Genomic DNA, 57573 nt, shown 5'->3' on the forward strand with positions numbered 1-57573 from the left:
CCCTGACGGCGATCGTTCCTTCCTCGCCCCGCTCCGCAGGGGTCCGATTCCTCCCCGGCCTGAAGGCCGGGGCATCCTCGGAGGTATCAGGTGAATGTTCGGGGTGCGCTTCAAGGGAGAAGGACCAGCTTGCCCCGGGGGTGACCGGCCTCGCTGAGCCGGTGGGCCAGGGCGGCCTCGGCGAGCGGGAGGCCGCGGTCGATGCGTACGGTGAGCCGGCCTTCGGCGGCCTCGCGGGCGTACTCGGCGAGCCGCGCGCCGAATCCCGGGCGGGGGCCGGTGGACATGGTGATGCCGAGTTCGAGGGCGCGGGTGTCGTGGATGGTGACGATCCGGTCGGTGGTGCCGCCGCGCAGTTCCATGGAGATCTCCAGGGCGTCGACACCGGCGTCGTACACGGCGTCCACGCCCTGCGGGGCGGCGGCACGGACCCGGTCGACGACGCCGTCGCCGTACGTCACGGGGACGGCTCCGAGCGAGCGGAGGAAGTCGTGGTTCGCCTCGGAGGCAGTGCCGATGACAGTGACGCCCCGGCGGACCGCGAGCTGGACGCCGACCGAGCCGACGACACCGGCGGCGCCGTGCAGCAGCAGCGTCTCGCCGGCCGTCACCTTCAGGAGGTCCAGGACACGGTCGGAGGTCTCCACGGCGACGGGCAGCGCGGCGGCCGTCTCCCAGCCGAGGCCGGCCGGCTTGGGGCCGACGTCCTCGGCCCTGGCGAGAGCGTACTGCGCGTACGCGCCGGTGATGCCGGCGACGGGGAAATCGGGGGCGATGTTGAAGCCGAGGACCTCGTCCCCCACCGCCACGCCGGTGACGCCCTCACCGACCTCGTCCACGACGCCCGCCACTTCGCCTCCGGGGACGGCGGGGAAGGCCATGGGGAACATCTGGTGCAGCCACCCGTAGCGGATCTTGTAGTCGATCGGGTTGACGCCGGCGGCCATGACCCTCAGCCGGACCTGGCCGGGGCCGGCGTGCGGCTCCTCGACCTCGGCGAACCGAAGGACCTCGGAACCGCCGTACTCGCTGTAAACGACTGCCTTCATGCCGGGAACTCCTCTGTACACGTACATGCCGCCGCGGAAAAGGGCGGTGTTCAACACCTCCGATTCTTGACAGCGGCGGTCCGGCCACCCGCTGTCCTTTCGGACGGTTGTGGCCGGTCGAAAGGACAGCGCCCGGCCGGAACGGGCTGGTTAGGCTGGTGGACATGGACCTCTCCGTCGCAGCCGAAGTGATCGGGGCATCCAAGCCCGAGACCCTGCCGCGCCTGTCCTCCGCCCTGGCCGGCACCCTTCCCCACAGCGGGCTGGCCGAACTGATCACGTGCGCGCAGTCGCCCTTCAAAGCCCACGGGGAATCCCCCGGCGGCGCCGGCACCGCCGTGACCATCGCCGAGGTGGCCGCGCTGCGGCCCCTGGTCCCCGCAGGCGGGATCTGGCAGGGCCGGGCCACCATGGCGGGCGTCGACGTACCGGTGGTGGCGTTGTCCAGCGCCCGCACCGAGCCGGCGGCGCTGCTGGTCCTCCTGCGGGCCGAGGACACGCCCGTGCCACCGGAGCGGCTGGCACCTGCGCTGGCGTTGTGGGACCTGCTGACCGCCCACCGCGTGACCGTCCACACCGACGTCATCCCTCCCGGGAGACTGGCCACCTCGCGGGCCGCGGCAGCCGCGCGTGCGATCGCCATCTCCGAACTGGGCGAATCGCACGCGACCGCCCTGACCACGCTTCTGCGCACGCTCCGCGACCGGGACCTGGCCGACGCCGACGTCCGTACGCGTGCCACCGACCTCACGGTCACCGCCCTGTCCGAACTGCGTGCGCGCGTCGAACTCGATCAGGCGCTGGTCGAGGAGCGTGCCGCGGACGCCTTCGACCGGCTAACCGATTCCCTGCGCCGGATGCTGCGGCCTCGCGGCGTACGGCTGGACCTCGGCATCCCCGGTGCGGAGGAGGGCGCCGACCGAATGCTGCCCGGTGACGTCGTGCACGCGGTCTCCGCGGTGGTACGTGCCGTCGTGTACGTCTCCCTGGAGGATCAGGGCGCGGTCGCCGGCCGTCAGGTCGGGCGGATACACGTCGGCTGGAAGGTCGGCGACACCCACCTGCGCGCCACCGTCCGGGACGACGGACCCGGCGCCCTCTCCCGGCGGTCCTTCGACGCACGCCGGGTCGTCGAGCGGCTGGCCCCTCTCGGCGGACGCCTCGACGTGGACGCCGTACCGGACTGGGGTACGACAGTCACCGTCGAAGTCCCGCTCGCCTCGTCCGACACCCCCCTCCAGGACCCGCTCACCGACCTCGGCGCCCGCGAGCTGGAAGTACTGGAACAGCTCGCCCGCGGGCGCCGCAACCGCGACATCGCCCACCAGCTCCACATCAGCGAGTCCACGGTGAAGTTCCACCTGGCCAAGATCTTCGACAAACTCGGCGTCACCTCCCGAGGAGAGGCCGCGGCGCTCGCCCACCAATGGGGCGCCGTATAGCGCGAACGCCGAACGACGGGCAGTGCCTCTCCCCGCCGATGTCAGTGGCATCGGCGAGGATCTCCCGCATGACGACGACCGCCACCGCCTACACCTGGTTCGAGGAACGCTTCCCGGACCTCGCCGAGGCGTACTGCTTCACCCTGGTGCACGACCTCTCCCCCGCCGACCTGCTCCACCGCCTCGGCGGCACGAACGAACCGGCGCTGACCGGCGCGGACGAGTTCGTCGAGGCCGCCTTCGAGTTCTCCGACCGGTACGACGGCAAGCGGCAGCTCGTCGCGATGACCACCGTCGGATCGTGGACCCTGATGATCGAGGCCAACGGCTATCTCGGCGTCACCGAGGAACGGGCGCTGGACGCCTCGGCCGGCACCCGCTGGGTGTCGCACTTCGTCAACGTCAACGCGCTCGACGCGTTCCTCTGGGCCGAGGACTCCGCGCCGCGCCTCACGTTCGAGCCCATGTATCCCGACCACCGCTGGGGCTCCACCCCCGACGAACTCCTGGCCGTCATGCGCGACATCGGCTTCCACTTCGGGGACGACATCCCCGAGCTCGACCTCTCCGCGTCGGCCGCGTTCGCCCTCGCCGAGCACCTGACCGGTGTCGCCGTCACTCCGGAGCTGCTGGAGAGCACCACGTTCACCTGCGGTGGCGTCGCGGTCAGGTGACCGCCGTCTTCGGGACGAGGGCGCGGACGGAGGGGGTGGAGACCATGACGAGGGTGGCGAGGAGGATGAGGGTGGCGGCTGCGTAGAGGGTGGTGTGGAGGCCGAGGAGGAGGACGGCGGGGCCGGCGGTGAACTGGGCGAGGGGGATGGCCAGGTAGGAGCCGAGGTCGTCGTAGGCGTAGACGCGGGCGAGGCGGTTCTCCGGGATCTGTTCGTTGAGGGTGGAGTACCAGGCGACCCCGGCCTGTTCGACGCCCACGCCCGCGACGAAGTTGGCGACGGCCAGCACCCACGTGTACGGGGCGAGCGCGAGCAGCAGCGGAGTCGTCGCCGTCAGTCCCATCAGCGCGCAGCCGACCAGGATCGGCCGCCGGGGCCGCCAGCGCAGGGACAGGACGCCCCCGGCGACCGCGCCGAGCGAGGACGCGGCGACGGCCAGCCCCCAGCCGCCGCGCCCGATGCCGGTGCTGTCGGCGATGGCCGGCCCGAGGACGGTGAACGTGGCGGTGAGCCCGGCGTTGAGGAAGCAGAAGGCGACCACGATCACCCACACCCAGCTCCGGGAGGTGAACTCCCGCCAGCCGACCCGGAGTTCGTGCACGAGGCCGGGGCTGGGCTCGGGTGGTGCGACCTGGACGCGGATCAGCGCGAACGTCGCGGCGGCGAGCACGAAGGTGAGGGCGTCGACGGCGAGTCCCCAGCCGGGCCCGACGGCGGCGACCAGGACACCGCCCAGCGAGGCGCCGAGGATCGTCGCGCTGCTCCCCGAGATCCGGGAGAGCGCGAGGGCGGCACGCCGGGAGTCAACAGGCACGGTCTGCGGCAACAGGGCCTGCGCGGCGGGCTGGTAGCAGGAACCCGCCGCCCCGTTGACCGCGGCGAGCGCCATGAGCAGCGGGACGGTCGCGTTGTCGGTGAGCACCAGTGCGGCGACCACCGCCTGGCTCACAGCGCTCACCGCGCTGCTGCCGACGAGCAGCGGCCCTCGCGGCATCCGGTCCGCCAGCACCCCGCCGTACAGCAGGAAGAGGATGCCGGTCAGGGAGTACGCCCCGACCACGAGGCCGAGCTTCCCGACCGAGCCGGTCGCGTCGAGGACGGCGAAGGCCAGGGCGATCGGCGCCATCCCGTTGCCGAGCAGGTTGGCGGTCGTACCGATGAAGAGGTGACGGAATGCGCGGTGCCTCAGGGGCGTCAGGGCGTCGGACACGCGGTTGATCGTCGGGGACGGGCGGTGGGGCCGTCAAAGGGTTATCGGGCCGGTGCCATGGTGAACTCCCTCCGGGGCGTGGGCTGTTCGCTCACTCCCCCGGTGGCTGGTAGCCGGTGCGGTCGGCCACGAGGCGGCGGAGTTTGCGCAGTTCCCGGTGGCTGTTCCAGCCGAGGACGCCCACGACCTCGCCGTCGAGGGCGTAGGCGGCGACGAACTTGCCGTCGTCGGGGCTGCCGTCGACGACCGTGACGTCGGCGCCGGCCGGGAGGATGCCGAACGCCTGGACGCGGGTGTCGTACTGGTCGCTCCAGAAGTAGGGGACGGGGGCGAACGGGCGTGCTTCGCCGAGGATGTTCGCGGCGACGGCGATGCCCTGTTCGGTGGCGTTGAGGCGGTGTTCGACGCGCATCCGGCGGCCGAAGTCGGGGTGGTGCCAGGAGGCGACGTCGCCGGCGGCGTAGATGCCGGGGGCGGCCCGGCAGTGGGCGTCGCACTCCACGCCGTCGCCGAGGGCGAGTCCGGAGTCGGCGAGCCAGCCGGTGGCCGGGGTGGAGCCGACGGCGACGACGACGGCGTCCGCGTCGAGGCGTGTGCAGTCGGTGAGTTCGACGGCGACGACCCGGCCGGCGAGTGCGACGAAGCGGGCGACGCCGGTGCCGAGGCACAGCCGGACGCCGCGCCCGCGGTGCAGGTCGGCGACCAACGCCCCTACGGTGTCGCCGAGTTGGCGGAAAAGCGGCAGGGGCAGGGGGTCGACGAGGGTGACGTCGAGGTCCATCTTCCGTGCCACGGCGGCGACTTCGGCGCCGAGGAAGCCCGCGCCGACGATCACGACCCGGGGCCGGGCGAGGAGGTGGGTGCGCAGGGCGAGGGCGTCGTCGAGGGTGCGCAGGGTGTGGACGCCGGCGAGGTGGTCGCCGGGGAGGCGGCGCGGGGTGACCCCGGTCGCGACGACCAGGGTGCCGTAGGGGACGCGGTCGCCGTCGTCGAGGGTGATCTTGCGGGCGGTGGCGTCGAGGGCCACGGCGCGGGTGCCGAGGCGGAGTTCGGCGCCGAGCCCGGCGAGGGCCGTCTCGTCGCGCAGGCGTGTCCGCTCGGGTTCCCAGGCGCCGGAGAGGATCTGCTTGGACAGGGGCGGGCGGTCGTAGGGGAGGTGGGGTTCGTCGCCGATGAGGGTCAGCGTTCCGTCGTACCCCTTGTTGCGGAGCGCTTCGGCGGTGGCGAGGCCCGCTGCGGAGGCTCCCACGATCACCACGTCGTCGGTCATGGCGGGCCTCACCAGGTGACGGGGAGTGCGTAGGCGCCGAAGACGAACCCGTCGTGCTTGAAGGGGATGTCGTCGAGGCCGGCGGCGAGTGCGAGGGTGGGGACGCGGCGCAGGAGGGTGGGGAAGGCGACCTGGAGTTCCATGCGGGCGAGCGGCTGGCCGAGGCACTGGTGGACGCCGTAGCCGAAGGCGACGTGGCGGCGGGCGTCGCGGGTGAGGTCGAGGCGGTCGGGGTCGGGGAAGACCTTCGGGTCGCGGTTGGCGGTCTCGTTGACCGGGATGATGCCCTCGCCCGCCTTGATCAGCCGGCCGCCGATCTCGATGTCTTCGAGGGCGACGCGGCGCAGTCCGCCGTGGGTGATGGTGAGCCAGCGCAGGAGTTCGTCGACGGCTCCGGCAATCACCTTCGGGTCGTCGGTGTCGCGTACCAGGGCGAGTTGCTCCGGGTGCCGCAGGAGGGCGAGGGTGCCGAGCGTGATCATGTTGGCGGTGGTCTCGTGGCCCGCGAAGAGCATGAGGACGCCCATCTCGGTGGCTTCCTCGCGGGTGAGGTCGCCGGTCTTGACGCGTTCGGCGAGCCGGGAGAGGAGGTCCTCGGCGGGGTCGGCGAGTTTTCCGTCGAGGAGGCCGCCGAGATAGTCCGCGAGGCGGCGGCGGGCCTGGGAGCGGTCGTCGCCGGAGGAGTCGCGGTTGATGATGGTCTGGCTGTTCGACTGGAAGAAGTCGTGGTCGTCGTAGGGGACGCCGAGCAGGTCGGAGATGACCAGGGACGGCAGGGGCAGGGCGAACGCCTCGACGAGGTCGGCGGGCCGGGGGCCGTCGAGCAGCCGGTCGACGAGGGTGTCGGCGGTCCGCTGGGTGGCCGGGCGCAGGGCCTCGACGCGTTTGACGGTGAAGGCGGCCGTCGCCGTCCGCCGCAGCCGGGCGTGCTCGGGGTCGTCCATCATGATGAAGCTGGTGCCGACCGAGGTCCTGCCCTGTTCCTTGAGCCGTTCGATGAACAGGGCTTCGCTGCGGGCGAGTTTGGGGGCGCCGGGGCGGAACGGGTCGGCGCTGACGCGCGGGTCGGCCAGGACGGCCCGGTGTTCCTCCCAGCCGGTGACCAGCCAGGCGACGGTGCCGTCCCAGAGGGTGATCCGGGTGACGGGGGCCTCTTCCTGGCGGGCGCGCATCGCGGGGGCCGGGTCGAGAGGGCATCGGGCGGGTCGGGAGATGTCGTACTCGGGAATCTCCTGGGAGTTTCCTGCGGGACGGGTCACCGCTTCCTCCTCGCTCGTGGGGGGCCAGTGGGGGACGTGGAGGTCGTCCCCGGGCGTTCAGGCAACACGAGCCAGCAAGTTAAGTCAAATGATTGATTTAATTTACGGCCATGCGGGCGCCGCGGTCGCCGGCGGCCCCCGAGCAGGTCAGCCGGCGTCCGTGACCGGGGCCTGCCACAGTGCGACGATCGCGTCGACCAGGCCGTCCGCCGCGCCCCGCCAGCTCGCGCGGGTGGTCGGGAGGCCGTCGCACAGGGCCCGTTCCCGTTCGGCGACCATCTGCGTGATGAGGTGCCGGGTCATGGAGGTGCGTTCGGCGTGGACCTCGGCGGGGAGGTCGGGCGAGCGGCGGAACATGCCGTCCTGGAGCCGGGCCATCGAGGGCGAGGCGGCGGCGAACTCGTCGGCGGTGATCGCGCGCAGCCCGGGGTCGGCGGTGAGCTGGGCCATGAGGCGGCCGTACCAGCTCGGGGTGCCCAGCGACTCGACGTGGCGGACGACCGGGTGGACCGCGCACTCGACCCAGTCCCGCAGGGCCGAGGAGTCGTCGAGTCCGGCGAGCATGGCGTGCCGGAAGACCTCTATGCCCGTGGAGTGCCGGCGGACGAGCGCGCGGACCAGGTCTATCTTCGTGCCGAAGTGGTAGCTGACGGCGGCGTTGTTGCCCTGTCCGGCCGCCAGGGAGATCTGCCGGTTGGCCACCGCGTGCACACCGTGTTCCGCGAACAGCCGCTCCGCCGCGTCCAGCAGCGCCTCGCGCGTCGCCGTGACCTGCTCGTCCCGCCTCGTTCTGCCGCCCATCACCACCGCCTCGTTCCGGGACCTCACACTTTTCCGCGACGGCCCGTCCCCCAGGCCGTGCGGCCCCCGGTCTGACCAGCGGGGACGGACGACGAAAGCGTACGCAACACGGCGGCCGGTCCGGGCCGCCGGTCTCCACAGCCTCACCATGGAGTGTTCCCGCCGGATTCAGCCAGGCCGACTTGAACATGCCTACCCCCCGACGTACATTTTAAATCAACCCGTTGACTTATGACGGTGCGTCCATCCACCCCGCCCTCCGGAGACCAGTCATGTCCGAGACCCCCACACCCACCGCGGACACCCCGACGGCCGCGCCACCGAATCCGAACGTGATCGTGGCCGTGCTGGCCTTCGCCGGGATCGTCGTCTCGCTCATGCAGACGCTCGTGATCCCGATCGTCCCTGAGCTGCCGAAACTCCTGGACGCGCCGGCCTCGGACACGGCCTGGGCCGTCACCGCGACCCTGCTCGCGGCGGCGGTCGCGACACCGATCGCCGGGCGTCTCGGCGACATGTACGGCAAGCGTCTGATGCTGCTGACCAGCCTCGTCGCGCTGACGGCGGGCTCGACGGTCGTCGCGCTCAGCGACTCCCTCACTCCGATGATCGTCGGTCGGCTCCTCCAGGGGCTGTCCGCCGGTGTGATCCCGCTGGGGCTGAGCATCATGCGGGACGAGCTGCCCGCCGAGAAGCTGGCCTCCTCCACCGCGCTGATGAGCGCCTCGCTCGGTATCGGGGCCGCGCTGGGGCTGCCGATCGCCGCGTTCGTCGCCGACAACTTCGACTGGCACATGCTGTTCTGGGCGTCGGCGGTGATGGGCGCGGTCGCGACGGTGACGGTGCTGCTGCTCGTGCCCGAGTCGAAGGTGCGCAGCGGCGGGCGGTTCGACCTCGTCGGCAGTGCCGGGCTGGCCGGCGGGCTCGTCTGTCTGCTGCTGGCGATCTCCAAGGGCGGTGACTGGGGCTGGGGCAGCGGCACCACCCTCGCGCTGTTCGCGGGCGCCGTCGTCACGTTCCTGGCCTGGGGCTACTTCGAGCTGCGCACCGAGCAGCCGCTGGTCGACCTGCGCACCACCGCGCGCCCGCAGGTCCTCTTCACCAACCTCGCCGGGCTGGCCTTCGGGTTCTCGCTGTTCGCGATGCAGCTGATCGTCCCGCAGATCCTCCAGCTGCCGGAGCAGACCGGGTACGGGCTCGGCGAGGATCTCCTCACCGTCGGTCTGGTGCTCGCGCCGCAGGGGCTGATCGTGATGGTCGCCGCGCCGTTGTCGTCGAAGATCTCGCAGGCCAAGGGGCCGAAGCTGACGCTCATGATCGGTGCGCTGATCGTGGCCGCCGGGTACGCGCTCAACATCTTCATGATGAGCGAGATCTGGCAGCTGATCTTCATCTCCTGCGTCATCGGCGTCGGGATCGGCTTCGCGTACGGGGCGCTGCCCATGCTGATCATGGGTGCGGTGCCGGTCTCCGAGACCGGTGCGGCGAACGCCTTCAACACGCTGATGCGGTCCATCGGTACGTCCATCGCGAGCGCCGCGACCGGCGTGATCCTGGCCCAGATGACCACCGACTTCGCCGGGCACGCGCTGCCCTCCGAGGACTCCTTCAAGGTCATCATGGGCATCGGGTGCGGGGCCGCGCTGCTGGCGTTCCTGCTGTCGTCGTTCCTGCCCCGGCATCGGGCGGCGCTCGCGGGGGACGTGGGGGCGGCGAAGACGGTGGCTCCGGCGGAGGCGGGGCGGCAGGGGTAGTCGGCGGGGCGGGGGGCGGTTCGGGGCCGGCTCCGGGTCTCGCCGGTACGGGGGGGGCGGCTCTCTCCGAAGCGATCTCCCCCTTCCCTCTCTCTGACGAACAGGAGCACCTCCGTGGCCGTCGGCCTCCTGCACGACAAGGTCGCCGTCATCACCGGCGTGGGTGCGGCCGGGACGATCGGGGCGGTCACCGCGGAGCTGTTCGTCAGGGAGGGCGCGTGGGTGGTCGCCGCCGACATCAGCGGTGCGCAGAGGGCGACGGCGATCGCCCTCGGGCCGGCGGCGGCGCCCTTCCAGGGGGACATCACGCGGGAGGAGGACGTCGAGGCGATGTTCGCCTACGCCGTCGAGACGTTCGGGCGGGTCGACATCCTGGTCAACGTCGAGGAGTTCGAGAACCTGGCCTCGGTGCACCTGCGCGGCACGCTCCTCACCAACAAGCACGCCGTCCACGCGATGGCCCCGCGCGGCGGCTCGATCGTCAACTTCTCCCCGGCGTCGGCCCTGGACACCGACCCCCTCGCCGCGCAGGCGTACGCGGCGGCGAGGGCGGGCGTCGACTCCCTCACCCGGTCCTTCGCCGCCCTGTACGGCCCCCGGGGCATCCGCGTCAACGCCGTCACCCCCGGCCTCACCCCGACGCCCAGGAACACCGGCCGCGTCCCGGCCGACACCCTCCGCTCCCTGCCGTCCGGAGCGGCACTCCGACGCGCCGGACGTCCGGAGGAGCAGGCCCGGGTCGCCGCGTTCCTCGCGTCGGACCAGGCGTCGTTCGTGACCGGAGTGGTCGTGCCGGTGGACGGCGGGTGGACGGCGCGGCTGGCTTGAGGCTCCGCCGGTGGCCACCATGGGGCTCACCCGGACGCTGCCCTGACTGCCGGCCGCGCTGCGGGCCGGTGTTCTGGTGGACCGGTTCGACCGGCGTCTGCTGCTGTGGGGGCCGCCGAGACCGCCCGCGACAACGCGACGGAGGCCCGGGACACCGACTGTTCCCGGACCTCCATCCGCGTGGCGGGTCCGTCTCTACGACGACGAGTCGCCGAACGCGATGCCCCGGCGGGAGCCGCCCACCCAGCCGCCTCGTTGGTTGAGTTCGCTGCCGCCCTTGAGGTACTGGGTGAGGGTGGTGCGGCCCCGGCCGTTGGGGGTCGCGTTGCCGCAGTACTGCTTGACCTCGGCGTCGCTCAGCGGGCGGTAGTTGTACGCCTCCCAGCCGCCGTCCGGGTTCTCGACCTTGACCTGGTAGCCGTTGTCGTACCAGACGTAGTGGCCGTGGAAGCGGTTGGGGAAGTGCAGCTCCCAGTCGCCGTAGATGATGTTGTAGCCCGTGCCCCGGGTGATGTACGCCATCGTGAAGGGCTCCATGGTGCGGTCGACGGTGACCGTGTGGGTGTGGGACTTCTCGAAGCTCTTGCCGAACGACGCGGTCGCCGCGAGGGAGACGGGCTCCCAGAGCGCGGAGGCCAGGGTCGAGGAGATCGACGCGTTGGTGGTCTGGGACGTCGTCTCCGACCAGCTCCAGGTCCGGTGGACCGTGCCGGCGCAGTTGATGACCTTGTTGCCGACCTGGTGCTTCGGGCCGATCGCCGAGTCCAGTGCCTTGGCCGTGTACTTGCAGTAGTCGGCGGTGTTGCAGTGGGAGAGGAGGTCCTCCTCCGAGGGCAGCGGGTCGGCCGCGTTCGCCGTCACCGGGGTCGCGGCGAGAAGCGCGCCGGCGACGCCGAGGGCCGCGCCGAGCACTGCGGCGGTTCGCCGGGCCCTGCCGGTACGGGATGTCGGTGTCGGCGTGTCTGTCTGGGGCATCTGGATCTTCCAGTCGCTCGGAGTGGGGGTGTCACGAAGCGGACATCACCGACACTCGCGGCCCGGAGATTTTTTCAGCAACCCGATTCGGCCGGAGAAAAACACGGCGGTCGTCAGCTGAGGAGGGACGGTCTTCGTCGAGGGGTGCCCTGGCGGTACACCCTTCACAAGGGTCTCCCTCTTGAACGGACATGACGGTTGGCTGTGGGTTCATGAGCCATCCCGCCGCGCGAGTGAGCCGGGTCGGTCCGCAGCGGCGTCAGATCTTGATGATGGGCGGTGCCGCCGTCGCGGCCGGATCGCTCGCCGCCGCCGGGAGCAGCACGACCGCTTACGCACAGACGGCTCAGCGAGGGGCGACGTGGGACAAGACCTTCCCCCGCAGCAACAAGGTCGACCACAAGAAGGTGTCGTTCCACAACCGGCTCGGCATCGAGCTGGTGGCCGACCTGTACAGCCCCAAGCCGCTGAGAGGCCGTGCCCGCGCGTTGATCGTCGGGCACCCGTTCGGCGGTGTGAAGGAACAGACCTCGGGCCTGTACGCGCAGACCATGGCTGAGCGCGGCTTCGTGACGCTGGCGTTCGACGCCTCCTGCAACGGTGAGAGCGGCGGCAGGCCGCGGCACATCGCGTCCCTGGAGACGTTCGTCGAGGACTTCAGCGCCGCCGTGGACCACCTCGGCACCCGCCGCGACGTGGCCCGGGACCGGATCGGCGTCATCGGGGTCTGTGCCGGCGGCGGCTTCGCCCTGAGCGCCGCGCAGATCGATCCGCGTCTCAAGGCCGTCGCGACGGTGAGCATGTACGACATGGGCCGCGCCTACCGCGACGGCCAGGGCTACGCCCCGGTCCCCAGCGAGAGGAACTCCGTCGGGGAGCGCAAGCGGGCGCTTGCCAAGGCGGCCGAGCAACGGTGGGCCGAGTACGACGGCGGGGAGGTGCGCTACAGCGGCGGGAGCGCGGTGCCGTCGAAGCCGTCCCAGCAGGCGGCGGCTGACGAGTTCGCCGAGTACTGCGCGACGCCGCGCGGCCGGCACCCGCGCTCGCATCCGCTGACCCTGACCAGCAACGGCGCGATCGCGAACTTCATGCCGCTCGCCCAGATCGAGCTGACCGCCCCGCGCCCGCTGCTGTTCATCGCGGGCGAGAAGGCGCACTCGCGCTACTACAGCGAGGACGCCTACGCCCAGGCCCCTAAGCCGAGGGAACTCCATGTCGTTCCCGGTGCCGGGCATGTGGACCTCTACGACAAGGTCGAGCTGATCCCGTGGCGGAAGCTCACCGGTTTCTTCGACCAGCACCTCTGATCCAGCAGACAGGGCAGTTCGCAGCCGTCCAAGGAGGGTTGGCACGCGAGGCGACGGCTGATCCGATCTGGCTTTGTCCACGAGAACGGACGGCGGATGCGGTCCGCTAGAAGAGGCCGGCGTGCATGTACTGCGTGAGGTTCTCCGGGATCTCGCGCAACCACGGGCTGCGGACGGCCGGCAGCCGAACCAGGGTGTGCTGAAAGACGCCCGGATCGGCCCGGAACGAGTACCGGGGACGCGGTGCGGGCGGGTCGTCGCGGAGGACGCCGTCGGGCATGCCGCCCGACGCGGGAACCGGCAGGTGCGGCTTGGGGAAAGCCAGCCACCGCCACACCCCGAACGGCACAGGCACCGGGTAGGCCGTAGTGGCGGGGCCGGCCGGGGTCCAGGTCTCTCCGGTCTGAGGATGGGTCGGCACGAGGACGATGTCAGCGTCCGCGTCGGGGGCGGGCTGTCCTGGTCCGGCCAGGACGGCGCGCCGTGCCGGCGGATACGCGGGCAACAGGGCGTCGAGGGCGCGCTGGAACACTTCCTTGCTCAGGCCGTCCGGGACGGTCACCGGTCGGCCCTCCGAGGCTGCCAGCAGGTGAGCGAGTGCCCGGCCGACCGCGGCCTCCCACTGCGGGTTCCACGACCAGAAGTGGTCCGGCCCGAGCCGCGCCCCCCATCTGGCGACCGGCTCGAACGGAGGCGTGCACTTCCCTTCCTCCGACAGCTCCGCCCAGGAGAGCGGTGCGGAGCCGACGCCATCGACGAGGAGACGGCGCACGGCATCCGGGGCAAGCCATACCGCCTGCCAGAGTGAGCAGTCGTCGATCCGGCTCGCCACGGGCAGGCCGCACTCTTCGCATGCCATGTTGGGACCGTCTGCTCCGCCGAGGCCGCAACAGTAGCCGCCGGCCCGCTCCGGGATCAGCAGGGTACCGCGGACGTCGCCAGGTGCGATGACGATCGAGCCGGGGGCGCCGTCGGAGAGGGCGTGGACCGGCGCGTAGATGCCGCGGGCCACCGCCTCGTCCGGATGGATCTCCTCCCATCTCCGCCACGGCGGCCCCCAGGGCTCCGGGTCCACGGCGAACGTGCCCGGCTCCATCAGCACCGGGAGCTGAGTCCCGTTCCCGTACTTCTGGTGAGCGTGGGCCGGCAGGGCGACCCGGGACAGCGGGTTGGTCAGCTCGGCGCCGCACCCCACACACACGAAAACGAACAAATGTCCTCCGCTGGAAACAGAGGGCATCGTCGCAGCTTCACGGCAGACCGGCCAACGTGTTTCGATTCCCCTGCCGGGGCCGAAGCACAGCCGTCCGTCAGCCGGTGGCCGACCGTTCGGTGTCCGGGCCGGCTTCGCTGGTGGCGGCCCAGGTGGCGAGGAGGCGCAGTCCTTCCTCGGAGGGAGAGCCGGGTTCGGCGGTGTAGATGGTGAGGGTGAGACCGGGGGCAGTGGCCATCTCCAGGCCCTCGAAGGCAAGAGTGAGGTCGCCGACGGCCGTGTGGGGGAAGTGCTTGGTGCCGGTGCCGTGGTGGCGGACGTTGTGCGCGCCCCAGCGGGTGCGGAAGGCGTCGCTCAGGGTGGACAGCTCCCCGACCAGGTCGTGGAGGCCCTTGTCGTGGGGGTTGCGGCCGGCCTCCGTGCGCACGATGGCGACGGTGATGTCGGCGAAGGAGTCCCAGCCGGGGTAGAAGCGGCGGGCGGCGGGGTCGAGGAAGGTGAAGCGGGCCAGGTTCTGCTGGTTGCCCGGTGTGGCGTAGAGGTCGGTGCAGAAGGCACGGAAGAGCTGGTCGGCGGCGAGGACGTCCATCCGGCCGTTGCGGACGAACGACGGTCCGGCTCTGGCGTATCCGGATCGCGTAGCTCACGGCCCAGGCTGGACGACAACGGGCCCAGGCCAGTACCTGCGACTCGCCCAACCGCTGAATCGGCGGCACCCGTGGGAGACGTCTCACCCGGGTCGTGAAGTATCTCGGCCTTCCGGGGACGGCAACCTCATGGGCCAGGCCGTGGTCACAGGTGCGCCGCCCTCGCTGCCGCGGCGGCCTCGCCCCTCGTGCGCACTCCGAGCTTGGACAGGATGTTGGCCACGTGGAACTTCGCCGTGTGCTCGGTGATGTGCAATCGTGCGGCGATGCCCCGGTTGCTGTGCCCGCGGGCCAGTTCGGTCAGGACTTCCAGTTCGCGTCGGCTGAGCCCTTCCAGGAGATCCGGCCGGGGGGACGGTGCCGGGGTCAGCGGGAATCGCGCGGTGACCGAGGTGCCCCAGCCGGGGACGGCCTCGATGGCGAAGTCGCCGCCGAGCGCGACGAGTCGTTCCCGCAACCGGTACTCGGCCAGCGCCTCCGGAAACAGCTCCCCGTCTCCGTCGTCGCGGACGCTCACCACCAGTCGGCCGTCCTCCACCTCCCAAGCGATCCTGATCCGGCTCAGCCTCGTGTGCTCCAGCATGACCAGCACGCATCCCCGTACGACCGCGATTCCCCCCTCCACGACAGCGGGTGGCAGCAACCGGTCGGCGTGCCGCGGTCGCGCCAACTCCAGTCGGAAGCCGTTGTGCCGGGCCAGCCCCCGCAACCGCTGGGCGATCACGTCGAACGCCTCACCCGCGGTCCGTTCTCCCGCGACGGAGTCGGTCCGGGCGGCGGTCAACGCGGACGAGGCGATCGACACGGCCGCCTCACGAGCGGTGGCGTCGTCGAACCGGCGCGACCGGAGCGCACCCAGCACCGCGGTCAGCGTGGCCGAGTGCTCGTCCTTGAGGATCAGCATGTCCTTCGCGTGCTCGCCGGCGGCGATCCTCCGGGTGAGCAGGTGTGTCAGGTCGGCCGGACCGGGCTGGACGAGCATCGTCAGCCGTACCAGCGCGATCTCCCCCAGTGCCTGCGCGACAGCACGTCCCTCGTCGGAGTCCGCGGGGTCGACCACGACCAGGACGCAGCCCGCGACCGCCGGGTCGGCGGGCAGTACCGCGAGTGCCTGCCGGGCTGTGCCGCCGAGTACGACAGGCCCGTACCGGGTGCTGCCCGGTGTGACGTCCCTGGCGAGGGCCGTCAGATCGGCGACGGTCGGTTCCGCCCCTCCGTCCGCCAGTTCCTTTCCCCACGCGCGTACTTCGCCGCGCACCAGGACGGCCACCCCGGCATGCGGAACAGAGCCGGCCAGCAGCTCCGACAGGCGGGGCAGCAGTTCCGCGTCGGGCGCGCGCAGCAGGGCGAGCACGGCCTTCAGGGTTCCGGTGTCGATGACCTGCTCCTTCGGCTAGGCAGGACCGCTCCGGCGAGCAGTCGGCTGTGGGCTCCTGCGAGGAAGTATGAACGCGAGGCGCACGTCGATGAGGCATCGACCGTCCCGGTGAGCGGCCACCGGTCCGTCCGTGACAAGCGAGGTAACGCATGAACAGCACCCGTCTGCCGAAAATCACCCTGGAGGAGGCTTACGAGCATCCGGACAGCGTGGCCCGGGTTCTCGGTGACGAGGCCGCGCTGGCCGAGACGTCCCGCGGGGGCGGGGTCACACCGGAGTTCTACCGGCCGGTCCAGGAGAGGCTCGGGGAGTTCGACGAGATGCGCCTGGCCAGCATGGACGCGTCCGGTATCGAGCACCAGATCATCTCCCTGACGGCTCCCGGCGTGCAGATCATCACCGACCCGGTCAGGGCGACCGCCGAGGCCCGTCGGCAGAACGACTTCCTGGCCGAACAGGTGGCCCGGCATCCCGACCGCTACTCCGGATTCGCGGCGGTGGCGCTCCAGGAACCGGTGAACGCCGTCAGGGAACTGCGTCGCGCCATCCGTGACCTCGGCTTCAAGGGCGTGCTGATCAACGGCTACACGAACACCACCGATCCGGCACACGGCCGCTACCTGGACGACCCGGCCTACCACCCGTTCTGGGAAGCGCTGTGCGAACTCCAGGTTCCTCTCTACCTGCACCCGCGCCCCTCCCTGAGCGGGGGCCTCGCGCTCTACGAAGGGCATCCGGAGATGAAGGGCGCTACCTGGGGCTTCGGCACCGAGACGGCGTCGCACGCGGTACGGCTCCTGCTCGGCGGTCACTTCGACCGGTTCCCCACCGCCCAGCTGATCCTGGGGCACATGGGAGAGGCACTGCCCGCCCTTCTCTGGCGCACCCAGCACATGTTCGACGCGAACCCCTTCGACAAGAGGCTCCAGAAGACTCTCCCGGAGTACGTCGCCGACAACATCTGGATCACGACCAGCGGCAACTTCTCCGACCACGCCCTCATCAACGCGGTTCTCACGGTCGGCGCCGACCGCATCCTCTTCTCCGTCGACTACCCCTACTCGCGCAACGCCGACGGGGCGGACTGGATCGAGCGGGCGCCGATCAGCGAACTCGACCGCCGCAAGATCGCCCACGGCAACGCGCGTGCCCTGTTCGGTCTGGGGTGACGTCGGCCGTGCCGGTCACCGCAGGCGCGGACGGGCCGCGATCCCCCGCACTCCGACGGCCGACGAAGGGAAGCAGGTAGTCGCATGGGGCGTCCGGAGAAGCCGGTCGATCCGACGGCCGGTCCGATACAACGGCTCGCCCATGAGCTGCGGGAACTGCGGGAGAGGGCCGGGCGGCCGACGTACCGCCGGATGGCCGGGCAGGCCCACGTCTCGACCGCCGCACTGGCACAGGCTGCCTCCGGCACGCGACTGCCCTCGCTCGACGTGCTGCGAGCGTATGTGCGGGCCTGTGGCGGCGATCCGGCGGAGTGGGAGACGCGCTGGAGGGAGGCCGAGGCCGAAGCGGCGGGAGCGGTGCGCGCGGACGAGCGGGACGTGGCACCTCCGTACCGGGGACTGGCCCGCTTCGAGCCGGACGACCGCGAGGTGTTCTTCGGGCGGGACCGACTCGTCGAGCAACTGTGCGAACTGGTCCGCGACCACCGGTTCGCGGTGGTGTTCGGGGCGTCCGGCAGCGGCAAGTCGTCGCTGCTGCGTGCCGGGCTCGTCCCTCGGCTCCGGGAGAAGGTCTCCGGTGAGAGCCCCGCGGTACTCCGTGTGCTCACGCCCGGACCACGCCCCGCCGAGACGTACGGGCATCTGCTGACGCCGGCCACCGACGAGCCGGAGGCATGGGTGATGGTGGACCAGTTCGAGGAGGTCTTCACCCTGTGCCGGGACAAGGCCGAGCGGGCACGCTTCATCGACCTGCTGCTCGCCGCCCGTGCCCCGGCGAGCCGCCTACGGGTCCTGATCGCCGTACGAGCCGACTTCTACGTCCGTTGCGGTGAGCACCGGGAGCTCGCCGAGGCCCTGCACGGAGCCGGGCTGCTGGTCGGACCGATGAGTGCCGTGGAGCTCCGGGACGTGGTGACCAGGCCCGCGCAGGCGGCCGGACTGATGGTCGAGCGGGATCTGACGGCGCGGATCGTGGCGGAGGTGCTCGACGAGCCCGGGGGGCTGCCGATGCTGTCCCACGCGCTGCTGGAGACGTGGCGGCGCCGACGCGGCCGGATGCTGACCCTGGCGACGTACGAGGCGGTCGGCGGGATGCGGGGCTCGATCGCGGCGAGCGCGGAGGAGACGTACGAACGGCTGTCGGACACGCAGGCGCGAGCCGCCCGGCACCTGTTGCTGCGCATGATCGAGCCAGGGCTCGGCGCCCCCGACACCCGGCGCCCGCTGCCCCGGGCCGAACTCGCCGAGTGCTCTGATCCGGACGTACGGGTCGCCGAAGAAGCCATGACCCGCGCCCGGCTGCTGACCGTCGACGACGACGGTGTCCACCTCGCCCACGAGGCACTCATCACCTGCTGGCCCCGGCTCCAGGGCTGGATCGAGGAGGACCGCGAGCGGCTGCGGCATCACCGGGCCCTGACGGAGGCGGCTCGGGTGTGGCTGGAGCACGACCGTGATCCCGGCACCCTGTACCGGGGCAGCCGGCTCGCCCGCGCCCAGGAGGTTTTCCCCGCTCCCCTCGACGACCCCGCGCTGACCACGACCGAACGGGCCTTCCTGAGCGCCGCGTTCGAGGCCCGGGAGGCGGAGGCCCGGGCAGCCGCACGATCCAGGCACCGCAACCGGACCCTGCTGACGACGCTGTCGGCAGTGCTGGCGGTGGCCTTGGTCGCCGGGCTCGCCGCCTGGCAGCAGCACGCCGACAACCGCCGCCGGACCACCGACGACGCCGCCCGCCGGATCGCCGAGGTCGCCGATGCCCTGCGCACCACCGATCCGCGCACCGCCGGGCTCCTCGGTGTCGCGGCCTGGCGGGTCTCGCGGCTGCCCGAGACCCGCCGGGCGCTGCTCGGCGCCCTCACGCAGCCCGAGACGGACACCTTCGCCGACCCCACGCCGGGCAACTCGCTCGCCCGGTACCTGACCGACTCCGGCCGCACCCTGCTCAGCATCGACGGCCGGACCTGGCGGACCTGGGACGTGGCCGCGCACCGCCGGATCGCGTCCGGCCGGCTGCCCGACGGCCAGGTCTCCGCGGTCGCGCCCGACGGCCGTATCCTCGCCGTCCTGGGAGCCGACGGCCACACCCGGCTGTGGGACACGGCCACCGATCGATGGACACGTGGACCCGCGCCGACACCGGGCACCGTCATCCTGTTCGCCGACGGCGGCCTCTACTCCGAGAACGGCCTCGACAGCGACCTGGTACGGCTGCGCTCGGTCTCCGACGGCCAGGCGCGGTTCCAGGCCACGGTCTCCTCGACCACGGACGTGGCAGCGAGCCAGGGCGGCCGGCTGATGGCGTTCTGCCCCGCCGGACAGGGTCCGCGTGTCTACGAAGTGAGCGACCGGCGTGTCGTGCGCGGGGGATGGGAGAAGGAGGACGAGGTCTGCGCGGACGACCACGCGACGCTGTTGTTCGGTGCCGCCGGCCGGTTCGCTGTCGTGTCCTCGCGCGACGTCCAGATCTGGGACACCGGCACGGGACACGGGATCGCCCGCCTCGATGTGCCGAACGTGTCGACCGCGGCCTTCAGCGCTGACGGAACCCTCCTGGCGACCACGGACGCGCTGGAGATCAAGATCTGGCGGCTGTCCGCACCGGCCGCACCGGTCTTCCGGCACCCCCTCGACGACCAGCACCTCTCCGCCGCCCCGGCCTGGGACCCCACACGCCCCTTGCTGCGCTATGTCGAAGGCGGCACCGTCCACACCCTCGACGTCACGCCGGCCGTCACCGCGCCATGGGTCGACCCTCCACCTGCGGCGACGGCACTGAGCCCGGACGGCCGCACGCTAGCCGTCATGGAGCGCCAGGGCGGCTCCTATCGCGTCCGGCTCCGCGACACCGACCCGACGCAGGGGGAGCGCACGCTGCCGTCCCCGCCGTCGCTCGTCCCGTCCGGCACGCCCCCTGCGGCCCCTTCCTCCAGCATCGCGCCTCTGCTGGCGTTCAGCGCCGACAGCACCGCTCTCGTGTACGGCGCGTCCGACTCCAGCGGGTACGGTCTCCCCCAGCAGCTCACCGTCTGGGATACGGCCCGGGGCCGCCGTATCAGCACGCTGGACCTCCCGGGGGCTGTGGTGGACCTGGCCCTCGGCAACGGTGGGCGCACCCTGTACACGATCCGCGCCTCCGGAGTGGGCAACTTCAGCAACGAGGTCTGGGACATCGCGAGCCACCGGCGTACCGCCGTGTACCCGACCGACTCCGCCCACCTCGCGCTGCGCCCCGACGGACGGCTGCTCGTCACCGACGACGCCGCCGTGCACCTGCCCTCCGGCGCCCTCACCACCCCCGACCTCGTGCGGGGTGCGGGCGTCGGCGCCCTGGCCTTCGCTCCCGACGGCTCCCGCTTCGCGGCCGGTGACCTGACCGGCCGGGTCACCCTGTGGGACAAGGACGTACGCCACAGCGCCGGCGTGCTACGCAGCGTCTTCCCCGGCCCGCTGGGCGACACCGCCGAGGCGGTCGGCGCCCTCGCCCTGAGTCCCGACGGCAGCACGCTCGCCGTCGGCGGCGACTCCGGCAGTCTCCAGCTCTGGGACATCGCGACCCAGCAGCCTCTCGGAAGCGTCCTGTCCACGCCCGACGAGGCCATCACGTCCCTCTCCTTCAGCACCGACAGCGCCACCCTGTACGCGGCCGGCGCCCACGTGCCCCTCCAGCGGTACACCGTCGGCCCCGCCCAAGCCGTGGAGCTGGTCTGCACCCGAGTCGGCGGTACGAACCTCACCAGGGCTCAGTGGCGGACGTACGCGCCGGACGTGCCCTACCGCAGGGTGTGCTCGGGCTGATCCGGCGGGCGGTCCACGACTTCTTCGGCCGTCGGCCGACCCCACCGCGCGACGGGGCGACAGCGGATACGACGACGGCAAGTCACGTGCCGTCCACCCTTCCGGAGGGGTGCTCCGTGACCCGTCCCGGCGTCTGCCGGATTGTCTGCGACCGCGAAGGGAGGTACTGGACAACCTTCCGGTGCCGGAATGTTGGCGCCGGAACACCAGGTCGGCCCGTTCGGAACGATGCCGTGCGGCCTGTGCTTCCCTGCCGGCGGCCCCCCAGGTGCCGCATGGCGGTTCCCCTCCCACACAAGGTACGGAGAAGTTTCGTGAAGCGAAACGAAAGATCCTCGCGCCGGTTCACCCGTCTGCGGCGAACCGCGTCCGCGGGGATGTCGGTTCTCGCGGCCGGCGCCCTGCTGGCCATGGCCACGACCAGCGCGAGCGCGGAGACCGTGCCCACGCACGAGCAACTGCTCTCGCAGTGCAAGAAGGCGGACGTCTGCAAGTTCACCCCCACGCAGCTGTCCACGGGCATGATCGGCCCGGAGCACCAGGTCGGCAACACCATCATCAACTGCGGCGGTACCGTCGACCGCACCTGGAGCTGGTCGGAGACCACGGCGGAGCAGGAGCAGGTGGGGCTCAGCCTGTCGACGACCGCGCAGTTGCTGGACATCCTCAACGGGGCGGCGTCGATCAACTTCTCAAGGAACTTCGACAAGAGCCACACCACGTCCGAGAGCATCACCCAGCACATGACACCGTTCACGATGGCATGGACCACGCGGGCGACCGGCGAACAGGTCATCACGGGCGACTGGGAGCTGCACTTCCCATCGAGGTTCTACGGCCACTACATCTGGTACGACAAGGACTTCCAGGTCAAGCTGGAGGACCCCAGCGCCGGGTATGTGCTGTTGCATTACCGGAACCTGACGGCCGACGAGGCCCAGAAGGACTGCCCCGGCGAGCAGTCGGCGGAGCTGGGCAACATCAACCAGACGCGCACGCTGCGCGGCGTCACAGGCGGGTGGAAGCCCTTCGCATGGCCCGCCCCTCTCGCCTCCCACGGCGTCAGCTCAGGCTGAGCCCGACGGCCTGACGTGACAGCGGCTCTTGGCGGTCGAGGCGTTCCACGCGAGTGACCGTCAAGAGCCGTCTTCGTTCAACCGATCGGTTGAACGCGGTTTCACCCTCCCGGCGGCCCCGTCCGTCCGTCCGGACGACGCGGGGCCGCGCCAGGGCGGACGACAATGACGCTCGTCCCCGGCGCCGGGCACCTACACCCCCCATCAGAAAGGCCCCTTCAGCGTGTCCAGTTTCCTCAGCAGACGACGTCTCCTCACCACCGGTACCGGTGTCGCCCTCGGTCTCGGCGCGGCCGGCGTCACGGCGCCCGCGGCCTCGGCCGCGCCCGCGCCCGCCGCCCGGCGTCACACCGGCCCCGAGGAGACCCGCAGTCTCGACGAGCTCTACCGCGCCGCCCTCAAGGAGGGCGGAAAGCTGGTCGTGTACGCCGGCGGGGACACCCCGACCCAACAGGACGGCACGAAGGCGGGCTTCAAGGCCCGGTTCCCCGGCATCGACCTGACGCTGATCGTCGACTACAGCAAGTACCACGACGTCCGCATCGACAACCAGTTCGCCACCGGCACCCTCGTCCCCGACGTCGTACAGCTCCAGACTCTCCAGGACTTCGTCCGCTGGAAGCAGCAGGGGCGGCTGCTGCACTACAAACCCGCCGGGTTCTCCAAGGTGTACGACGGTTTCAAGGACCCGCAGGGCGCCTGGGTGGCCACCGGGGCAATAGCGTTCAGCTTCCTGTACGGCACCGCGGCGGTCGGCTCGGACGCCCCGCGTACCCCGCACGACCTGGTCGACCCGAAGTGGAAGGGGAAGATCGCCTCCTCCTTCCCGCACGACGACGACGCGGTCCTCTACCTCTACTCGCTGTACGCCCGCACCTACGGCTGGGACTGGGTGGCCAGGCTCGCCGCCCAGGACGTGCGGTTCGCGCGGGGCAGCAACTCGCCGGGCGACGCCGTCTTCGGCGGGCAGAAGGCGATCGGGATCGGCACCGCCGGGTCAGCGGTCCCCTCCGCGTCGTCGCCCGCGCGGTTCGTGATCGCCGACGGGCACCCCTTCATGGGCTGGGGCCAGCGCATGGCCGTCCTCAAGCAGGCCAGGAACTCCACGGCTGCCAAGCTGTTCCTCAACTGGCAGTTGTCCACGGAGTGGCAGCGGAACTCCTTCAACGGATGGTCGGTGCGCACCGACATCACGCCCCCGGCCGGGCTCAGGCAGCTGTGGGACTACCCGAACGCCCACGTGGACGGATTCCCGAAGTTCATGGCCGACCGTGCGGAGGTGGAGCGCTGGAAGCAGACCTTCGCGCTGTACTTCGGCGAGGTCGAGGGCGACCCCACCCCCGGCCGGCTCGGACTGCACCCCGGAGCCTGACCGCCGGGGCACGATCGCGGCGGCCGTCAGTCGGTGATGACGGCCTCGCGGTCGGCCCACTCGGAGCTGTGGGCCGCCTCGTGCAGGAACGCGGCGACGTCCGCACGGCTGATCCTCGGGTTGCCCTTCATCGGGAGGCGGTCGGCGGCGCGGTACGTGCCTTTCGCGGGGCCCTTGGTCAGCAGGGTCGGGTAGACCAGCGTCCAGGCCGCTGGAGCGGATCGCCTTCTCGGCGAGGTCCTTGTTGGCGTAGATGTCCCTCAGGAAGGTGCGGTACATGACCTTCTGGATGGCGCTCGCCGACCGGTAGGTGTCTCCCACACCGAACGAGGACATCCACACCAGGCGGGACACCCCTTGTTCCTGGGCCGCTGCGACGACGGCCGCCGCGGCGCGGGTGAACAGGCCGTCGGCGCGCACGGACATGCTCCTGCCGAGGGTGGAGACGACGGCGTCCTGGCCGGTCATGGCCTTGGTGACGTCGGTGCGCGAAGTGGCGTCCCCGGCGATCACGGTGACGCGGTCCGCCAGGTCCTGAAGGGCCTCGGGTCTGCGGGCCAGGACAGTGACCGTGTCGCCGGCCTTGAGGGCGAGGTCGACGACGTGGCGGCCGGTGGGGCCGGTCGCGCCGAGGATCAGGAGGTGCATGGGGGCGTCCTTCGTTGAGGAAGTGGGAGGGACCCGGGCGGGTCCCTCGGGTGGGGCAGGGGCCGCAAGGGACGATCGGGGGTCAGGCGACCACGCGGTCGGCGGTGAGCTTTCGGGGGGTGTCGGCGAGCAGGGTGCGCAGCCGCGCCGCGGGCAGCGGGACGCCCGGGTCGGCGGGGGGCGGCGTCTGGGGCACGGTGCCGGACCGGAGGGCTTCACCCACCTCAGCCCAGAAGGTCGTCACGACATCGGGGACGGCGTAGTACGGCACCGCGTAGGGGTCGGTCTCCGGTTCGAAGCGCCAGCTCTCGGTCAGCGGGCCGACGTCCACGGTGTCGAAGCCGAGCCGGCTGATCAGGTCCGCGGCGTCCTCCTTGGCCCGCGGGTCGTCGCCGGCGATGGGCAGGGCGGTACGGTCGGTGGCGCCCGCGGGACGTGCGAGCGCGGGGATGTGGAAATCGCTGATGCTGCTGAACGCCTTGACCAGTTTCGCGCCGGCCAGGTGTTCCTGCACGAGTTCGCCGGTGGTGGTCCTGCCCGAGTCGAGGACCTCGATCCGCCCGTCGCGCATCGCGTAGTAGTTGATCGTGTCGAGCACGACCTTGCCCGCCAGCTCGGCGGCCGGAAGTTCCCGGTAGGCGGACAGCGGGATGCTCACCACCACCCAGTCCCCCGCCTGGGCCGCCTCCCGCGGCGTGGCTGCCCGCGCCCGCTCCCCGAGGTCCGCCACCGTCTCGGCCAGGCTCTCGGGACCTCGCGAGTTGGACAGGACGACGTCGATCCCCGCCGCGACCGCGAGCCGGGCGATCTTCGTGCTGATGCTGCCACTGCCGATGAAGCCGAGTGTTGCCATGGGAGCGATCTCTTCTCTGTGTCGCGGGCCGTTCCCCGCCGGTGGTCCGGTGGAACGCCGTGCGCAGGCGGGAACCTGCCGGTGAGGGCGTAGCGCGCCCCGCACCACCAAAGCGGAGCAAGCGCTCCTCTTGAAGGTAGTACAACCGGAGCAGCCGCTCCGCAACGCCGGGAGCTGCCTGTACCCTGAATGCCGTGACCCTCGCCGACCAGCCCAGCCCCACCCCCGCCAAGCGCAGCCGCCGCGCGGACGCCGAACGCAACCGCGCCGCGATCATCGAGGCGGCCGGCACCGTGTTCGCCGAGCACGGCGGCGCCGTCGACGTCCGCGAGATCGCCCGGCGCAGCGGTGTCGGCATGGGCACGCTCTACCGCCACTTCCCCACCAAGGACGATCTGCTCCTCACCGTCCTCGAACTGCAATTCGGCTCCTGGCTCGCCGACGCCCACCAGCGGGCCACCGCCACCGAAGACCCCTGGCAGGCACTGACCGGGTTCTTCGAGCAGATGCTCACCACACAGTCCCGCAACCGGGCAGTCGTCGAGAGCTACACCACCAACGGCGGCCCCACCCCCGCCTGCGCCCAGCGCTGCCACTCCTTCATCGACGAGCTGCGCACCCGCTGCCTGGACGCCGGTCTCCTGCGCCCCGACGTCACCACCGCCGACCTGGTCCTGCTCAGCGGCTCCCTCACCCAGGCCGTCCTGACGACCGGCGACACCCACCCGGGCCAGTGGCGCCGCCTGCTGCGCATCTCCCTCGACGGCCTCAGCAGCCGCAACACGGAACCCTTGCCCGATCCCACACCGCACCCGGACACATCCCGGAAGGACTGACCGGGAGCGTCCGCGAGCGCGCCGTCGACGGCGGATCAGCACAGGCCGGCCCCGCACTACGATGACCGGCACGAACATCACCAGCGCCGGGAGGACCGCTGAACAAGGTCACGATTCGGGATGTCGCCGAGCTCGCGCGGGTCTCCCAGTCCTCGGTCTCGAACTACTTCCACAAGCCCCACAAGATCTCGGAGGCGACCAGGGAACGCATCCGGCAGGCCGTGGAGACGCTCGGGTTCGTGCCGAACGACGCGGCCCGCATGCTGCGCACCGGGGCGAGCCCGGTCATCGGCTACGTGGCGTTCGAGCTGGCGAGCGCGACCACTCCGGAGATCGCCACGGCCATCGAGCAGCGGGTGTCCGCCGAGGGCATGTACCTGCTGATGGCGAACGACGCGGGTTCGCGCCGCCGGGAGCGGGAGTATCTCCAGCTGTTCGAGCAGCAGCGGGTGGCGGGGATCATCGTCGCGCCGGTCGGCGAGGTGGAGGACGAGCTGGCGCGTCTGCGGCGCCGGGGTATCGCCAGCGTGCTCAGCGCCCGGCACGCGGTGTCGCCCGCGCAGGCGTCGGTGTCGATCGACCATGTCGCGGGCGCCCGCCTGGCCGTCCGGCACCTGGTCGAGCTGGGACGGCGGCGGATCGGGTTCGTCGCCTCGTCCCCCGATCTTCAGCAGATCGCCGACCGGCAGCGGGGTGCGCTGTCCGTGATCGAGGAGGTGCCGGAGGCCGGGCTGGAGCTGATCTCCGTCCCGGAGCGCACGGTGGAGGCCGGTATCGCCTGCGCCGAGCGCCTCGCGGAGCGGGCCCCGGCCGACCGGCCCGACGCGCTCTTCTGCGCCAACGACCTGCTCGCGATCGGCATCATCCAGTCCTTCGTGGCGGGCGGTCGCATACGCGTGCCCGAGGACATCGCGGTGGTGGGCTACGACGACATCGCGTTCGCCCAGTCGACGATCGTCCCGCTGACCTCCGTACGGACTCCGCACGCGCGGCTGGGAGCGGCTGCCGCGAAGCTGCTGTTCGACGAGATCGCCGCACTGCGCGCACCGGCCGCGGGAGAGGCCGAACGGGTGGCGGAGCAGGTCGAGTTCACCCCCGAGCTCGTGATCCGCGCCTCCACTGCGAAGTAAATCGATTCACTAATTTACCCGCCGACCTCTTGACCGACGGGAGGGGCTTCGTGCTGTCATGCCTGCGTCTCTAGTAAATCGTATTACCGAAAAACGGAGAGTCTCATGGCGCAGCCGACGACGACGTCACCGCCACTCGACCGCCGGCACTGGATGCTGGCCGTGGCCGCCGGCATGGCGTCCTTCCTCGACTCGGGGGCGATCATCTCGGTCGGCCTGGGGCTGGCCCTGTGGAAGGAGAGCTTCGGCCTCAGCGTCTGGACCGTCGGAGTGCTGGGCTCGTCCCTGACCCTGTTCATCGCCGTCGGGGCACTGACCGGCGGCCGGCTGGCCGACCTCGTGGGCCGCGGGCGCGTCTTCTCCCTGACCATCCTGCTGTACGCGGCAGCCGCGCTGACCGTGGCATGCGCCCCCAACACCGCCGTCCTGGTCACCGGAGTCATCGTGATCGGTGTCGCCGCCGGGGCGGACCTGCCGACGTCGATCGCGGTGCTGTCGGAGCGGGCACCCGAGGGCGCCCAGGGCAGACTGGTCGCGTTCACGCACGTGATGTGGACCGCCGGTGTGGTCGCCACGACCCTCATGGGCTTCGCCGTGTCCGGGCTGGACGTGCTCGGCATCCGCCTGATCTTCGCGGTGCTGGCCGCGCTGGCCGTCCTGACCTTCGTCTTCCGCTCGTTCTACCCCGCCTTCCGGGAGCTGGAGGCCGAGGCCGGGGACCGGCACACCGCCGACGGCGTGGACCCCTCGCAGGCACTGCCCCTGCGCACCCTGTTCCGTCGCCCGGAGTTCGCCCGCACGATCGTCACGACCGCGCTCTTCTACCTGTTCTTCACCCTGGTCGCGAACACCTTCGGCTCGTTCAAGACCTATTTCCTCGTGACGGTGGGCGGCACCTCGCAGACCACGGCGACCGCGCTGTCCTTCTGCACCACGCTCATCGGCCTCGCTGGCACGGTCGTGTTCACGCGGATCGCCGACACGAAGTGGCGCAGCCGCTTCTTCGCGGCCGGTGTCGCCGTGTTCACCGTCTGCCAGTTGCTCATCGCGGTCACGGGCGGCCAGGTGCTGCCCGCGATGATCGCCGCGCTGGTCCTGTACAACCTCGCCTTCCCGTTCATCGGTGAGGCCCTGTACAAGGTGTGGACCCAGGAGTCGTTCCCGGTCAACGCGCGCGCCACCGTGCAGGGCGCCACGATGGCCGTCGCCCGTTTCGCGGCGGCGGGCTTCGCCCTGGTCACCCCGGCGCTGATCGACTGGAGTCCGTCCGGCCTCTTCTCCCTGCTCGCCCTGTTCGCGCTCGTCTCGGGAGCGATCGGCATGTTCATCATCCGGCGCACCCGCAGCTCAGGAGATGGCTCCGCCGCCCGCCCCCTGTCCGCCACCGTGACCGGAGAGGCCCGATGAGCGCCCTGGTCCGCGTCCGTGACGTACGCGTCGGACACACCGGCGAGATCTTCGTGCCGGACCCTCGTCCTGCCCTGACCTGGAAGACCACGACCACACTGCCGGAGTGGTCCCAGCGGGCCGCCGACATCTCGGCCACCCGCGACGGCGTGACGTCCACCGTGACGCTCGACGGACCCGATTCGGTCTTCGTCTACTGGCCCTTCGAGCCCCTCGCCCCGGGCGAGTCGGCGCTCGTACGGGTACGGGTCCACGGCACGGACGGCTCGGTCTCCGCCTGGAGCACCGGTTCCCCGGTCACCGCGGGTTTCCTGTCCGCCTGGCGGGCCCGTTTCATCGGCTCCGGTGCCGAGGAGCCCCATCTGCTGCGCCGGGCCTTCGACGTACGCGGTCCGGTCCGCCGCGCCCTGCTGCACTCCACCGCGTTCGGCGCCTACGACATCCACGTCAACGGCGCCCCGGTCGACGACGCGCAGCTCAAGCCCGGCTGGACCAGCTACCAGTGGCGGCTGTCCCTCGACGTCGCCGACGTCACCGGGCACCTCCGTCCCGGCGCCAACACTCTGGGGATCGTCCTGACCGGCGGCTGGTACACGGAGCGGTACGGCTTCCGTGACGCCGCGCGCCGCTTCTACGAGGGTGCACCCGCCGCTGCCGCCCAGCTGACGCTGGAGTACGAGGACGGTTCGGTGGACACCGTCGTCACCGACGGGAGCTGGGCCTGGTCCACGGGGCCGGTGGTGTCGGCGAGCCTCTATCAAGGGGAGACGTACGACGCCCGGCTGGAGCGGCCCGGCTGGTCCGCGCCGGGGCACGACGCCGCCGGCTGGACCGGCGTCGAGCTGATCGCCGTGCCCGACGTCACTCCCACCCCGCGTACCCTGCCGCCGGTCCGTGTCGTCGAGGAGTTGCCGGTCGAGAGGGTGCTGACCACGCCGAGCGGCAAGACGGTGCTCGACTTCGGGCAGAACCTCGTCGGACGCGTCCGCATCCGCGTCCGGGGCGAGCGCGGGCACACCGTGACGCTGCGGCACGCGGAGGTGCTGGAGCACGGGGAGCTGGGCACGCGGCCCCTGCGCAACGCCGCCGCCACCGACCGGTACACACTCAGCGGTGCCGGCGAGGAGGTGTGGGAGCCCCGGTGGACCTTCCACGGCTTCCGGTACGTCCAGGTCGACGACTGGCCGGGGACTCTCGCCGCCGAGGACGTGACCGCCGCCGTCCTGCACACCGACATGCCGCGCACCGGCGGGTTCACCACCTCCCACGCGCTGCTTCAACGCTTCCACGACAACGTCGTATGGGGAATGCGGGGCAACTTCCTCTCCGTACCCACCGACTGTCCGCAGCGCGACGAACGTCTCGGCTGGACGGGAGACATCCAGGTCTTCGCGCCGACGGCCGCGTTCCTGTACGACTGCGACGGCTTCCTGCGGTCCTGGCTGGACGACGTCATGCTGGAGCAGACGGCGGCGGGCGGGGTGGTGCCGATGGTCGTGCCCGCCGTGATCCCCCAGGTGCCGGGCCTCTTCCAGCCGGTGGCGGCCTGGGGCGACGCCATCACGGTCGTACCGGACGTCCTGTGGGAACGCTTCGCCGACCGTGACGTCCTGCGACGCTGCTTCGAGGCCATGGCGGCGTGGGTCGACGTCGTGCACGCCCGGACCGGGGACTCGCTGCTGTGGGAGGAGGGGCTCCAGTTCGGGGACTGGCTGGACCCGGACGCGCCGCCGGAACGGCCCGGTGACGCCAAGACCGACGCCGGGATCGTGGCCACCGCGTACTTCCACCGCTCTGCGGCCCTCACCGCGAAAGCCGCGGCTCTGCTCGGCCGGGACCTCGACGCCCGCCGCTACGCGAACCTGGCCACACGCATCGCCGACGCCTTCCGCGGCGCCTACGTCACCCCGCGCGGGCGCATGATGTCCGACGCGCCGACCGCGTACGCTCTCGCCCTCGTCTTCGACCTGGCCGAGGAGGACCAGCGGCAGGCACTGGGCGACCGTCTCAAGGACCTCGTCCGCGCGGCCGGCTACCGCATCACCACCGGGTTCGTCGGCACGCCGATCATCTGCGAGGCGCTCACCGCCACCGGCCACACGGACGCGGCCTCGCGACTGCTCACCCAGACCGAGTGCCCTTCCTGGCTCTACCCGGTGACCATGGACGCGACCACGGTCTGGGAACGCTGGGACTCGATGCTCCCCGACGGCACCGTCAACCCCGGCCAGATGACCTCGTTCAACCACTACGCCCTCGGCGGCGTCGCCGACTGGCTGCACCGCCGGGTCGCCGGACTCTCCTGCGCCGAACCCGGGTACCGCGTCGTCCACGTCTCCCCCACCCTCCTCGACGACCTCGACGACGCGTCGGCCTGGCACGAGACACCGTACGGACCCGCCCGGGCCGGCTGGCGCCGCGACGGCACGCGCGTGCACTTCCACGCGGAGATCCCACCCAATGCACGGGGCCTGGTGGACCTTCCCTCCGGCGCCCGCTACGAGGTCGGCGCCGGGACCCACACGTGGGTCGAGGAGCATCCACGCCCCGTCCCCGTCCGCCGCCCGCTCGACCTGGGCAGCAGCCTGGCCACGATCATCGACGACCCCAAGGCGTACCGCGCCGTGCTCGACGCGATCCGCGACATCGACGCCTCCCGGGCCGACGCCTTTCGCCGCACGACCCGCTGGAGGACGGGGCGAGCGCTTCGGGAGCCGTTGGACAAGGCGCCGGTCGAGATCCTGACGGCGGTGGAGGAGGCCCTCGCGCTGTTGCCGGATGTCGATGCCCCGGCGTGAGAGGGGCCTGACGGTCCGTGTGCGTCCGGGGTCAGGCGAGGTGCTCGGTGAAGAACGCGTCGATCTGGTCGAAGGGGATGAGGTCCTTGCGGTCGTACAGGTCGACATGGTCGGCGCCGGGGACGATCAGGAGGTCGATGGCGTCGGGGGCCGTCGCCCGGACATCCTCGGAGTAGTAGAGGGAGTGCGCGTCCGCGCCGGCCACCAGGAGGGCCTTGCGGGGTGCCAGGAGGTCGAGGTCCGTCAGCTGCCGGAAGGCGAAGAACGACGCCGGTGTGGTCGAGGTCCACGCGGTGGTGGAGTTGATCGAGCGGGGGTGGTAGCCGCGCTCGGTGCGGTAGTAGTCGAAGAAGATCGTCGTGATCGGGTCGGCGTCCGCCGGGAGAGTCCTCGGCAGGACGAGGTTCGAGGGGGCGACGTTGTTGTCCGCGTCGAAGGGGACCTCGTGGGAGCCTCGCGCGTAGGTGCCCTTCTCGGCGTCGGCCCAGCGTTGCCGGCTCAGGTAGTCCACGACCTTCTGGCGCTGCTCACGCGTGTAGCTGTCCTGGTAGCCACGGGAGATGCCGCGTGACATGTCGTACATCGAGGCCGTGACGACCGCCTTGATACGGCTGTCCGCAGCCGCCGCCGTCAGCGCCATTCCGCTCAGACCACAGACGGCCTGTACGCCGATCCGCTCGCGGTCGACGCCCTTCTGGAGGCCGAGGAAGTCGACGGCCGCGCTGAAGTCCTCGGTGTAGACGTCGGGCGAGGCCACGTCGCGCACCTTGCCGCCGCTCTCCCCGGTGAAGGAGGGGTCGAAGGCGAGGGTGACGTAGCCGCGGCGGGCCAGCTCATGGGCGTACAGGCCCGAGGACTGCTCCTTGACCGCGCCGAACGGGCCGCTGACCACGAGGGCGGGCAGCTTGCCCCGGGCGCCCTTGCGTACGTAGAGGTCGCCGGCGACCTGGATGCCGAAACGGTTGGTGAACCGCACCGAGGTCCGCTTGACGGTCTTGTCCAACGCGAAGGTGTAGCCGCCCTTGCCCCTGTGCTGTGCCGTTGCGCCCGCACGGGCGGTCTCCGCGCCGAAGGCGGGCGCGGCCGTGAGGGAGGCGGCGGCGGCGCCTGTTGCGGCGATCAGTCCGAGCGCTTTGCGACGTTCCATGGAGGGGACCTCATATCCGGTAGACGGAGAAAGAACGCGACGGCCGGTGATGGCGTGGCCGAGGCGCAACTCCACACAACCGCTTGTGCGCCGGACATGGCAGGTCGGGTTTATGGGGGGGGATAAGCTCCACCCCCCATACGGAACGCGCGACTTCAATCCCCTTGCGCCGCACAGACGTTGACCGTCCGGTCCGACTCATGTAGGGGAAGAGCAGGTGGAAACGGGCACCGGCTACCGTACCGCCTCTTCCCTGCCGTCCGAGTGCGAATACGCGGCCGTCCAGGGAAAGGCGTCCGCGCGGGACCGGATGCCTTCGACGGCCCGCGAACGGTTCCGCTCGCCCAGTTCCGCGAGCAGCTCGCCGGAGAGGTCCGCGAGCGCGACGAGCGTCGCCGGGTCCAGCCAGTCCGGACGCAGGGCGAAGAGCAGGTCCTCGGTGGCGGTGTTGCCGCTGGCGCCGGGCGCGAAGGGGCAGCCGCCGAGCCCGCCCAGCGCTCCGTCGACCATGCGCGCGCCCGCGGCCACCGCCGCGAGCGTGGTCGCCACGCCCTGTCCCCAGGTGTCGTGCCCGTGGTAGACCAGCCGCGCTTCGGGCCGGGCCTGGTGCACCCGTGCGACCAGCGCCGACGCTTCCGCCGGGGTCGCCTGCCCGAGGGTGTCGCACAGCACCACGTCCACGGCGCCCTCGGTACGGGGGTCGTCGACGATCCGCAGGACGCGATCGGGGTCGACGGGCCCGTCGAAGGGGCAGGTGAAGGCCGTCGCCAGACAGAGTTGGATACGGCCGCCCGCATCCAGGGCCGTCTCGATCGCGTCTGGCATGGCGGCGAGGCTCGCCTCCGCGTCGCGCCCGATGTTGGCCCGGTTGTGGGCGTCGGAGACCGAGAGGCAGTACTGGACGTTGCGTGCCCCGGCCTCGACGGCCCGGGCGACGTGCCGGGGTGTGGCGACCCACACCCAGCAGCGCTCCAGTTCCTCGGGGGTCAGCGCCGCGACGACGTCGAGGGTGTCGCCCAGCGGCGGCACGAGGTCGGGCCGGGCGAGCGAGCCGACCTCCAGGCTCGGCACGCCGAGCCGCAGCAATTCGCGGACGATCCCGACCTTGCGTTCGGTCGGCAGAGTGGTGCCGGTGAGCTGGAGACCGTCCCGCAGGGTGACATCGCGCAGCAGTATCTCGGTCATCAAAGCCCCCCGAGGACGTCGTCGGTGTGTTCGCCGAGGTCCGGCCCCAGACTGCGGATCGGCAGCGAGGTACCGCCCAGCACGGGCACGATGCCGGGAAAACCCACGCGACGGGGTTCGGCGGCGCCGGTGTCCACGTCGAAGTACTGGATCATGCCGCGCGCCCGGTACTGGGGGTCGGCGCAGATGTCGGCGGCCGTGTAGATGGGACCGGCGGGTACGTCGGCCGCGTCCAGCAGCGCAAGCACCTCGGCGCGGGTCAGCGAGGCGGTCCAGGTGGCGATGGCGTCGTCGATCTCGTCCCGGTGCGTCCACCGGCCCGCGTTCGACGCGAGTTCCGGGTCCGCCGCGAGGTCGGCGCGGCCGGCAGCCACCATCAGGCGCTTGTAGATGGCGTCCCCATTTCCGGCGATGACCACCGAGCCTCCGTCCGCGCACGGGTAGGCGTTGGACGGCGCGATGCCTTCCAGCCTCCCGCCGACACGCTGCCGGTCCACGCCGTAGGCGAGGTGGTCCGGTACGAGCGACTCCATCATGGACAGGACAGCCTCGTTGAGGGCCACGTCGACGGTGCGCCTGTCCAGCGGCGGGCGTTCCCGGGTCTGCCGCTGGTACAACGCCATGACCGCGCCGAACGCCGCGTAGAGTCCGGCGATCGAGTCCCCGATGGACACACCGGTGCGTGACGGCGGCCGATCCGGTTCCCCCACCAGGTTGCGCAGTCCTCCCATCGCCTCGGCCACCGCTGCGAAGCCGGGACGCTCGGCCAGCGGGCCGGTCTGCCCGAACGCCGAGATACGCGCGATGACGATGTCCGGGTTGACGGCGTCGAGTTCCGCCGGACCGATCCCCCACTTCTCGATCGTCCCGGGTCGGAAGTTCTCCAGCACGATGTCACTGCGTGCGGCCAGTTTCAGCACGGCCTCGCGACCCTGTGGTTCGCGCAGGTCCAGGACGACGGACTTCTTGTTGCGGTTGACGGTGCGGTAGAGCATCGACGTGTCGCCCGCGTAGAGCCGCCAGTTGCGCAACTCGTCGCCCGTGCGCGGCCGTTCGACCTTGATGACTTCGGCGCCGAAGTCGGCGAGCAGTCGGCCGGCGGTAGGGGCCGCGATGTAGTTGCCGAGTTCCAGAACTCGCACGCCCTCCAGGGGCAGTGCGACAGCTTCAGTGGTGGTCATGAGCCTCCTTCGGACGGGCCATCGGCGGGGAGAGGGATCGGGATCTGGGCCGAGTCGAGGTACTCGTCGAGGCGGACGATCCTCGCGTCCCGCACCAGTGCCACGAACACCGCTTCCACGGCGCCCAGTTCGGCTCCGTCCAGCGAGGTGCTGCGCACCACGCTCTGCTGGACCCAGCCGTCCTGGAAGTAGTGGCGGCGGATGTCGTCGTAGCGGATGCGCATCACGGCGCGCACGTGGGTGGCCAATCCCAGCCATTCCGCCACGGACTGGCTGCTGCGGTCATGGTTGTGCCAGATGACCGCGCCGGGGTCGAGTAAGGACGTGAGGGCATCCACATCGCCCTCGGTGAAGGCGTCGGCGAACGCTGCCGCGAGGCGTTCGAGGGCCGGCGTCGGGTGGGTCATCGTTCTGCTCCGTTTCGGTGTTGGGGGGGGGAGAGCCGTGCCCGGGTGCTCCCGGTGCCGGGCGGACCGCCCGGCACCGGGGCTCGTCACCGAGCTCAGGAACGACGTGCCGGGAAGCGGTCGAGCAGCCATGCGACGAGGCTCTGCATCGCCTTGGCACGTTCGGTGAGGGGAAGGCCGAAGTGCTCGGCGTCGAAGAACTGGAGCGTCTTGTCCTGTGCGGGACACGAGTCGAACTGGGCCTGCGAGTCGTCCGGGAAGCACAGCGCGTCGGCGGTGTAGTTGATCAGCAGCAGCGGTTCGTGGATCGCCTTGATGCAGTCTTCGAGCGCGGCACGGGACGAGAGCGCCGACCAGGTGCTGAGCCAGGCCCTGGGGGTCAGGTAGCGGCCGAAACCCTGCGGGGCGTAGTTCTGGCGGTCCGGCCGTGGTCCGACGAGGGAGCCGACCTCCCGGGTGGATCTCCAGGCGTGCAGGCTCAGGTCCGTGTACGCGGGGTGGGCTTCGGTCCGGTAGATCACGAGGTGGTGTCCCACGAACGACCGGCGTTCCGCGTACTGCCGCTCCCCCAGACCCAGTTCGTCGAAGCCGGGGCGGCCGATCACCTTCCGGTGATGTTCCGCCTCCTCGATCCTGCTGCGGGCGATGGCGTCGATGCGGGCGACGCGGGCCAGCTGAGCCGCGCGGTAGCGGTCGAGGAACTCGGTCGAGTACGTGCTCGGCTCCGGAGGTTCCCGGAATCCGTTGTCCGGGTTGTACATGTCCAGCGTGGGATCGACCGCGACCGGATCGAACTCGTCGACGACCGACGGGTCGATCCACGCGAGCATGGACTTCCCTTCGCCGGGGTGCGCCGCCAGGACGATGACCCCGTCGGCCACCGGCATGTCGAGGGCGTTCAGGTCGCAGGGGTCGCCCGCCGCGGTGTCGGTGAGACGTCCCGGAGGGGCCGTGCGCGCCTGCTGCTGGTAGAAGGTCAGCAGCGACCCGCCTCCGCTGTTGCCGAGCAGGACGATGCATTCGAACCCGCGCTCCTCCTTGAGGTGCTTGAGCGCCGCCGCCAGGTCGAACAGCAGTCTCTCGTGCTCGCAGTCGACGTCGTTGTTGAGCCCCCTGCACTGGTGGCCGTAGAAGGCGTAGCCCGCTTCGAGGATCGCGGGCGCGGCGTAGTGCCGGGAGAGATCGCTCCGTGGGTGGGTGGATATCACGACGGTGCGCTCACCGCCGCGGGTGTGCAGGATGCCCAGGGAGCCGACCCCGTCCGCAGCCGTGATCGGCACGAGTGTCGTCACGGTTCCCGAGGGCAGCCGGTCGTAGTCGACGCGTGCCCTGAGCCGGGTAGCACGGCCGGCCACCCGCTCGTCGGCCTCCGCTGGGCGCGTGTCAGCCGCCATCGGGGGTCCTCCTTCCGGTTCGCGTGGTCGTCATTGCGCCGACACCCCTTCGAGGATCTGCTGGATGTGCCGCTGATGGGCCGCCACCTCGGGGGTGGGGACGAGCGGCCGCACGGTGTCGATGCCGATCACTTTCATGTCGTAGTAGTCGTCCCGCTTCGCCGTCCGCCGCGCGTGCTCGTGCAGGACGGCGGGGAAGCCGTGGTGCAGCCCCTGGGGGGAGTAGGTCATGCTGGCGAGGGCGATGGATTCGCCGAGCACCGAGCCGCCGTGCGCGAAGGTGAACTCGTCGAAGTCGACGTTGCGGTGGTAGGGCGGGATGCGCGCGACGTCGAGTTCTCCTTCGGCCGGCCGCGGGAGGAAGTTCGCGACGAGGACTCCCTCGGCCTGGAAGATCGCGTGTGCGGAGGGCATCAGGTGCAGGCGCTCGCTGGAGATCGGGCGGTAGTCTCGGATGTTGATCTTGAAGGGGAAGAGGTCCCCCTTCCAGCCCTCCGTGTCGATGGGATCGAAGTCGTAGAAGACGGTCAGGTATTCACCTCGCGCCTTGATCCGGACGGCCCACTCACCCACCGTGTTGCGGCCGTCGCCGAGGTCGTCGAGTTCGAGGTCCGGAACGTAGATCAGCGACGGGTCGAAGGGGGCGTTGCGCCCGATCGGTCCGATGTCCGCGAAGTCCAGGGCTCCGGTGGTCTCAAGGATCAGGAAGTAGTTCTCGGGGCCCTGCGGGCGGACGCGGTACGTTATGCCCTTCGGGATGAGTACATAGTCGCCGGGCTCGTAGGGGATCGGCCCGAACTCGGTGTAGAACGTACCGGTGCCCTCGTGGACGAAGTACAGCTCGTCGCCGTCGACGTTGCGGGACGAGTAGGTCATGTTCTCGACGCGCCGGCTGACCCAGATGGAGGCGTCGGAGTTGTGGAACAGGCGCAACGGGCCGCCGTCGGCGTGCGCCGCGTCCGTGGGCGTGAGGGCGGAGCCGTCGATGTCCATGGACTGGTTCGGCCCCTCGACACGCTTCCACCCGGTGGGCTCGTTGCGACGGTAAAGCTCGGCTCCTTGCCCCAGGAAGCCCTCCCTGCTGATGAGGTCCTCGTGAAGGCCGCCCAACTCCTCGATCCCCACGTGTGCTTGCCGTACTACGCGGCCTCGCGTCTTGTGTATCCACGATCGCATCGCTTCAGGTCCTTTCCGGTGGTGAACTGCTGTGTTCCGACGATGCAGCACGGCACCACCCGGTATGAAGGCCGTGATCATCCTGGTAGTGGGAGGGTCTGGCTGAGCCCTTCCACCGCTGGACATAAGGCAGTTGACTGGAGGAGAGTTCCCCCATGGCGCGGCGTGGCGACTTGGGCGAGTTCATTCGGTCCCGCAGGGAGCGGATCACCCCGCAGGAGGTGGGACTCCGGTCGTCGGGCCGTCGGCGTACCCCGGGGCTGAGGCGGGAGGAACTGGCGATTCTCGCCGGTGTGAGCGTCGACTACCTGATCCGCCTGGAACAGGGCAAGGACTCCAACCCGTCGAGCGGGGTGCTGAACGGGCTGTCCGACGCGCTACGGCTGACCGCCGAGGAGCGGAAGCACCTGACGCTGCTGGCGACGGACCGCGCCGCAGCGGAGTCGCTCCCCAAGTCCGGGACACATGACGACGACGTGCGTCCGACGACGCGTGTCCTCGTCGAGCGGCTGGGTTCCACACCGGCGTGCGTCCTCGGACCTGCTTACGACGTCCTCGCCTGGAACGGCCCGTGGGAGGCGTTGACCAGGCTCATGGGGATCTTCGACGAAGACCCGCCGAATCTCGTCCGCTACATCTTCGTGAACACCAAGGCGCGGCAGTTCATACCCCGATGGGACATGGTGGCCGACGAAGCCGTCGGCTGGATGAGAGTCGCCGGTGAGCAGGGCGGCAGCGACAACCCTCGCTGGCGGGACGTGCTGGCCGGGCTGCTCGAACTTCCCGAGTTCGCGGCGCGCTGGGTGGCGCATCCGGTCGCACCGATCAGGTCGGGGTCGAAGCAGATCCGGCATCCGGAGTTCGGGGACGTCAACCTCGGTGTCGAGGTTCTGACCGCGGCGCCGAAGCGGCAGTACGTCTTCGCCGTCCTGACCGAGGACGAGAAGTCCGAGAAGGCGCTCCAGGAGATTCTCGCCGGACCACTCCAGGTGCTCCGGCCCGCCTGAGGACAGGAACCGGGCTTGTTCGGCCCGGCCTCGGCCTCGGCCTGCGATGTTCCGTCTGTCGGCCGGTCCCGCTGCGGCCCCGCCGCATTGATTCCGGTGACGGGAGGGGGGTGCGAGACAACATTCCAGTGCCGAGTGTGAGTGGAGGAACACGGGGCTGCTCCGCAGTACCCCGTGGCAGTTCCCCTCGACCACCCAAGTACGGAGAAGTTCGTGAAGCGAAACCAGAGACTCTCGCGTGGGTCCGCCTTCCTGCGTCGAACGCTGCTCGCGGGGATGTCGGTCCTCGCGGCCGGCACGCTGGTCGGCCTCGCCGCGACCGGCGCGAGCGCGGACACCGGGCCGACGGACGAGCAACTGCTCTCCCAGTGCCGCACCGCGGACCTCTGCAAGTTCACCCCCACGCGGCTGGACCAGGGCATGATCGGTCCGGAACACCAGGTCGGTCCCACCGTCATCAACTGCGGCGGCACCGTGACCCGTACCTGGGGCTGGTCGGAGACGACCGGGGAGCAGACCCAGGTGGGCCTCAGCCTGTCGACGACCATGCAGCTGCTGGACATCCTCAACGGGTCGGCGTCCGTCACGTTCGGGCGGACGTTCGAGAAGAGCCACACCGCGTCCGAGACCCTGACGCAGAAGATGGAGCCGTTCACCCAGGCATGGACCACACGGGCCACCGGCCTCCAGGTCATCACGGGCGACTGGGAGCTGCACTTCCCGTCGAGGTTCTTCGGCCACTACTACTGGTACGACAAGGGCTTCCAGGTCAAGGCCGAAGACCCCAGCCGCGGATACGTCCTGCTCCACTACCGGACCCTGAGCAACGCGGAGATCGAGCAGCACTGCCCCGGAGAGAAGCCGGCCGCCAACCGGACCGTGTTCACCACCAACACGCTGTACCACGGCAGCATCTCGAACGTCGAGCCCTTCAGCTGGGTCGGCGTCCGGGACCAGGGAGTCCACTCCGGCGACACCACCTCCGGCTGAGCCGGACGACCTGACACGAGCGGGCTCCTGGCGGTCCGGGCGTTCCACGCCGACGGCCGTCAGGGGTCCGCTTCATCGCGTCCGGGATCACCGGGAAGGCAGACGCAGACCTTCCACCAGGACGGTCGCCACGAGGTCGGCCTGCTCCTCGATCGCGGCGGGGGTGTCCGCCGGCGCGGGATCGAGCAGGCGCGCCAGTGGCGAGAGGGCGAACGGCGCGGCGCCGCCCTGGACCAGGAGGAAGAAGAAGCTGCGGTGGGAGATCGGCCGAATCGCTCCTTCTTCGGTGAGATGGTCGAGCAACCGGACGACCTGGACCTGTGAAGGCTCGATGTAGGTCTCGTAGATGTGCCGGAGCCGCTCGGTGTCCTGGCAGCCCTCGTTGTTGAGCAGTCCGAGAAGTTCGGGGCGGCTCGCGGAGTGGACGAGGCACCGCCGGACCACCAGGCGCAGCTGCTCCAGGGGTTCACCGACGGTGGGGTCGAACGCGCTCTGCATCTCGTTCGCCAGATCGCCGAAGCCGTGCTCGACCGCGGCTCGCCACAGGTCGTCCTTCGTGCCGAAACGCTGACAGAGGAGGTTGTGGCTGACCCCGAGCACGCGGGTCATCGTCCTCATCGAGACGCCCTCGTACCCCAGCGTCGCGAACTGTTCGAGCGCGACGGTGAGGATCGTGTCGAGAGGCACGCCCGCCGCAGCCTTCGGCCGGCCGCGTCTGCGCTGTGTCACCTGGTCATTCGACATACAGCCATCCTGTCATACGGATGTGCATATTTTTATATTGACAGCTGACCATTTATTGTTCAGGGTGTTCCTCGTGGCAGTGCGAACACCTGCCACGGACCACGGCCCAGCCGTGGACCGCGACACACTCAGGAGAAGACATGAGCAAATCCGTGACGACAGCCGACACCGATCCCGGCCTCGCACCGGGCGGCCGGCGGGGACGCGAAGCGGCAGTCGAGCTCGCCTGGCGGCCGTGGCGGCTGATGAGTGAAGGACGGGTCGCAGAAGGTCTGGAGACCTTCGACGACGCGGGTGTCTACTGGGAGGCATTCGGCCGTACGGACCACCCGATGCTGCGGATGAAGTCCGTTCTCGCGGAACTCAACGCGGCTGTACCGGTCAAGCTCGAACTCCTCAGCTCGGTCGTGGAAGGCAACACCGTCGTGCAGACGGCCATCGGCCGGGGCCAGTGCGACGCGGGACCGTACAACAACGTCTTCGCGTTCGTGTCTGAGCTGGACCCGGACCGGGATGTGATCGTGTCGATCCGTGAGTACTTCGACACGATGCACGCGGCGACCAGGATGGTGCCGACGGTGATCCGCGTGACCGAGGAACGGGGCGACGACTCCGCCTTCAAGCAGCTCATGGCCGACTTCGGCGGAGCGGCTGGCGAGTGAGCTCACGCCATCGGGTGCTCGGCTGACGCGTCCTACCGGGGGCCGACCTCCCCTGCGAGGCCGGCCCCCTTCCCCGTCGTACGGCGGGCTCTGCTCGGCGCCGGGCCCGTCCGGGCTCGGTGAAGTCATGTCACGTGAGGCCGGAAATGGCGATGCACCACTCCACCACCCCCACCCTGGAAGGGAAACCGACCGTTCCCTTCGACGCCGAGCTGGCGGCGGCCTTGACCGTCATCAACGAGTACCAGCCGCCGGGAAGTCTCTCGGCGGAGACTCTCCCGCGGATGCGTCAGGGGCATCCGGCCATGCCGGACCCTACCCTGGAGGACCTTTCGCTGGACGGCGCCTACCTCGTCGAGGACCGGCAGGTGCCCGGCCCGCCGAACGCTCCGGACATCAGTCTGCTGATCTGCCGTCCGGCCGCCGCTTCCGGACCAGTCCCGGTGATCTACCACACCCACGGGGGCGGGATGGTGCTGGGAACCAACCGGGTCGGTGTGCTCGACCTACTCCACCAGGTCCGCGACCTCAACACTGCGGTCGTCTCCGTCGAGTACCGGCTCGCCCCGGAGATCCCGCACCCCGGTCCGGTGGAGGACTGCTACGCCGGCCTGGTCTGGACGGCGCGGCACGCGGAGGACCTCGGAGTCGACGAGACCCGCGTCGTCGTCGCCGGAGCCAGCGCGGGAGGAGGGCTCGCCGCGGCAGTCACCCTCATGGCCCGGGACCGTGGCGGCCCGGCTCTTCTCGGTCAGATGCTGATGATCCCCATGCTCGACGACCGCAACGACACGCCTTCTGCGGTGCAGATGGCCGGCCGGGGGGTCTGGGACCGACAGGACAACCGATTCGGCTGGTCAGCACTTCTCGGCGACGCGGCCGGCGGACCGGACGTCTCCCCGTACGCGGCACCGGCCCGGGCCACCGATCTGTCCGGTCTGCCACCCGCCTTCATCGACGTCGGCTCGGCGGAGACCTTCCGCGACGAGGCCGTGGCCTACGCCTCCCGGATCTGGCAGGCAGGCGGCCAAGCAGAACTGCACGTATGGCCCGGAGGATTCCACGGTTTCTTCGGAGCAGTTCCGCAGGCCGCAGTGTCCCAGGCAGCGGTAGCTGCGCAGCACGACTGGCTGCGGCGCACCCTGGGCGGTGCGGCAAGCACCTGAGCAGGATCTCCGCTCCATCATTCTGTCGGGTACCGCCGTCACTTGGGATGCGTGCCCAGATACCCCGGCGTGGAGTTGCCCTTGACCTCTCCGATGTGCACGGTCATCTACTGACGCAGCCGCTCGACCGCCTAACGGTCCCCAGGCCGGAGGCTGGTTGGTCCGACTGATCAGCCTCCGGCCTGCGCCTCCTTGAAGAGTTGCCAGTTGAGGAAGAGCCTGGCGGCGGGGTGCTCGGTCTTCTTGAGGATCGCCTCGCGGTGACCCCACGCCGCGAAGGGATCGCCCGCGCACGCCGGCATGCCGACCGTCGTGGCCTTGGAGTCGCCGCCCGCGTCAGGGGCGACCCAGCCGCCGAGGCCGATCGCCTTCTTCCCCGCCGTCGTCACGTCTTGTTCTACACCCATCCATCGCGGGCGGAACCCGGAGTGCACTTGCTCACGGCATTGTGACGAGCATTTTGCCCATGTTCTCGCCACGCATCATACCGCTGAAAGCTCCGGGCAGAGCTTCTAGGCCATGGCGTTCGGTTGTCAGCGGAAGGATTTTCCCCTCTCTGACCCATTCGGTCAGTTCCGTGCGCGCGGCCGGGAACATGCCCGCGAAATGCAAAGGGGTGAAGAAGCGGAGGGTAAGTGCGCCCCGGATGAGAGGCCTGGAATCGATCATCAGGCTGTCCGCGTCGTTGAAGGTGGAGATCAGTCCGCACGCGACAATACGCGCACCTTGCTTCATGGCGTCCATGACGGTTTCACCGAGAGAGCCACCGACGTTGTCGTAATACAGGTCGACACCATCCGGCGCGTGTTTGCGGATCTGTTCGGCGAGATCGGGAGCGCGATAGTCCAGGGCGGCGTCGAAACCGAGGCGTTCCCGAAGAACACGCCTCTTCCCTTCGGTGCCGGCCAGGCCGATGACCCGCGCTCCTCGGATCTTCGCGATCTGACCGGCCAGGGAACCGACGTTACCCGCTGCGGCCGATACCACCACCGTTTCTCCTGCTTGGACACCACCGGCTCCGATCATCCCGGTATATGCGGTCAACCCGCCGGTGAGGCCGAGAACGGCGAGTGCGTGCGATGGTGTGCCGATACCCGCTTCCACCTGCTGGAGTTCGATCGACAGCGAATCCTCTTGCGGCGGCCAGACCGCCAGGTCCGCCCAGTCGAACCTCCCGGTCACCAGGTCGCCAGGGCGCACCCCGTCCGCGCGAGACTCGACCACCTCGGCGACCGCGTGACCGACGATCGCGGCACCGAGCCGCACCTGGGGGTGTATAGGGCTGTCGATACCGGTCAGTTGCCCACGCAACGTCGGATCGACCGAGAACACGACCGGGCGTGCCAGGACCTGCCCCTCCCGGAGATCGGGAAGTTCCCTCGTGCTGGTACTGAAGTGCCAGGGCTCGACCGGGCCCGAGGGAACGTACTGGTTCAACCACACGAATGACGAGGTGTGTGTCAAGGGGAGACTCCTTGCGATTGCCCTTTTCACGACCGTAAATCTATGCTCCCGTCATGGAAAGTACTGACAAAAAAGTAAGTATTCTCTCGGTGCAAGGCATCCATGATCCGCACTGCGGCATCGAGGGTGTCGAGCGCGCTCTCGCCGCATTGGAGGGGCGATGGAAGCTCAAGATCATTTTCCATTTGATGCGCGAGCAGCCACGCCGCTTCTCCTCGCTCGAACGCGCCATCCCCGGCGTGACCCAGAAGATGCTGATCCAACAGTTGCGCGCCCTTGAGCGGGATGGAATCGTGCTACGCACCGCATTTCCCGAATTGCCACCACATGTCGAATATCAGCTCACTGTCGAGGGAGCGGCACTGATTCCGGCGATGACAGCGCTCGCGGAATGGGCCGACAGTCACGACCGGTCCTCAGCAGAGCGACTCAAGGCCAGAGACTGACCTTCGAAGGCGGCTGATCCGAATGGCAGGGTTGCAGCGGGCGGTCTGCCGGGCGTTGACCGGGGGGAGGGCGCGGGTGGTGACCGTACGGAGGTGAAGGCGGCGCGCAGGTCAAGGGCTACGTACTAGAGCAACGGGTCGTCGAGGGAGAGCGTGGGCTTGGGTTCGAGCAGTTCGCTGATGTCCGTCACCCCCTTTTTGTCCTGCCAGAACGCCACCGTCGCGAGCTGCTCCGTGCTCGCCTCGGTGCCGAAGAACCGGAAGCGTGACTCCCGGATGTGGGAGGGGTAGCCGACCCGCCGGAACTCGCTGGGAGCCGTCGGAGCGGAACCCGTCACCCTCCGGGAACCAACGACCATGCGAAAGCGTGCGGCTCTCCGTCCGACTGGTATTGATTCGCCTGGTCAAAGGCGTATTGATTCCCGTGTCGGACCGGCTGGTAATTGCCGACCCCGTCAGTGTGGATGCAAGGCCGGTCACCGAGGTGGTGGCGGCTAACAGAAGGACGACATGCGAACCACCACGCATCGCACACGGCGCACCGTCACTCTCGGGCTTGCGGCCGCCGCTCTCGGCACGGCTCTCACCCTCGGCAACTCCGGTACGGCCATGGCAGCCCCCATCCCGCCGTCCGGCCCCAGCCAGAGCACCAGCAATTCCGCGACGGTGACCGGCGATCAGCAGCACCTCCAAGCACTGCCGAACGATATGCAGACGGGATTCGACCTCTGGTTCCACATGGGCTGGCCGAACTGGCGCAACATCGGCACCCGGCAGTGGTTCCTGGCGGGTTCCTTCGCGGACTCTCGCACTCACCAGCAGATACAGGAGAACATCTTCACGGGCGGCCAGTACAACGACCGGGACGGCGCTCTGCGGGACTTCATGAACGCGGGCGGGGCCGGGACGTCCGGCCCCGGCTACACGGGGACCTTCCAGGAGTACAACACGACCGTCTACACCACCCAAGGCACCAGTGCCGTCCCCAATCGCGACGCTCGCCGGATCGTCCGGGCTCTCAGCACGGGTGACGTCTGGTGGACCAGCGACCACTACTCCTCGTTCCACTACATGGGACGGTTCTGAGCGCTTACTGCCTCGCGTCTGCCCGAGTCGCGCGCGGCCGACCTCGGCATGGCCAGGCAGCTGCGCCATCACCCCACTTCTCAGTGGCTGTACCGCTGATACCAGACCGCGATGCGGCAGGTCACCCACCGATCTCGGTGGGTGACCTGCCGGACCAGCTGGCCGGGTCACGGCCGACCTTCTCGTTGTGAGCCGACGACGCGCTCTCCATTCGCCGAAAGCGCGATCGACGGACTGGCCGCTACGCCGAGCCGGCATCGGCGTAGCGGACCTCATGGCTCACTTTCCGGGGTGCGTGCCCAGGTACCCGGGCGTGGGATTGCCCTTGACCTCGCCTATGTACACCGTCATCTGCTGCCGCAGCCGCTCGGCCGCCTCACGGTCCCCCATGAACTTCGGGAAGCCGTCCACATTCGCGTTCTTGTACTCCCAGACCTGCTTCAGCCCGCTGGGCGCAGCGACATCGGTGCGTACCGACCAACCCCCGCTCTGGACCTCCTTGGAGAGCTGCCAGTTGAGGAAGAGCTTGGCGGCGGCGGGGTGCTTGGCCTTCTTGAGGATCGCCTCGCGCTGGCCCCACGCCACGAAGGGGTCATCCGTGCGCGGCAGCATACCGACGGTCTTGGCCTTCGGATCGGCGCCCGCGTCAGGGGTGACCCAGCCGCCGAGGCCGATGGCCTTCTTCCCTGCCGTCATCTGATTGCCCGCGGAGTCGGAGCCGCGCAGGAACTCGGTGTTCTTCGCCGTCCCGGCCAGCCAGTTCCATCCGAACTTCTTGACGTACAGGCTGTAGAGGTACAGCGTGGCGTCGTCGTCGTTCGGGTAGGCCGAGGCGATCTTTCCCTTCCACTTCGGGTCCGCGAAATCCTTCACGCTCTTCGGCGGGTTCGCGCCGACGAGGCTCTTGTTGTACGCGGCACCGAACGCGAGCACCCCCGTGGCGACCCACGCTCCGTCCTTGTCCTTGAACGCGTCGTAGACCTTGCCGAACCCCGCCGGCTTGTAGTCCATGAGCGCGCCCTGGTCCTTCCAGCGCGGGAAGTCCTGGAGCGTCTGGAGCTGGACGACGTCCGGGACCACGGTGTCGGTGGCGAGCTGGTTGTCGAGACGGGCGTCCTGGTACTTGCTGTAGTCGACGACCATCGTGACCTTGACGCCGGGGAACCGCTTCTCGAACGCCGTCTTCGTGGCGTCCTGCTGGTTCACCCAGTCCCCGCCCGCGTAGACGACCAGCTTGCCGCCCTCGGCCTTCGCCGCCGCGTACAGCTGGTCAAGAGTCTTGGTCTCTTCTCCCCCGGCCTTGCTGTCCGGAACTGCCGCTCCGGATATCACTACGCCAACGGCGGCAATAGTCGTAGCGGCGGTCAATGTGGCAAGCCCGACAGCAGGACGCTTCAGCATTCGATGGCTCCAGTCGGTTGCGGAGTACACACAGAAGGAAGAGAGGAACCCTGAGCACGACCACGACAGCGGTCGTGCTCAACTGGATCTCAGAATCCCCTCGACGAACGATTTACGCGACTTCAAGCGCCTTGCCGAGCAGCCGCTCCGGCGGTCCATGCTCGGTATGGGGGACAGGGTCTGGGTGCGTCAGACGACGTTCCAGTTCTGGTTGGCGCTGCCGTCGCACGCGTACTGTTTCAGCGGATCGCCGTTGCCCGAGGTCGGGGCGGTGAGGCACTTCCCGCTCTTGACGTTCTGGTAGACCACGTAACTGCCGAGCGTCCGGCCGCGCGTCCAGAGTTGGGCGGTGGACCCGTTGCAGCTCGCCTGGACGGCCGCCGCTCCTTCGGCGGTGGAACCGCCCTGCAACTGGAGGCACTTGCCGCTGTTGACGTTGACGAGCGCGACGTCGGAGCCTGAAGGGCTGGTCACCCATTGCTGGTTGGCGCCGGAGTTGCAGTTGCCGCCGTTCACCGGGGCGTTCTCGGCGGTGCTGAGGCCCCAGACGTCCGCGCACTTGTCCACGGCCTGGTTGTCCAGGTGGTTGTTCGCGGTGCCGAGCGGGGCGCCCAGGACGGGCCAGCCGGCGGTGGAGAAGGTGAGCTGCCGGATGTCGAGGGTCTCCCGGCCACCGGCGTCGGCGTCGTAGTAGTGGTAGGCGAGGAACTTGGCGGCTCCGTCGTCGTACGCGTCGGCCCCGCCGGCGGCGATCCGGGGGCGCGCGCCAGTCAGGACGGTGGTCCCACCGCCGGACGCCATGTCGACGCCGTTCTTGTCGAGGTACGGTCCAGTGATGCTGGTGGAGCGGCCGACCACGGTGTAGTAGGTGCTGTCGGTTCCGCTACAGCACAGGCCCTTCGAGCCGAAGAGGTAGTAGAAGCCGTTGTCGAGGGCGATCGTCGGGTTCTCGATGCCGACCGCGATGTGCCAGAGGTTGTTGTCGGTGGTGGACAGTTTTCCGGTGGTGGCGTCCAGGACGTGCATGTAGGTGCCGCTGCCGGTCCAGGAGCCCCAGGAGATGTAGAGCCGGCCGTCGGGTCCCCAGTCGACGTTGGGGTCGATCGGGTAGTTGACGTCCGTGACCATGCCCTGGTCGGTCCACGGGCCCTCGATGTTCGTGGCCGTGGCCAGGCCCATCACCGCGTAGTTCGTGCCCCACCGTGAACCCGCGTAGTACAGGTGGTACTTGCCGTTGAAGTACTTGATGTCGGGTGCCCAGAGGTTGGGCGGGGTGGAGCCGAGTGCGGCGGTGATCCAGGACGGGACCGCGTTGAAGATGTTCCCCACCTTGGTCCAGCCGGCCGCCGCGGAGCCGCCGCAGGTCTTGCGGAGGGTGGGGGAACCGCTGGGGTTCTGGGCGTCGTTCTCGAAGCCGGTGGAGAAGCCGTAGTAGCAGGTGCCGACCTTGATGAGGCTCGGGTCGTGCATCCGGACGTCGCCGCTGAGGGCCTGCGCGGGGGAGGCGGTGACCAGGCCGAGGAGACAGAGGAGGGCGACCAGGGTGGCGGCGAGGGCGGAACGCCGGTGCCGTCCGGGTCTTGCGGAACTGGGCATGCGAGAACTCCTTTGTTTCGCTGCGATGTCGACACGGGCCGTGGCCGGGGAGACCACGGAGTTCATGCGGTGTCGCGGCCGTGCTGTGGCCGCGATGTGGTGGTGGTCCCGGTGGGCAGGTCGGTGACACCGCCGTCGGGCCACTCGATGCGTCCCGTGGCCCCGGTGGGCACGGTCGTCTCGACGACGAGTTCCGCCTCGCGCAGCTCCCAGCGGATCGCCACCCGGCCGTACGGCGACTCGTGGGCGGCTCGCGCCCACGTGAGGCCGCCCCCGGGGCGGGGCCGGAAGACGATGTCGCGGTATCCCGGCGCGTTCGCTACGAGCCCGGCGACCGTGGTGTGCAGCCACCGGGCGATCGCGCCGAGGGCGTAGTGGTTGAACGAGGTCATCTCGCCCGGGTTGACCGTGCCGTCGGGGAGCATGCTGTCCCAGCGTTCCCAGATCGTGGTGGCGTCGTGTTTGAGTGCGTACAGCCACGACGGGCAGTCCTGCTGGAGGAGCAGGGAGTAGGCGGTGTCGTCGTGTCCGGTGGCGCTCAGCGCGGGTGCCACGAGCGGGGTGCCGATGAACCCGGTCTGGATGGTGTGGCCGCCTTCGGCGACCAGGCCGGCCAGTCGCCGTCCGGCCGCCGCTCGCGTCGGCGCGTCGGGGAGCAGGCCGAACTGGAGGGCCACGGCGTAGGCGGTCTGGGTGTCGCTGGTCATCCGGCCGTCGGGCAGCAGGTAGGCGTCGGTGAACGCCTGCCGGACGTGGCGCGCGAGTCCGTCGTAGTGTCGGCGTTCGTCCTCGCGTCCCAGTACCTCGGCGGTGCGGGCCACCTGGTGCAGGGACCGGGCGTAGTACGCGGAGGCGATGAGATGCCGGTCGGTGCGCCCGGCTCCCGGGTCCTGCGGGGGTGCGAACGGGTCGAGCCAGTCGCCGAGTTGGTAGCCGTGGCGCCACAGGCCCGCCTCGTCGGCGAGTGTGGTGATCAGGTCGACCCAGCGGCGGGCGCCGTCGTACTGCGCGGCGAGCAGGCCGGTGTCGCCCGAGGCCCGGTAGAGGTCCCACGGGGTGAGTGCGACGACGTCGCCCCAGCCGGCGCCCGGCCGGGCCGGGGTCCACTGCTCGCCGCCGGGTATCTCGGGGACGTACCAGGGGACGGTTCCGTCCTCGTGCTGCTCGACGGCGACGTCCCGCAGCCAGGAGGCGAGCATGCCGTGGCAGTCGTACAGGAAGGCGGCGGTGGGCGCGAAGATCTGGATGTCGCCGGTCCAGCCGAGGCGTTCGTCGCGCTGCGGACAGTCGGTGGGTATGTCGACGAAGTTGCCGCGCAGGCTCCACACCACGTTCTCGTGCAACCGGTTGACCTGCTCGTTGGAGCAGGTGAACCAGCCGGTGCGGGCCATGTCGGTGTGGTGGACCCGGGCGACGACGTCGCGGTACGGGTCGCCGTGGCCCCAGCCGGTGATCTCGGCGTACCGGAACCCGTGGATCGTGAACCGCGGTTCCCAGGTCTCGGGGCCGCCGCCGCGCAGCGTGTACCGGTCGGTGGACACGGCGTCACGGAGGGGACGGACGCACAGTTCGCCGTCCTGGAGCACCTCAGCGTGCCGGACCGTCACCGTGTGTCCGGCCGGACCGGCCGTGGTGAACCGGACCCGGCCGACGAGGTTCTGCCCGAAGTCGACCAGCAGCCGGTCCCCGTCCAGCCGGGTCACCGACGCCGGCGGGATCTCCTGGGTGCGGCGGACCGGCGGACCGGTGGGCGCGACGAGCGTCGCGGGGTCCCGGTCGACGAGGTCCACGGGCGACCAGCCGGCGTCGTCGAATCCGGGCCGGGACCAGCCGGAGGGTTCGGCCCGCGCGTCGTAGGTCTCGCCGTCGAGCAGTCCCGAGGAGAGGATCGGGCCCTGTCCGGCGCGCCAGGAGGTGTCGGTGGCGACGACCGTGACGGTGCCGTCGTGGTGGACGATCTCCAACTGGGCCAGGAGCGCGACCCGTTCGCCGTAGAGGTCGGCGTGGCCGCCGCCGAAGCCGAGCCGGCCCCGGTACCAGCCGTCGGCCAGCCAGGCGCCGATGGCGTTGGCGCCGGCGCGCAGGTGGTCGGTGACGTCGTGGGTCTGGTAGCGCAGTCGGTGTGCGTAGCTGGTCCAGCCGGGCGCGAGCGTGTGGTCGCCGACCCTCCGGCCGTTGATCTCGATCTCGTACAGGCCGTGTGCGGTGACGTAGAGCCGGGCCCGCTCCACTTCCGCGTCGACGGTGAACTCCCGGCGCAGCAGGGGCGGTCGGCGGTCGGCGCCGAGCAGCGCGGACCAGCGTTCCTCCGGCTCCTGCCGGGGCGAGACCGCGCGCGCCGTCCAATCGGCCGGGGCCAGCAGACCTGTCTCGACGCGCAGCGGCGGGCTCCATGTGCCGACGCTCCGGTCGGTGCCGCGCACCCTGACCCGGATCTCGCAGATCTCCCGCGACGCCAGCGGGGCCAGGTGCCAGGGGACGAGTACGGAATCGGGCGAGGTCACCCACTCCGTGCGGTGCGTCCCGTCGTCGCGTGTCGCCTCGATCTGATAGCCCGATTGCGTCCAGCCGGCGGGAGCGGTGGTCTTCCAGGACAGGCGCGGCGAGGACTCGCCGATGCCGAGGGGCTCCCGGTGGTGTTCCGCGGTGGGCGCGGCCGTCCGGGGCTTGCGCCGGTCGCTCATCCCTTCACCGCCCCTGCGGTCAGGCCCTTGATGATGCGCTGGTTGATCAGGAGGTAGAGAACGAGAGCTCCTACGACGTTGATGCTGATGGCGGCGAACAGCGGGCCGTAGGCCGTCTCGCCGTACTGGCCGGTGAAGTTGAGGAGTCCGACCTGGATGGTGCGCAGGTCGTCGTCGGTGGTGAAGGTGAGCGAGACGAGCAGGTCGTTCCAGATGAAGAAGAACTGGACCAGCGCGACCGTGAAGACGGCGTTGCGCACGACGGGGAAGCCGATCCGCCAGAAGGCGGTGAGTATGCCCGCTCCGTCGAGGGTGGCCGCCTCGAACATCTCGCGCGGGACCGCCCGGAAGTACGTGGCCATCATGAAGACCGTGAGCGGCAGGCCCACCGCGGTGTAGGTGATGATCAGCGGCCACATCGTCCCGGACAGCCCGGTCTGGAAGTACACCCGGAACAACGGCAGCAGAATCATCTGGCTCGGCACCATGATCCCCACCAGGAAGACCAGGAGGACCTGGTGGCGGCCACGCCAGATCATGACCTCCAGGGCGAAGCCGGCCGCGGTGCCGAGGACGACGATGAGCGCGAGCGAGGGCGCGGTGGCCAGCAGGCTGTTGCGGATGTAGAGGCCGACGTGTCCGGTCGTCCACGCGTCGGCGTAGTTCTGGAAGTCCCACTTGCCCGGCAGTGACCAGGCGGGGTCGTTCACGAACTCGGACTGGGTCTTGAAGGAACTGAGCACCAGCCACAGCAGGGGTGCCGTCTCGACGGCCACGAGCAGGGTGACGAGGACGTTGCGGGCCAGGCGCCGGGCGTGTGCCCGTCCTCGGGTGGGTTGTGCGGACCGGGGTCGGGTGGGCGCTTCGCGCGGCGGCGCCGTCAGGGTGTCGGTCATGGGAGTTCAGCCCTTGGTCAGGTCGCGGCGCGAGAAGCGGAAGACGATCAGGGTGACGCCGAGGCAGACGGCGGTGAGCAGCGAGGCGATGGTGCTGCCGTAGCCGTAGTCGCCGTAGGAGAAGGCGGCGCGGAACATGTAGAGGGTGAGGGGGGTGGTGTCGCTGCCCGGTCCGCCGTTCGTCAGGGCGAGGACCGAGTCGAACACCTTGAGGGTGCCGTTGATGCTGAACACGATCGACGACAGCAGCACGGGTGCGGACAGCGGGAGCACGATGTGCCGGATGAGGCGCCAGCCGGTGGCGCCGTCGAGGCGCGCCGATTCGAGCGTCTCCTCGGGGATGTCGAGGAGTCCGGCGAAGATGAGGACGCCGTAGAAGCCCATGGAGCGCCAGACGTCCATGACGACCAGGACGATGAAGGAGCCGGTGCCACTGGCGAACCAGTCGCCGTGGTGGATGCCGACCCCCTCCAGGGCGACGTTGGCGAGGCCGTTCTGCGGCGCGACGGCGAAGAGTTTCTGGAACATCAGGGCCACGGCGACGGTCGGAAGGATCACCGGGAAGAACACCAGCGTGCGGACGACGGCGGACGACTTCCGCAGGACGAACACGTAGAGCAGCGCGAGGAGATACCCGCAGACGATCTGCCCGGCGCTGACGGCGACCCCGTACTTGAACGTGAACCACAGCGCCGAGTGGGCCTGCGGGTCGTTCCAGAGTTTCTCGAAGTTGCCGAGCCCTCCGAAGGTGAACCCCTCGATGACGTTGCCCTTGAAGAAGGTGTAGCCGAGGGACCAGCCCATCGGCACCAGCATCACCAGGGTGTACACCAGCAGCGCCGGGCCGAGCAGGACGGCGATGGCGCGGCGGTCTCCCAGAACTGAACGCATGACGGCTCTCTCACGAAGGGGGGGTTGACGCGGTTCAACGGTCGGTCCGGCGGTGTCAGCCGTTGTCGAGGTCGGACTGGACCTTCTGCATGAAGTCCTTCGCGGAGACGGCTCCGGTGACGAGCGGCGCGGCGTTCGTCTGACTGGTCTCGGTCGCCTTCGTGTTGAACAGCGCCTCGAACCACAGGACGCTGGTCGTGGTGTTCGTGATGGTGTCCTGGACCGTCTTGGTGAGCGGCGGAAGAGTTCCGGTGTCGCCGTTCGGCTTGAACCCGGAGACGGTGCCCTGGTCCTTGAGCGATCCCGCGCCGTAGTTCTTGGCGATGCAGGAGAGCCAGTCCCCGACCTCGGCGTTGTAGGACTTCGCGGAGACGGCGACCGGGAGGCCGACGTTGGCCGGGATCTGGTCGGTGCTGCCCTTGCCGCCTGCGACGGCGGGGAACGGCATGAAGCCGACGTTCTCGGCGCCGATCCTGTTCTTGGCCTTGTCGTTGAAGTCGCCGAGCGCCCAGCTGCCCATGTAGAACATGGCGGCCTTGCCGGTGAGGAACTGCTGGGTCGCGGTGTCGTAGTCGATCGAGCCGACACCCTTGCCGAAGTAGCCCGCCTTCCCCAGGTCGGCGACGGCCTGGGCGGCCTTGACGTACTCGGGGTCGGTCAGCTTGGCCTTGCCGTCCGCCACGGCCTTCAGGGCGTCGGGGCCGAGCGAGCGGTAGAGGTAGCCGCTGACGAGGCGGGTGAGGGGCCAGCCGTCCTTGCCGTCCGCGGAGAACGCGGTGAGGCCGGCGGCCTTGAACTTCGCGGCGGCGGCGACCAGTTCGTCGTAGGTGGTGGGGACCGGGACGCCGTGGTCGGTGAAGAGCTTCTTGTTGTACCAGATGCCCTCGATGTTGAACTGGTACGGCATGACGTTGAACTTGCCGTACAGGTTCTCGACGGTCTTGACGGCCGCCGGCTGGATGTCGTCCCAGACGCCGAGGTCCTTGAGCGTCTTCTCCAGGTCGAGGACCTGGCCCGCCTTGTCCAGGGTCTTGGTGAGCTGGGGGGTGCCGCCGGCGGCGAACTGCACGGGCAGCGCGTTCTGTCCGGCGAGGAGCTGCACCTTCTGGTCGACGTTGCTGATCGGCAGGGTCTGGATCTTCAGCGGGAGGGCCTTGTTCTGCGTGGCGCACGCGCCCTTGCCGAGAGCGGTGAGCTCCTCCTGCACGATGTGGTTGTCGTCGTTGATGGTGAGGCCGAACTCGTCGGCCTCGCTGCCGGAGGAGCTGCCGCCTCCACAGGCGCTCAGCAGGAGACTCGTGGTGGTGGCGGTCGTCAGGAAGGCGGTGCGGCGGGTTCTGAGGGGGCGCATGGGGTAACTCCTCGGCACGCAGTGCGTTGAAACGCTTCAATCGCGAGATGCCGGGAACTTATGGCCGGTCTTCGCCGTGTGTCAAGGAGCTGTCGGGGATGTTTCCGAACCGCGTCCGGGGCGCGCGGGACGGACTGTCCGCCGCGCGAGGGAAGAAGCGGCAGGTCAGAGCCGCGTGTCCGGCGGCCGTGAGTGCCGCGACGGTGGGGGCCCGGCTGCGGGGGGGAGCCGGGTTCAGGTACGACCCGGAAGATCACGCAAGGTGTGCGGGTCCTGTCGGGCCTCGCACACCTTCAGGTGCCGTCGCCCGGAGTGAGCGTGCGGGGCGGTCAGAGCGGCGCGCTGGCGCGGACGATCAGTTCGGGCTCCAGCACGACGGTGGCGTGGCGATGCTGCCCGCCCGAGGCGACCTCGTCCATCAGCAGCCGGATCGCCTCCCGCCCCATCATCCGGCCCGGCATGTCCACCGCGGTCAACGGCACCACCGCGGCGCCCGCCGACCGGTTGTTCTCGCAGCCGACGATCGCGATCTGGTCCGGCACCCGGATTCCCGCCACGGTGTGCAGTTCGTGGATGACGGCATTGGCCAGCTCGTCGGTGACGACGACGAGGCCGTCCGGCAGATCGCCGGGCGCCCTGCACGCCAGTTCCCGGCCGACCGCGTGGCCGTGGGACGCCTTCAGGCCGGCGCTGTCGATCTCCTCCAGGGTGACGCCGGGCCCCGCCTCCTCGACCGCCTCGCGCACTCCCCTGCGCCGGTCACGGACGGGCTGGTAGTCGTCGTGCGCGACCACGAAGGCCAGCCGCGTGCACCCGGTGTCGATGAGGTGACGGGCCGCCAGGTATCCGACGTGCTCGTTGTTCACCAGCACCGAGCAGCAAGTCCCTGGTCGCGGGGCGTAGTTGAGGAGCACGACCTGGCGGCCGTGCGAACGGATGCGGGCTATGCCGGCCGTGGAGTCCTCCATCGGCGCCAGCAGCACCCCGGTCACCCGGGACTCGTCGAAGAGGTCGAGATACTCGTCCTGAAGCGTCATGTCGCAGGCGGTGTTCGCGAGCAGCAGGTTCTGGCCCACCGCGCGGGCGGCGCCCTGGGCGCCGTGCGCCATGTCGATGAACAGGGAGTTCTCGATGTCGGCGAGCACCAGGCCGATGCTGTTGGTCGAGCCCGAGACCAGCGAGCGGGCCGCGTCGTTGCGCACGAAACCCAGCCGGCGGATGGCTTCGCGGACCCGCTCGGCGGTGGCCGGGCTCACCTTGGCCGGATGGTTCAGCACGTTGGAGACGGTGCCGACCGAGACGCCTGCGGCGTCGGCGACGTCCTGCATGCTCGGACCGGCGTGCCCCTGCGCTCGCGGGCGGGCGGTTGCCACAGTGCTCCTCGACCTCCGGTCTCATCCGCCCGGGACCGGGTGGCACTCGGAGTGACCACGTCGCCGCAGGCAGACGGCAGAATACATGACACGCTTTGAAGCGTTCAAACAGTGGCGCTCCACCACGGGCCGATGAGATCTCTCCAGCCGAGAAAATCAGCCAGCACACAAGGACTCGGAGTGCCAAAAAGTCCTTAAGTTGAGTAATAGTCGCTTTCCAGCAAGCTTCCTCCACGAGCTCGTAAGCTCCCTGCGGGCCTTCGAATTGAAACGCGTAAACAAGACCGGCGCAAAGACTCCAGGAACTCGCGTACGGCAGAATGACCGTCTACCGATCTGCCGTAGCCCGGCTGTGACCCCAAGTGCCCCATTCCCCAAGGCCCTTGGGTGCGCGAGGAGAGGAAGACGTGAGCGAGAAGCAGAGCACCGACTCCACGGAGCAACGACTCGACACCCGGACGGCGCACAACGCTCGCGTGTGGAACTACTGGCAGGGCGGCAAGAACAACTACGAGGTCGACCGGCAGGTGGGCGAGCACGTCGCCGGAATGATCCCCGTCATCCGTGACATCGCGCGCACCGACCGGGAATTCCTCGGCCGCGCCGTGCACCGCCTGGCCCAGCAGCACGGCATCCGTCAGTTCCTCGACATCGGCGCCGGCCTGCCCGCCCTGGAGAACACCCACGAGATCGCCCAGCGGATCGCCCCCGAGTCGCGGGTCGTCTACGTCGACAACGACCCCATGGTCCTCGCACACGCCCGCACCCTGCCGACCGGCGCTCCGGAGGGCGCCACCGACTACATCGACGCCGACGTGCACGACCCGGACGCCGTCCTGCGCATCGCCGGACGCACACTCGACCTCACCGAGCCCACCGCGCTGATGCTGCTCGGCATCCTCAACTTCGTCCTCGACGGCGACGAGGCGCGAGCCATCGCAGGCCGGCTCGTGGAGGCGCTCCCCTCCGGCAGCTTCCTCGTCCTGACCCACCCCACCACGGAGCCCGACCTCGGCGGCCACCTCCAGCTGGAGGCGATGGAGTTCTGGAACGCCAACGCCACACCTCCGGTCACCGCCCGCAGCAGCGACGAAGTCGCCCAGTACTTCGACGGACTCACACTCCTGGAGCCCGGCCTCGTGTCCTGCTCACTGTGGCACCCGGAACCCGGCGAAGAACCCGTCGTCGTACCCCAGCTCGGAGCCGTGGCACGAAAGCCGTGACCTCCCGCTCCGCCCCCTGAACCGACGGCTCGCGCGCCCGGTGCCGAACGCCGTCACGGCCGAAGGGCTCACGATCGGCGTGGAAGCGTCAGGAGGGGAGCGTCAGTCACCGCTCCTGGTCGAGGCCGGGCGGGAGCCGTCCACCCAGGTACTCCGGCTCATCGCCGAGGGCGGCACCCCGAAGTCGATCGCAGAGAAACTGAAAGGAGACGTGCACCGGGGTGTGGACCGATACGGCGGTCGACTCACGATGTCCGAACACTGTGGCCTCGTGGACATCGCAGGCGGCCAGGTGGGCCGGTTCCGGGCACGACCATCGCGACAGCGGCGGGCCGCCCCGGGCGTTTGCGGTCGCCCGGTCCCAGCAGGCCCAGGTCCGCGAGCCGGCCCCGCCATGTGCGCGCGGTGTCCACGTGCGCTCCCATCTCGACGGCGATACGCGGGTCGGACCTGCGTCGAGCCGCCCGGAGCACGGTCTGCGCCCGCTCCCTGGCCCGGTGCTCGGGCTTGTGGCCCCAGGCCGCCTTCGTCGACCGGTGCCGCTCGGCGGCGGTCAGGACTGTCGGGCGCGGGGCGGCAACAGGCAAGGCAGGCAAGGCAGGCAAGCCGATCAGCAGAAGTGGATCACGACGGGCGCAGCCTGCCGCGTCACGCTTTCACCTGGGCCGGGGCTGTGCTGGGGCAGCGGGGTGCTCCGGGGGGCGTCGGCAACGATCGGGCTGGTCAGGAGAGTTGGTGCCGGGTGCCGTGGGTGATGGCGTGGAGTTTGTCGGGGTTGGCGACGTTGTGGATGGTCGAGATGCGGCCTTGCGGGTCGAAGTCGAAGGTCAGTGTGGCGATCACGCGGTCCGGGCCGCGGAAGACGAGGCCCGGGCCGCCGTTGATCCAGGTGAGTTCTGCCCGCATCTGATCGGGCGTGATGCCCTGGTAGGTGACGGTGCCGAGCGTGGCGAACCAACTCGCCACGGTCTGAAGGCCGATGACCGGTTTGAGGGCCTGGCGGACTTTGCCGCCGCCGTCGGTCCACAGCGTCACGTCGGGGGAGAGCAGTTCCATGAGGGTGTTGATGTCGCCGCCCGCCGTCGCCGCGAAGAAGCGTTCGGTGACGTCGCGCCGGCGGGCGGGGTCGGTGGTGAAGCGGGGCCGGCGGGCCTGGACGTGTTCGCGGGCGCGGTGCGCGGCCTGCCGGACCGCCGGCTCCGAGCGTTC

The 57573-nt window shown here is 70.1% G+C and carries 46 protein-coding genes and 4 pseudogenes; 20 read left to right on the forward strand and 30 right to left on the reverse strand.

Annotated features, from left to right (window positions below; all coding sequences use genetic code 11):
- Positions 1–110: 110 nt before the first annotated feature.
- Positions 111–1049: an NADP-dependent oxidoreductase gene (locus ABZX85_RS46865; RefSeq protein WP_355884210.1), complete on the reverse strand. Its 939-nt coding sequence runs from the start codon at positions 1047–1049 to the stop codon at positions 111–113.
- Between the two features lie 164 nt (positions 1050–1213).
- Here ABZX85_RS46865 and ABZX85_RS46870 point away from each other — a divergent pair, with 164 nt between their 5' ends.
- Together ABZX85_RS46870 and ABZX85_RS46875 are read left to right on the forward strand one after the other, a co-directional pair.
- Positions 1214–2491, forward strand: coding sequence for a LuxR C-terminal-related transcriptional regulator (locus ABZX85_RS46870; protein WP_355884212.1), 1278 nt, complete (start codon positions 1214–1216; stop codon positions 2489–2491).
- Positions 2492–2559: 68 nt separating this feature from the next.
- Positions 2560–3165, forward strand: a complete 606-nt coding sequence (locus tag ABZX85_RS46875) for a DUF6461 domain-containing protein (protein ID WP_355884214.1) — start codon at positions 2560–2562, stop codon at positions 3163–3165.
- Here ABZX85_RS46875 and ABZX85_RS46880 read toward each other — a convergent pair.
- The 4 genes from ABZX85_RS46880 to ABZX85_RS46895 form a co-directional block, all read right to left on the reverse strand.
- Positions 3158–4375 (reverse strand): MFS transporter, encoded by a 1218-nt coding sequence (locus ABZX85_RS46880; protein WP_355884216.1) that lies wholly within the window; start codon positions 4373–4375, stop codon positions 3158–3160. The genes ABZX85_RS46875 and ABZX85_RS46880 overlap by 8 nt on opposite strands.
- A 91-nt stretch (positions 4376–4466) precedes the next feature.
- Positions 4467–5645 (reverse strand): FAD-dependent oxidoreductase, encoded by a 1179-nt coding sequence (locus ABZX85_RS46885; RefSeq protein WP_355884218.1) that lies wholly within the window; start codon positions 5643–5645, stop codon positions 4467–4469.
- 8 nt (positions 5646–5653) lie between these two features.
- Positions 5654–6904: a cytochrome P450 gene (locus ABZX85_RS46890; protein WP_355884220.1), complete on the reverse strand. Its 1251-nt coding sequence runs from the start codon at positions 6902–6904 to the stop codon at positions 5654–5656.
- Positions 6905–7051: 147 nt separating this feature from the next.
- Complete coding sequence (locus ABZX85_RS46895; RefSeq protein ID WP_355884222.1) at positions 7052–7705, reverse strand: TetR family transcriptional regulator; 654 nt, start codon at positions 7703–7705, stop codon at positions 7052–7054.
- Positions 7706–7977: 272 nt separating this feature from the next.
- Between ABZX85_RS46895 and ABZX85_RS46900 the strand changes: the two genes are divergently transcribed.
- Positions 7978–9459: an MFS transporter gene (locus ABZX85_RS46900; RefSeq protein ID WP_355884224.1), complete on the forward strand. Its 1482-nt coding sequence runs from the start codon at positions 7978–7980 to the stop codon at positions 9457–9459.
- A 114-nt stretch (positions 9460–9573) separates the two neighbouring features.
- On the forward strand, positions 9574–10287 hold the full coding sequence (locus ABZX85_RS46905; protein WP_355884226.1) for an SDR family oxidoreductase: 714 nt from the start codon (positions 9574–9576) through the stop codon (positions 10285–10287).
- Between the two features lie 195 nt (positions 10288–10482).
- Here the strand turns inward: ABZX85_RS46905 and ABZX85_RS46910 are convergent, their stop codons facing one another.
- Positions 10483–11262 carry a hypothetical protein gene (locus tag ABZX85_RS46910; RefSeq protein WP_355884228.1) on the reverse strand — a complete coding sequence of 260 codons (780 nt, stop codon included), beginning with the start codon at positions 11260–11262 and terminating at the stop codon, positions 10483–10485.
- A 212-nt stretch (positions 11263–11474) separates the two neighbouring features.
- On the opposite strand from ABZX85_RS46910, the gene ABZX85_RS46915 reads away from it, so the two are divergent.
- Positions 11475–12569, forward strand: coding sequence for an alpha/beta hydrolase (locus ABZX85_RS46915; RefSeq protein ID WP_355884229.1), 1095 nt, complete (start codon positions 11475–11477; stop codon positions 12567–12569).
- Positions 12570–12675: 106 nt separating this feature from the next.
- Here ABZX85_RS46915 and ABZX85_RS46920 read toward each other — a convergent pair whose 3' ends face one another.
- The 3 genes and pseudogenes from ABZX85_RS46920 to ABZX85_RS46930 form a co-directional block, all read right to left on the reverse strand.
- Entirely contained in the window at positions 12676–13782 is a 1107-nt protein-coding gene (locus ABZX85_RS46920) for a hypothetical protein (RefSeq protein ID WP_355884231.1), read from the reverse strand.
- Positions 13783–13879: 97 nt separating this feature from the next.
- A pseudogene (locus tag ABZX85_RS46925) lies at positions 13880–14398 on the reverse strand (transcriptional regulator); the annotation flags it as partial.
- Positions 14399–14574: 176 nt separating this feature from the next.
- Positions 14575–15783, reverse strand: a complete 1209-nt coding sequence (locus tag ABZX85_RS46930; RefSeq protein WP_355884233.1) for a LuxR C-terminal-related transcriptional regulator — start codon at positions 15781–15783, stop codon at positions 14575–14577.
- A 173-nt stretch (positions 15784–15956) separates the two neighbouring features.
- Between ABZX85_RS46930 and ABZX85_RS46935 the strand changes: the two genes are divergently transcribed.
- The 4 genes from ABZX85_RS46935 to ABZX85_RS46950 all read left to right on the forward strand — a co-directional run bounded on the left by ABZX85_RS46935 (position 15957) and on the right by ABZX85_RS46950 (position 23222).
- Positions 15957–16976 carry an amidohydrolase family protein gene (locus ABZX85_RS46935; protein WP_355884235.1) on the forward strand — a complete coding sequence of 340 codons (1020 nt, stop codon included), beginning with the start codon at positions 15957–15959 and terminating at the stop codon, positions 16974–16976.
- 84 nt (positions 16977–17060) lie between these two features.
- On the forward strand, positions 17061–20774 hold the full coding sequence (locus ABZX85_RS46940) for a helix-turn-helix domain-containing protein (RefSeq protein ID WP_355884237.1): 3714 nt from the start codon (positions 17061–17063) through the stop codon (positions 20772–20774).
- A 314-nt stretch (positions 20775–21088) separates the two neighbouring features.
- Positions 21089–21850, forward strand: coding sequence for a hypothetical protein (locus ABZX85_RS46945; protein ID WP_355884239.1), 762 nt, complete (start codon positions 21089–21091; stop codon positions 21848–21850).
- A 223-nt stretch (positions 21851–22073) separates the two neighbouring features.
- Positions 22074–23222 (forward strand): extracellular solute-binding protein, encoded by a 1149-nt coding sequence (locus tag ABZX85_RS46950; RefSeq protein WP_355884241.1) that lies wholly within the window; start codon positions 22074–22076, stop codon positions 23220–23222.
- Between the two features lie 26 nt (positions 23223–23248).
- On the opposite strand, the pseudogene ABZX85_RS46955 reads toward ABZX85_RS46950, so the two are convergent.
- Both ABZX85_RS46955 and ABZX85_RS46960 read right to left on the reverse strand, forming a co-directional pair.
- A pseudogene (locus tag ABZX85_RS46955) lies at positions 23249–23870 on the reverse strand (NAD(P)-binding oxidoreductase).
- An 82-nt stretch (positions 23871–23952) separates the two neighbouring features.
- Positions 23953–24723, reverse strand: coding sequence for an NAD(P)-binding domain-containing protein (locus ABZX85_RS46960; protein WP_355884243.1), 771 nt, complete (start codon positions 24721–24723; stop codon positions 23953–23955).
- 194 nt (positions 24724–24917) lie between these two features.
- Here ABZX85_RS46960 and ABZX85_RS46965 point away from each other — a divergent pair, with 194 nt between their 5' ends.
- From ABZX85_RS46965 to ABZX85_RS46980, 4 genes are all read left to right on the forward strand, one after another.
- Positions 24918–25559, forward strand: a complete 642-nt coding sequence (locus ABZX85_RS46965) for a TetR/AcrR family transcriptional regulator (protein ID WP_355884245.1) — start codon at positions 24918–24920, stop codon at positions 25557–25559.
- 113 nt (positions 25560–25672) lie between these two features.
- Complete coding sequence (locus tag ABZX85_RS46970) at positions 25673–26689, forward strand: LacI family DNA-binding transcriptional regulator (RefSeq protein WP_355884295.1); 1017 nt, start codon at positions 25673–25675, stop codon at positions 26687–26689.
- Between the two features lie 105 nt (positions 26690–26794).
- Entirely contained in the window at positions 26795–28096 is a 1302-nt protein-coding gene (locus ABZX85_RS46975) for an MFS transporter (protein WP_355884247.1), read from the forward strand.
- Positions 28093–30894, forward strand: coding sequence for a family 78 glycoside hydrolase catalytic domain (locus tag ABZX85_RS46980; protein WP_355884249.1), 2802 nt, complete (start codon positions 28093–28095; stop codon positions 30892–30894). The genes ABZX85_RS46975 and ABZX85_RS46980 overlap by 4 nt, the downstream gene beginning before the upstream one ends.
- Positions 30895–30925: 31 nt before the next feature.
- Here ABZX85_RS46980 and ABZX85_RS46985 read toward each other — a convergent pair whose 3' ends face one another.
- The 6 genes from ABZX85_RS46985 to ABZX85_RS47010 form a co-directional block, all read right to left on the reverse strand.
- Positions 30926–32041, reverse strand: a complete 1116-nt coding sequence (locus ABZX85_RS46985) for an alpha/beta hydrolase (protein WP_355884251.1) — start codon at positions 32039–32041, stop codon at positions 30926–30928.
- Positions 32042–32275: 234 nt separating this feature from the next.
- Positions 32276–33226 carry a hydroxymethylglutaryl-CoA lyase gene (locus tag ABZX85_RS46990; protein WP_355884253.1) on the reverse strand — a complete coding sequence of 317 codons (951 nt, stop codon included), beginning with the start codon at positions 33224–33226 and terminating at the stop codon, positions 32276–32278.
- Entirely contained in the window at positions 33226–34407 is a 1182-nt protein-coding gene (locus tag ABZX85_RS46995; protein WP_355884254.1) for a CoA transferase, read from the reverse strand. Before ABZX85_RS46995 ends, ABZX85_RS46990 begins: the two co-directional genes overlap by 1 nt.
- Positions 34404–34814: a hypothetical protein gene (locus ABZX85_RS47000; RefSeq protein ID WP_355884256.1), complete on the reverse strand. Its 411-nt coding sequence runs from the start codon at positions 34812–34814 to the stop codon at positions 34404–34406. The genes ABZX85_RS46995 and ABZX85_RS47000 overlap by 4 nt, the downstream gene beginning before the upstream one ends.
- A 95-nt stretch (positions 34815–34909) precedes the next feature.
- Positions 34910–36208, reverse strand: a complete 1299-nt coding sequence (locus ABZX85_RS47005) for a hypothetical protein (RefSeq protein ID WP_355884258.1) — start codon at positions 36206–36208, stop codon at positions 34910–34912.
- A gap of 30 nt (positions 36209–36238) precedes the next feature.
- Entirely contained in the window at positions 36239–37384 is a 1146-nt protein-coding gene (locus ABZX85_RS47010; RefSeq protein WP_355884260.1) for a homogentisate 1,2-dioxygenase, read from the reverse strand.
- A 155-nt stretch (positions 37385–37539) separates the two neighbouring features.
- On the opposite strand from ABZX85_RS47010, the gene ABZX85_RS47015 reads away from it, so the two are divergent.
- Both ABZX85_RS47015 and ABZX85_RS47020 read left to right on the forward strand, forming a co-directional pair.
- Positions 37540–38391 (forward strand): helix-turn-helix transcriptional regulator, encoded by an 852-nt coding sequence (locus ABZX85_RS47015; RefSeq protein WP_355884262.1) that lies wholly within the window; start codon positions 37540–37542, stop codon positions 38389–38391.
- Between the two features lie 213 nt (positions 38392–38604).
- On the forward strand, positions 38605–39381 hold the full coding sequence (locus tag ABZX85_RS47020; protein ID WP_355884264.1) for a hypothetical protein: 777 nt from the start codon (positions 38605–38607) through the stop codon (positions 39379–39381).
- Positions 39382–39468: 87 nt separating this feature from the next.
- Here ABZX85_RS47020 and ABZX85_RS47025 read toward each other — a convergent pair whose 3' ends face one another.
- The gene (locus ABZX85_RS47025; protein ID WP_355884266.1) at positions 39469–40125 is read right to left on the reverse strand and encodes a TetR/AcrR family transcriptional regulator; all 657 of its coding nucleotides are present in this window, start codon (positions 40123–40125) and stop codon (positions 39469–39471) included.
- A gap of 140 nt (positions 40126–40265) precedes the next feature.
- On the opposite strand from ABZX85_RS47025, the gene ABZX85_RS47030 reads away from it, so the two are divergent.
- Positions 40266–40787: a hypothetical protein gene (locus tag ABZX85_RS47030; protein WP_355884268.1), complete on the forward strand. Its 522-nt coding sequence runs from the start codon at positions 40266–40268 to the stop codon at positions 40785–40787.
- Between the two features lie 152 nt (positions 40788–40939).
- A complete protein-coding gene (locus ABZX85_RS47035) occupies positions 40940–41953 on the forward strand; it encodes an alpha/beta hydrolase fold domain-containing protein (protein WP_355884270.1) in 1014 nt (337 codons plus the stop codon).
- A gap of 170 nt (positions 41954–42123) precedes the next feature.
- Here the strand turns inward: ABZX85_RS47035 and ABZX85_RS47040 are convergent, their stop codons facing one another.
- Both ABZX85_RS47040 and ABZX85_RS47045 read right to left on the reverse strand, forming a co-directional pair.
- Entirely contained in the window at positions 42124–42342 is a 219-nt protein-coding gene (locus ABZX85_RS47040) for a hypothetical protein (protein ID WP_355884272.1), read from the reverse strand.
- A gap of 49 nt (positions 42343–42391) precedes the next feature.
- Positions 42392–43417, reverse strand: a complete 1026-nt coding sequence (locus tag ABZX85_RS47045; RefSeq protein ID WP_355884274.1) for an NADP-dependent oxidoreductase — start codon at positions 43415–43417, stop codon at positions 42392–42394.
- A 53-nt stretch (positions 43418–43470) separates the two neighbouring features.
- Between ABZX85_RS47045 and ABZX85_RS47050 the strand changes: the two genes are divergently transcribed.
- Positions 43471–43863, forward strand: a complete 393-nt coding sequence (locus ABZX85_RS47050) for a helix-turn-helix domain-containing protein (protein WP_355884276.1) — start codon at positions 43471–43473, stop codon at positions 43861–43863.
- A 128-nt stretch (positions 43864–43991) separates the two neighbouring features.
- Here the strand turns inward: ABZX85_RS47050 and ABZX85_RS47055 are convergent.
- Positions 43992–44174 (reverse strand): annotated as a pseudogene (locus ABZX85_RS47055) (gfo/Idh/MocA family oxidoreductase); the annotation flags it as partial.
- Positions 44175–44373: 199 nt separating this feature from the next.
- Here ABZX85_RS47055 and ABZX85_RS47060 point away from each other — a divergent pair.
- Positions 44374–44949 carry a ribonuclease domain-containing protein gene (locus ABZX85_RS47060; RefSeq protein WP_355884278.1) on the forward strand — a complete coding sequence of 192 codons (576 nt, stop codon included), beginning with the start codon at positions 44374–44376 and terminating at the stop codon, positions 44947–44949.
- A 279-nt stretch (positions 44950–45228) separates the two neighbouring features.
- Here ABZX85_RS47060 and ABZX85_RS47065 read toward each other — a convergent pair whose 3' ends face one another.
- The 7 genes from ABZX85_RS47065 to ABZX85_RS47095 form a co-directional block, all read right to left on the reverse strand.
- A complete protein-coding gene (locus ABZX85_RS47065; protein ID WP_355884280.1) occupies positions 45229–46281 on the reverse strand; it encodes an extracellular solute-binding protein in 1053 nt (350 codons plus the stop codon).
- A 258-nt stretch (positions 46282–46539) separates the two neighbouring features.
- Positions 46540–47946: a family 43 glycosylhydrolase gene (locus ABZX85_RS47070; protein ID WP_355884282.1), complete on the reverse strand. Its 1407-nt coding sequence runs from the start codon at positions 47944–47946 to the stop codon at positions 46540–46542.
- A gap of 62 nt (positions 47947–48008) precedes the next feature.
- Positions 48009–50630 carry a family 78 glycoside hydrolase catalytic domain gene (locus ABZX85_RS47075; RefSeq protein ID WP_355884284.1) on the reverse strand — a complete coding sequence of 874 codons (2622 nt, stop codon included), beginning with the start codon at positions 50628–50630 and terminating at the stop codon, positions 48009–48011.
- Positions 50627–51526: a carbohydrate ABC transporter permease gene (locus ABZX85_RS47080; protein ID WP_355884286.1), complete on the reverse strand. Its 900-nt coding sequence runs from the start codon at positions 51524–51526 to the stop codon at positions 50627–50629. Before ABZX85_RS47080 ends, ABZX85_RS47075 begins: the two co-directional genes overlap by 4 nt.
- A gap of 6 nt (positions 51527–51532) precedes the next feature.
- Positions 51533–52417 carry a sugar ABC transporter permease gene (locus tag ABZX85_RS47085; RefSeq protein ID WP_355884288.1) on the reverse strand — a complete coding sequence of 295 codons (885 nt, stop codon included), beginning with the start codon at positions 52415–52417 and terminating at the stop codon, positions 51533–51535.
- A gap of 55 nt (positions 52418–52472) precedes the next feature.
- On the reverse strand, positions 52473–53768 hold the full coding sequence (locus ABZX85_RS47090) for an extracellular solute-binding protein (RefSeq protein WP_355884289.1): 1296 nt from the start codon (positions 53766–53768) through the stop codon (positions 52473–52475).
- 329 nt (positions 53769–54097) lie between these two features.
- Positions 54098–55141 carry a LacI family DNA-binding transcriptional regulator gene (locus ABZX85_RS47095; protein ID WP_355884291.1) on the reverse strand — a complete coding sequence of 348 codons (1044 nt, stop codon included), beginning with the start codon at positions 55139–55141 and terminating at the stop codon, positions 54098–54100.
- Positions 55142–55548: 407 nt separating this feature from the next.
- Here ABZX85_RS47095 and ABZX85_RS47100 point away from each other — a divergent pair, with 407 nt between their 5' ends.
- Positions 55549–56364, forward strand: a complete 816-nt coding sequence (locus ABZX85_RS47100; protein WP_355884293.1) for an SAM-dependent methyltransferase — start codon at positions 55549–55551, stop codon at positions 56362–56364.
- 245 nt (positions 56365–56609) lie between these two features.
- On the opposite strand, the gene ABZX85_RS47105 is transcribed toward ABZX85_RS47100, so the two are convergent.
- Entirely contained in the window at positions 56610–56789 is a 180-nt protein-coding gene (locus ABZX85_RS47105) for a hypothetical protein (RefSeq protein WP_355884297.1), read from the reverse strand.
- A gap of 298 nt (positions 56790–57087) precedes the next feature.
- A pseudogene (locus tag ABZX85_RS47110) lies at positions 57088–57573 on the reverse strand (RNA polymerase subunit sigma-24); the annotation flags it as partial.

This window comes from Streptomyces sp. NPDC004539 (assembly GCF_040610055.1).
Taxonomy (GTDB): Bacteria; Actinomycetota; Actinomycetes; order Streptomycetales; family Streptomycetaceae; genus Streptomyces.

Excerpts from the sequence above, each read along its gene's own strand:
- ABZX85_RS47090 (WP_355884289.1), bottom strand. The coding sequence starts at position 53,768 with ATGCGCCCCCTCAGAACCCGCCGCACCGCCTTCCTGACGACCGCCACC.
- ABZX85_RS46940 (WP_355884237.1), top strand. The coding sequence starts at position 17,061 with ATGGGGCGTCCGGAGAAGCCGGTCGATCCGACGGCCGGTCCGATACAA.
- ABZX85_RS46975 (WP_355884247.1), top strand. The coding sequence starts at position 26,795 with ATGGCGCAGCCGACGACGACGTCACCGCCACTCGACCGCCGGCACTGG.
- ABZX85_RS47105 (WP_355884297.1), bottom strand. The coding sequence starts at position 56,789 with ATGGGAGCGCACGTGGACACCGCGCGCACATGGCGGGGCCGGCTCGCG.
- ABZX85_RS47000 (WP_355884256.1), bottom strand. The coding sequence starts at position 34,814 with ATGACCCACCCGACGCCGGCCCTCGAACGCCTCGCGGCAGCGTTCGCC.
- ABZX85_RS46985 (WP_355884251.1), bottom strand. The coding sequence starts at position 32,041 with ATGGAACGTCGCAAAGCGCTCGGACTGATCGCCGCAACAGGCGCCGCC.
- ABZX85_RS46865 (WP_355884210.1), bottom strand. The coding sequence starts at position 1,049 with ATGAAGGCAGTCGTTTACAGCGAGTACGGCGGTTCCGAGGTCCTTCGG.
- ABZX85_RS47085 (WP_355884288.1), bottom strand. The coding sequence starts at position 52,417 with ATGCGTTCAGTTCTGGGAGACCGCCGCGCCATCGCCGTCCTGCTCGGC.
- ABZX85_RS47035 (WP_355884270.1), top strand. The coding sequence starts at position 40,940 with ATGCACCACTCCACCACCCCCACCCTGGAAGGGAAACCGACCGTTCCC.
- ABZX85_RS46960 (WP_355884243.1), bottom strand. The coding sequence starts at position 24,723 with ATGGCAACACTCGGCTTCATCGGCAGTGGCAGCATCAGCACGAAGATC.
- ABZX85_RS46915 (WP_355884229.1), top strand. The coding sequence starts at position 11,475 with ATGAGCCATCCCGCCGCGCGAGTGAGCCGGGTCGGTCCGCAGCGGCGT.
- ABZX85_RS47075 (WP_355884284.1), bottom strand. The coding sequence starts at position 50,630 with ATGAGCGACCGGCGCAAGCCCCGGACGGCCGCGCCCACCGCGGAACAC.
- ABZX85_RS46870 (WP_355884212.1), top strand. The coding sequence starts at position 1,214 with ATGGACCTCTCCGTCGCAGCCGAAGTGATCGGGGCATCCAAGCCCGAG.
- ABZX85_RS47070 (WP_355884282.1), bottom strand. The coding sequence starts at position 47,946 with ATGCCCAGTTCCGCAAGACCCGGACGGCACCGGCGTTCCGCCCTCGCC.
- ABZX85_RS47080 (WP_355884286.1), bottom strand. The coding sequence starts at position 51,526 with ATGACCGACACCCTGACGGCGCCGCCGCGCGAAGCGCCCACCCGACCC.
- ABZX85_RS47050 (WP_355884276.1), top strand. The coding sequence starts at position 43,471 with ATGGAAAGTACTGACAAAAAAGTAAGTATTCTCTCGGTGCAAGGCATC.
- ABZX85_RS47030 (WP_355884268.1), top strand. The coding sequence starts at position 40,266 with ATGAGCAAATCCGTGACGACAGCCGACACCGATCCCGGCCTCGCACCG.
- ABZX85_RS46990 (WP_355884253.1), bottom strand. The coding sequence starts at position 33,226 with ATGACCGAGATACTGCTGCGCGATGTCACCCTGCGGGACGGTCTCCAG.
- ABZX85_RS46875 (WP_355884214.1), top strand. The coding sequence starts at position 2,560 with ATGACGACGACCGCCACCGCCTACACCTGGTTCGAGGAACGCTTCCCG.
- ABZX85_RS46980 (WP_355884249.1), top strand. The coding sequence starts at position 28,093 with ATGAGCGCCCTGGTCCGCGTCCGTGACGTACGCGTCGGACACACCGGC.
- ABZX85_RS46885 (WP_355884218.1), bottom strand. The coding sequence starts at position 5,645 with ATGACCGACGACGTGGTGATCGTGGGAGCCTCCGCAGCGGGCCTCGCC.
- ABZX85_RS47015 (WP_355884262.1), top strand. The coding sequence starts at position 37,540 with ATGGCGCGGCGTGGCGACTTGGGCGAGTTCATTCGGTCCCGCAGGGAG.
- ABZX85_RS46995 (WP_355884254.1), bottom strand. The coding sequence starts at position 34,407 with ATGACCACCACTGAAGCTGTCGCACTGCCCCTGGAGGGCGTGCGAGTT.
- ABZX85_RS47060 (WP_355884278.1), top strand. The coding sequence starts at position 44,374 with ATGCGAACCACCACGCATCGCACACGGCGCACCGTCACTCTCGGGCTT.
- ABZX85_RS46935 (WP_355884235.1), top strand. The coding sequence starts at position 15,957 with ATGAACAGCACCCGTCTGCCGAAAATCACCCTGGAGGAGGCTTACGAG.
- ABZX85_RS46900 (WP_355884224.1), top strand. The coding sequence starts at position 7,978 with ATGTCCGAGACCCCCACACCCACCGCGGACACCCCGACGGCCGCGCCA.
- ABZX85_RS46910 (WP_355884228.1), bottom strand. The coding sequence starts at position 11,262 with ATGCCCCAGACAGACACGCCGACACCGACATCCCGTACCGGCAGGGCC.
- ABZX85_RS47025 (WP_355884266.1), bottom strand. The coding sequence starts at position 40,125 with ATGTCGAATGACCAGGTGACACAGCGCAGACGCGGCCGGCCGAAGGCT.
- ABZX85_RS47005 (WP_355884258.1), bottom strand. The coding sequence starts at position 36,208 with ATGGCGGCTGACACGCGCCCAGCGGAGGCCGACGAGCGGGTGGCCGGC.
- ABZX85_RS46895 (WP_355884222.1), bottom strand. The coding sequence starts at position 7,705 with ATGGGCGGCAGAACGAGGCGGGACGAGCAGGTCACGGCGACGCGCGAG.
- ABZX85_RS47010 (WP_355884260.1), bottom strand. The coding sequence starts at position 37,384 with ATGCGATCGTGGATACACAAGACGCGAGGCCGCGTAGTACGGCAAGCA.